This window comes from Frankia sp. R82 (assembly GCF_023716925.1).
Lineage (GTDB): Bacteria > Actinomycetota > Actinomycetes > Frankiales > Frankiaceae > Frankia.
The window spans coordinates 1-54,594 of record NZ_JAMQQG010000283.1 but is presented as its reverse complement, the minus strand read 5'-3'; the positions used below and the strand labels follow the sequence as shown (position 1 = coordinate 54,594).

Genomic DNA, 54,594 nt, shown 5'->3' with positions numbered 1-54,594 from the left:
GGTGAGGGCCACGAACCCGATCGGCCCCGCGGCCGCGGTCGCGACGGCCGCCAGCGCCGCCCCGACCACGATCAGCGCCGCCCGGCTGGGCCCGACACCCACCCCGAGCGCCTGCGCGGTGTCGTCACCGAGTTCCAGGTAGGCAAGCCGGCGCCCCAGCCAGAGAGCCAGCGGCACCAGGGCGGCCAGGGCGATCGCGAGTGGCCGGACCTGTTCCCAGCCCCGGCTGTTGAGGCTGCCGATCAGCCAGATCTGGGCGCTGACCGCGTCCGCCAGGTCCGCCCGGGTGATCAGGTATGAGTTGACCGAGCTCAGCAGCGCGCCCGCCGCGATCCCGATGAGCACCAGACGCGACCCGGCCACCCCGCGCCGGTAGGCGAGTGCGTAGATCACTGCGCCGGTGAGCACGCCGCCGACCACCGCGCCGAACGTCGCCTCCCCCGCCGTGCCGTGCAGCACCAGCAGAACGATGATCGCCCCGGTGGCAGAGCCGGTGGTGAACCCGAGGATGTCCGGGCTGCCGAGCAGGTTGCCCGACACGCTCTGGAAGATCGATCCGCTCAGCGCCAGCCCCGCTCCGACCAACAGACCGGTGAGCAGGCGCGGCAGCCGCAACGAGTTGATGACGAAGTCGTTGCCACCACCGCCGTGCCCGGCCAGGGTGCGCACGACGTCGGCGACCGGGATCGGATAGTCACCCGTGGTCAGCGTGGCCACCCCGACGACGACCACGGCCAGTGTGAACGCCCCGCAGGCGGCCACCGCCCGGGGAGAGATCCGCACCGACACGGCGTCGCCGCCGAACCGCCGGACCCGGACCGCGGCCTGGGCACTCACGCGTGGGCCAGCCGGGCACGCCGGCACAGCGCGATGAACACCGGCGCGCCGAGGAAGGCGGTGACCACCCCGACCCGCAGCTCACCCGGAGCGATGATCACCCGCCCGAGCAGGTCCGCGCCGAGCAGCAGAATCGCGGCGAGCACGGCGGAGTACGGCAGGACCCAGCGCTGGTCCGTCCCCGCGATGGCCCGGGCGACGTGTGGGACGGCCAGGCCCACGAAGGTGATCGGCCCGGCCGCGGCGGTGGCCGCCCCGCACAGCAGCACGACCGCGAGCGCACCGAGCACCCGGGCCCGGTTCAGGTGGACGCCGAGACCGCGCGCCGCCTGCTCGCCGAGGGCGAGTGCGTTCAGGGATCGGGCCTGGCCGAACGCCAGCAGCAGGCCGACGACGACGAACGGCCAGATCGTCGACAGCGCGGGCGCGCCGGGCGCCGCCAGCGACCCGACGTCCCAGAACCGGAACCGGTCGAACGCAGAATGATCGAGGATCAGGAGCGCGTTGACGACCGCGCCGAGCAGCGCCACCGCCGCGGCCCCGGCCACCACCAGGTTCGCCGGGGTGTCCGCCCCGCGCCCGGCCGTTCCGATCAGGAAGACCGCGACCGAGGTGAGCGCCGCCCCGACGAACGCGAACCAGACGTAGCCGAGAGTGCTCGTCACACCGAGCACCGAGATGCCCAACGCGACGGCGGCCGACGAGCCCATGCTGATGCCGAGCAGGCCCGGCTCGGCCAGGTCGTTGCGGGTCAGCGCCTGGGTGACCGCCCCGGCCACCCCCAGGGCCGCGCCGACCGCGAGCCCGAGCAGCGTCCGGGGGATCCGCAGGTCGTGCACGATCACGGCGGCCCCTGACCCGTCGTTGTGCCACAGCACCCGCCAGACCTCGGTGAACGGCACCCGGTTGGCCCCCAGCCACAGACTCAGCAGGCTCACCACCGCCAGCACCGCGACGGCCGCCACCAGCCCGATCGCCCGCAGCCGCAGCGGGCGCCGCCCGTGCGGACGCCCTCCGGTCACCGCCGCGACCGCGGCCTCGGTCACAGCCGCACCGCGATCTCCGCCGACGACCACGGCCACCGCCCCCGCTCCGGCCGGCCGGCCGCCTCCGGGAGGCACCGCCGCTGCGCCGTCGTGCACGGGGACGGCGCCGACCAGGGTTGCCCCGATCCGCCCGTTGCACGCGACAGTTCGCACCGACATGCCCCACAATCCACCCAAGAACTAAGGATAGGTTAACTTACATCTGGCGACGGTATCCGCGCTTCGGCCGTTGCGTCCAGCGGGTCGTCGACGTCGACATCGTCGCGACCAGGCCACCCGACCTCCAGGCCACCCAGCCTCCGCCAGCCCCCGCGTTCCCAGTCGCCAGACCCTCCCGGCCGCCCCGGCCAGCCCCGGCCGCCCCGGGGTCCACCGCCCGCAGGCCCTCGGCGGGCGCACTCCCCGACCTCGGCCGGCGTAGCCACCAGGCCGACCGACAGCGCGACCGGAGCCTCGGCCAGAGCCCGGCCCCGTCCCGGTTCCCTTGACACGCCGCGAGCCCCACCCGAAGATAGAAAAGGTGAAGTAAACCTACCTTTACTTACCATGAGCGAACGTGGCCGCATCAGTCACCCGCCATCCGGCAGATTTCCACCCAACAATCCTCGCCAGCATTCGCCAGCAGACGACGCGCATCGCTCAGTGACCGGAGGATCGGCTGTGGCAAGACGTCCGGCGTCCGCGGACAACGGCATTCTGGACCTCGTCGGAGTCGGATTCGGCCCCTCGAACCTGGCTTTGGCGATCGCCGTCCAAGAACACAACGCACAGCGATCCCCCCAGGATGCGTTGCGGGTGTCGTTCCTGGAGCGCCAGGCCAGCTTCGGCTGGCACCGCGGCATGCTGCTCGAGGGCGCGACCATGCAGGTGTCCTTCCTCAAGGACCTGGTCACCCTGCGCAATCCGGCCAGTGACTTCAGCTTCCTGTCGTTCCTGCACGAGCAGAACCGGCTGGTCGACTTCATCAACCACAAGACACAGTTCCCGCTGCGCCAGGAATTCCACGACTATCTGGAGTGGGCCGCCCGCCGGCTGGACCATCTGGTCAGCTATGACCTGCGCGTGGTCGACCTACGCCCCGTCCTGGTCGATGGTGAGATCGCCCTGGTCGATGTGGTCGCGGTGTGCGGCGACACCGGGGAGACGGTCGTCCGCCGGGCCCGCAATGTCGTCCTGGCCGTCGGGCTCGAACCGAACGTGCCCGACGGCATCGCTCTCGGCGAGCGGGTCTGGCACAACTACGACCTGCTGGACCGGGTGGCCACCATGCCGCCGCTGATCCGCGACCGGTTCGTCGTCGTCGGCGCCGGCCAGAGCGCGGCCGAGGTCACCGAGTTCCTGCACACCCGCCATCCCGGCGCCGAGGTGACAGCCGTCTTCGCCCGCTACGGTCTCAGCCCGGCGGACAACAGCGCGTTCGCGAACCAGATCTTCGATCCGTCCGCCGTCGACGACTTCTACACCGCACCGCCCGCGGTGAAGGACATGCTCTCCGCCTACAGTCGCGGCACCAACTACTCGGTGGTCGACCTCGACCTGATCGACGAGCTGTACCGGCGGGTGTACCGGGAGAAGGTGCACGGCCGGGAGAGGCTGCGGATGATGCGCGCCTCCCGCGTGCTCGACCTGCGCCCCCTGGCCGACGGGGTCGCCCTCGACGTCGAGTTCCTGCCCACCGGCGCCCAACAGACCCTGGAATCCGACATCGTGGTATTCGCCACCGGCTACCGCTCCCGCGACCCGCGCCAGCTGCTCGGCACCCTGGGCGAGCACTGCCCGTCCGACGCCGCCGGCCGCCCCCGGATCGGACGCGACTACCGGCTGCTCACCGAGCCCGGCACCACCGCCGGCGTGTACGTGCTCGGCGCCACCGAGCACTCCCACGGCATCTCCTCGACCCTGCTGTCCAACGTCGCCGTCCGCGCCGGCGAACTCCTGCACTCGATCACCACGGGCACCACACCCATCGCCGGTGCCGACGATTCCACCGCCCGCACCACCAGCGAACTCAGCGCTCTGGCGGCCCGCTGACGGGTCGGGCGCAGTACGCCGACCACCACGCCGGCAGACACATGGGGGACGGCACATCCGTCTCGACGACGGGCTACCTGCCCGTCCGACCGAGCTACGCAGGCGCGATGACAACCGCGCCGCATGTGGGCGATGTGCACCGGATGGTGGATCGGCTTGCGCCTGCCCAGGTGGAGGCGCTCTATGTGATCCTCGGTGGCATGCTCGGCTCGCGTCCGGCCTCGGAGTCGGCGCAGCCCGTCGACGACAGCGCAGCCACGCCGGGGCAGCGCCTGTCGTTCATCGGGATCATGGATGGTGAACACGATCTGGCTGAACGCTCATCGCGGATTCTTCGTGAGGAACTGGGCGAGCCGGACCGGTGATAGTTGTCGACACCGGCGTACTCGTCGCCGCCATCAACCAGCGGGACATGTTCCATGAGTCGTGTGCCCGCTTCCTCGTGACGGCCGCCGAGCCCTGGTCGTTCCCGCGATGGCTGTCACCAAGGTTTGTTACCTGCTTGCGCGGCGGGGGGCGCGGAACGCCGCACCTGGCCGCCGCGTTCCTGGAGCCACTGGCGGCCGGAGAGCTTGACGTGGAGGCACCGACCGCCGCCGTGCTGCGTTACCACGGCGACTTCGACGCCGCAGGCCTCGCGATGGCCGCCCGTGCCTGCCACGCCGGCTGCACCCCGTTCCGGATGTCCGCCGCCGACTACCGCGTCGCCGTCGCCGCCGCCCACGCCACCACCTGACCCGTTTCGCCCCCCGGACAACCTCGCGTCGATCCGTGTCGCCGAGAAACTCAGCCCGAGTTTCGCCGAAGGCCCCGTGGACCGCGGCGACGAGCCCCGCAACATCTACGGCCCGCACATCCGCGCCGCCTGGGCCGCCAGGCGCACGCCGGACGTGTCCCACCGATAATCCGGCCGAGCATGCTCAGGCGGGCTGCCAGAGCTCGACCCGGTTGCCTTCGGGATCGGTCACCCAGCCGAACCGGCCGACGCCTTCCATGTCCTGGGTCTGTTCGGCCACGTCCGCACCCCCGGCGCGCAGCTGCGCGAGCATCGCGTCCAGATCGCGGACCCGGAAGTTGAGCATGACCTGCTGGGTGCGGGACCCGAAGTAGTCGGTGTCGGACGCGAACGTCGCGAACACCGTCGGCCCGTCCCCCTGCTGCCACAGGCCGTGCTCGTCGGCGTCCAGCCCCAGAACGTCGCGGTACCACGCACCCAGCGCGGCCGGATCCCCCGCCCGCAGAAAGTACCCACCGATGCCCAGCACACGTTCCATGCCGCCATCCTGCCCGACGGCGAACCGGGCCCCTGCCGCACGTCGTGCTGCGCCGCGACGTCCGCCCGCGCGGCCGGACGGGCGGACGGGCGGACGGGCGGGCAGATGGGACGTCAGCGGGAGCCCTGGGTGAGGGCGACCGCATCGGGCACGCGAACGGTCTCGGGCACGGTGAGCGGAAGGATGCCCTGGATCTGCGCGATCACGTAGTGGGCTGACATCATGGCGCCTTCCTGCCAGCCGGGCAGCGGGGAGCTCTGGTCGCCGAGGACGTAGAAGCGCCCGTCGCCCTCGGGCTGCAGGAGCTGTTTGTAGGCCCGCATGTGGTCGGGGTTCGCGGGGTCCCAGTCAGCCCAGCCACCAAGCTGGTGCGGCACCTTCTGCCAGGCGATCGTGATGCCCTTCGCGGTGGGAACAAGGCTCTCGTCGGCGAACTGCGGGTGCAGCTCCGCCGCTCCCGCCCGCGCCTGTGCCAGCCGTTCGGGCGGTGCCAGGTCGCCGAACTTCGCGGCCACGTCACCGAAGTTGTAGGCGCCGGTGACGGTGCCGGTCGGCGAGAAGTAGTCGTTGCTCGGATACCAGACCTGGGTGATCGGATGGTTCGTCCAGCTGATCCCACCGTAGATCTGCTCGGTGTCGCTCTCCCAGAAACGTTCGTCCGCCTGCCAGCCGACCTTGCAGGTGTCCGCGAACTCGACCGCGTTGATCGCCTCGTCGAACTCGGCGGAGAAGTTCGTCGAGATCCGCCGTAGTACCGGCAGCGGAATACTGCTGACGCAGTAGTCGGCGGTCAGCGTCCGCGGGCCACCGTCGCGCCGGTATTCGACGGCGACGCCGCCACCGTCGAGCAGCCGAATCGCGGTGACCTCGGCACCCAGTTCGACGATGTCGCCGAACCGTTCCCGGATCTCCCGCTCGAAGGCGGTCACGATGCGGTCCATGCCGCCGACCGGCTGGAACATCGTGGCCTGCCACAGGTAGTCCACCGGCTGGTAGAACCGGTGTCGCCAGAAGCCCGACTCCACCAGGTCCGCCAGGGGGATCGGCGGCGCCGGGCGGGGAAAGTCGTGCACGTCGGGATCCTCGGCGTAGCCGGAGCGGGTAGAGCCGTCGTAGCTGTGGTCGTCGGCCAGCGAGCCGAACACCCGCAGCAGGTCCAGCAGCTCCCCGGTCGCGGCGTCCCGTTGGACGAGGGTCCGGGCGAGCATGGCCGCGAGGTGCCCACGGGTGTCGTTGGCGACCTGCCGGTTACGCCACCGGACGACCTGGCCGTCCGCCAGGTGGACGACGTTCGCCGTCGTCTCCATGATGTACGGCTCGAGCCCGACGCCGAAGGCCCGACAGTAGTCGAGCGTCCGGCGATGGTGGTGGGGAATGCGACCGGGGCCCAGGTTCAGGTAGAGGCCGTCGTCGAAGGAACACCGATGGGTGGCGACCGGCACCCCGGCCGGGCCGAGCTCGTGGAGCACATCGCCGCTTCGGGCGGTGCGGTTGCGGCCACCCGCGCGGTCCGATGCCTCCAGCACGGTGACGCGGTAGCCCAGCCGGCCGAGTTCGTAGGCCGCGGCGAGCCCGCCGACCCCGGCACCGAGAACGGCGACGGTGGCGCCCGCGCGGGGCGCCGGGGGCAGCTCGAACGAGCCCGTCCAGCCCGTCGCCTCCGGGCCGCCCCGGCCGATCATCGCCTCGCGCAGTGCGTCGGCGGCATTTCGTGCGGTCATGACAGCCGTCCTCGGCCTGGGTCGCGCATGATTTCCACCCATCTCCGTCTGGTCATCTCCGGCTGGTGGTCCACCACTGGCCGGTGGTTGTCGCATGTGGCCGGTGGTTGTCGGGTGAGGCTCCTGGGCCGTTCGGGGCATGTCTCGTCCGCCGGCCGGCCGGAGCCGATCGGCGGACGAGACATCGGTGTCATCCGGTTGATTCGTTACCCGGTGAATTCGAGATCAATGACCTGGTAGAAGCCCTTGGGGGTGTCCGCGACCTCCCAGACGCTGAGCAGGACGTGATATCCCTGCCGCCGCGGCAGGGTGAGCTCGTGCCGAGTCGGGTTCTCCGGCAGAAGGTCGTCGGCCGACCAGTAGGGCTGTCCGTTGAGCTGGACCTGATGGAACGGCTGCGACTCGAACTGGGCTCGGCTCAGCGGGGCGCTCGGGTCCCAGCCCTCTCGGGTGATGAAGTAGTTCCACCGCCGCGTCTTGTGCGGCGCGTGGAAGCTCCAGGTGATGGGAAGCTTCTGGCCGGCGGAAACGGGATGCTTCTGCCATTCCGATCCCGGTCGGTCCAGTTCGGCGGCGTACTCCAGGCCGGCGCTCGCAATCTTCCCGTCGACGGGCGGCGCGTCGTTGTGGACGTCGTCCGACGCGTACGGATCGGCCAGCCCGCTCTGTGTCTGCGGGAAGAACTTCCCGGACTCGAGGCCGGCCGACTGCCATTCGGCGAGATATATGCTGGCGCGGGACGCCGGTTCCGAGATCAGACCGTGCCGCGGTTGCACTCTGCTCTGGGTCATAGCGAGAAGGTAGCGCCACACTTCGCGTTTCGCATTCCTTTGGAGCGGGAAGCCGTCACCCTCCGTAACGACTTTCAAAAAACTTCCCGGTGCACCCGGCGACGCCTCGGACGTCTCCCACCAAAATCCGGAAACGGCACCGAGCGGCGCCTTTCAGTCGGCCAGGAACATCTCGGTCGACGGTCAGTCCGCGGACGTCCGCTGTTCGTCCGCCTTGATGTGACCGGAGTCCGACGCGAGGCGTTGCACCTCGTGGACGACCGGTCCGAACAGCTCCCGCGGGAGGGCGTGTCCCATACCCGGGTAGCACACGAACCGGGCACCGGGGATGCGGGCGGCGGTGGCCCGGCCGCCCTGCCAGCGGATGAGCGGGTCGTCCCGACCGGAGATGACCAGCGTCGGGGCGGTGATCGTCTTCAGACGCGGGTAGCGGTGGGCACGCCCCGCGGCAAGCTGACGCTGGGTGGTGGAGGCATCCCGGGGATGCCGTTCGTGGCTGGTGCGGGCCGCCTGCCGGGCCCACTGTTCGGGGAACGGATATCCGGGCGAGGCGATGGCGCGATAGATGGCCACCAGGGCGTCGATCTGCTCCTCGTCCGAGGGGCCGGGCCTGAGCCGGGCCAGCGTACGGAACACTCCGGGCCGGATATAGCGCAGGGCGTGCACCGGGTGGACGTCCACGGGAAGACCCAGGCAGCTGATGAGGGAACGCACCCGCTCGGGGTTCTCCATCGCCAGCGCCTGGGCGATGCCGGCACCCATCGACCCGCCCATGATGTGTGCGCTCGTCCATCCCACGTCGTCCAGCACGGCGAGAGCGTCGTCGAGCATGTCACGGGCTGTGTACGCGGGCGGGACCCGACCGAACAGGGCCTTCCACGGGCTCGGACGTTCCACCGGGTCGAAGTGGGTCGACAGGCCGGTGTCGCGGTTGTCGAAACGGACGACGGCGAAGCCGGCGTCGACGAGCCGCGCGACGAACTCCTCCGGCCACCAGACCATCTGGAAGTCCAGACCCATCACCAGCAGCAGCGGCTCTGCGGTGGCGACGTCGCCGAACACCTCGTAGGCCAGCCGAACGGAGCCGTTGTGCGCGTACCGGATGCCCTCGTCCATGCGAGTTCCTCCCTCGGCCATTAACTGCGAACAACGTTAACAGTTAGACTGGGGCGGTGGCCACCTCCGGGAACGCGCGGCGTCGGTCGGAGCCCGGCGGGAGAGCCGGCGGAAGGCCCGGCGTCGGGCCGGGTGCAAGGCCCGGGCCCGCACCATCGTTGACACTGCAGGGCATCGCGGCCACCGCCGTCGCTCTCGCGGACGCCCAGGGCCTGGCCGCCGTGACGATGCGCTCGCTCGCGACCACGGTCGGGGTGAGCGCCCCGGGCCTGTACCGCTACGTCGTCTCCCGCGACGAGCTGGTCGACCACATGGTCGATCTCGTCTCCGCCGGCCTGGAACATCCGCCGCCCAGCGGCGACTGGGTGCGCGACCTCGTCGTCGTCGCCGAGCAACAGCGCGCGCTGTTCCGCGCGCACCCCTGGCTTGCCGAAGCGGTGGCGTCACTACGGGTCATGGGCCCGCACGTCCTGGATCACTTCGACTGGGGTCTCGCTGTGCTCGCCGATGTGCCGGCGCCATCGAGTCGGAAGATGGAAGCCCTCGCCCTCACGAACGGCATCGCCGCACTGTCCGCCACGCCATCGCGGCCCGTCGGTCCCGAGACCTTCACCGCGCTCGACGCCGGCCGGCACCCGCGCCTCGCGGCGCTGCTCGCCGCGGCGACCCCCACACCACCGTCCGCGGATCTTTTCCACCGCGTCCTCGAAGGCCTGCTACGCGCGGTGCTGACAGCTCCTGCGCCCCCTGCCGTCACCGCCCGAGTGACGGTGGTCGGCCCACCTGCGTGACCGAGGACGAAGCCCTCCCCCGTTCCCTGATGTGGAGGGTTATTCGAGGAATCGCCGCCGGAAAACCCGAACAACCCTCCATATGGAGATCTTCTGGGCCCGACGCCACCCCTGGACGGCCTGTCCGACCGACCCCATACACCAAGACCATGGAGCGGCATGCCGCCGACTGACCCGCCGGCGAAAATCCAGAAGGATGATCAAAAACATCACGCATCAAGATCTCTGGCGGAGGATGAGAGATTCGAACTCTCCAGACTGACAGTCGGAAACAGTCGACCATGGCCAGAAGTGCCTGCGCTGCAGCGGGTTTCGCCTCTCGGATGATCGGGGACAGCCGGTCCGAATCGGAAGTTTCTCCGCGCGGCGTGGGCACCCGGTGGGCACCACCGCTAGATATCGGCGGACGTCGCGCTTCGGCCTTCCTCCCACCGAAGTTGCGCTTCGAGTCCGGCTACTTCGGGCCCGAGAGCTTCACAAATCCAGTTGATCAGGGCTCCGGAGGAAGAGTTCAGCGTGCGGGCAGTGCCTACAAGATCGTTGGTGGTCTTTGGGGTGAAGGTCAGCTCATGCTTCCTGCGCCAGCTGCGCATCAGGTTGGGGACACCGTCCTGCCCGGTTACCCATGCGTCATGGATGAAGCGGTTTCGATCTCGCATGGCTTGCCCTGCGTCGGACAGAAGCTTGGTGAGAGCAGCCCGATGCTGTTCGTTGATCTCGGTGTGCCGGTCAAGCAGGGCCCTGCACATCTCCGCCAGCCAGCCCGCCTCCTGGCCAGCCGCAGTCACGGCGGCGAACTTGCTCTCCTCCAAGGCACAGAACAGCATCCGCAGACTGAACTCCCACATCGATGCCGCTCGAACCACCGCCCCGAGGGCGACGAGCATCTGGGCGTCGGCGTCGAGGTCCGGGCCCCTCAGCGAGATACCAAGCGGGACGTTCGCAGGCCAGTTGTCCACCGTTGCACCGTATCCAGCCGGACAGCCTGCCCGAGTGCGTGACCTCGGCTTCCCCAGGGGGACTTGGCGGGACAACGACTCCGGGCCAGCCCACGACCTTGATGGACGTACTGGAAGCCAAGGTCTCGGGCCATTGCCGGATGAGACGTGGCCGTATCCAGGTCACGGGTTCGCCTCGACGATCGGCGCAGAGCGCTCCCATCTCGCAGAGTGGCGGGCCCGCGGCTGGTAGCTCGGCGATAACGATCCCCGGCCGCAGGGCGTCGCGGGCGATCCGTCTAAGGTGTCCCCCGCTACGACACAGGGGGATTCGTCATGCGTCAAACCTGCATCACCTCGACCAGCTCACCGCGGCAGACGGCTGTCTGATGTCCATCGCTGCACTGGTCATCTCCATCGTCACGGCGGTCGCCGCGTTGTTCTACTCGGATAGTCAACGACGGATCGCTGTGCGGGCCGCCGCGACGGCCGACCGGGCAGTTGATGAGGCGCGGCGTGCTGCCGACGAGGCTCGGCGCGCCGCCGACGCCGCCGAGGAGGCGACCCGCATCGAGAGGGAGCGCCGCACCGATGAACTGGCCGACGCCGAGCGGCAACGAGTCGTCTTCGAGCTTCGGCCAGACAGTGGGGACAACTACGTGCTTCACCAGGCAGGCACAGACACGGCGTATGGAGTCCATGTCGACATCGGCGACCTGGACAGCGCAGGCCGACAGACGGACTTCGACGAGATCCCTCCGGGCCTAGACCATCTGCTCTATCTGTCCCAGGGATTTGAGACGGCAACCACCCACATCGTGGTGTCGTGGCACCTGCGGCCTGACCGGTCGGACTCACAGCAGTCCGTGAAGCTCCTCATCGTCTAGATCGCCCCGCAGAGCGGACTTATCTGGCGGAGTGGCGGGCTCACGGCTGGTGACCGCACCAGCTCAGCCGAACCCGCCACAGCTTTGGCGGTACTGGGTCAGCCGCGCTGCCCGTCCTGATACTTCTGCACCTCGATCTTGTAGAGACTCTTCAAGACCGTAACGATCTCATCAAAGTCGTCGATCCGGATCAGGTGCGAGGCGATGGTCAGCACACCGCCAGCAAGGGCGTAGAGGGCCGCATCGGTGCCCTGGAGGCCGTTGGGGTTCACTGCCGCGAAGACCTGACGGCTTCGGCTGAAAATTCCCGTGGTGTCGAGTTCGTCGATCGTCCCGTCGAATTTGATCGCCATGCCTCGTACGCTCCGCCGGTCGAGGGCTGCACGCCTGACGATCCGTGCAACCCTGCGGCATGAGATGCCAGATGTCCGAAGAGGTCCGATCTTGATCCGGCTAGATCCTGTAGCCCGGGGCCTCGGAGACTAGCTTTCCAGACCCGAGCTGCTCATCTCGATGATGTCTGCTCCACTTGCCGGCGAGCCATGCGCGGACGTCAGCAGGACGGTAGCGGACATGCCGGCCAACTTTCGCGAACGGCGGGCCGAGTTCCTCGTCCGAGTCGTATGCCCTGTGCAGCCGGTCCGGGTCGAGGCGTTCGACCCTGCCGCGGACGAACCGCCAGTGCCGCACGGTGCTTTCGGTGACCTTGCAGATCTTCGCGACGTCCGCCGTCGTCCACAGGCCGTCGGAGAAGAATGGGATCGGCGGCGGTGCCGGTTCGGGTTGAGCCGGTCGAGCACGTGGCCGCCGACGGCTCTGGCTGATGTCCGGGACGTCCGAGGACGCCATGGCAGATGGAGCCGCCCTCACGTGCTCTCGCCTCGTCGTCGGGCCTGGCGTACTGCGACGCTGCGCGCTGCGAGCCGCTGCATGTGGGCTTTGTGGGCGTATTCAGCGCGCTTTGCCCGCTCCTGCGGTGACAGCAGCCCGTCCGGGTCAACCTGCCGCTCGAACCGGGCGATTGCCGCCGCCCGCGCCGGAGCCGTCCGCCCCGACCTGTCTCTCGTCCGCGCCCATGACTCGTTCGCGGCGGCGCGGGCCTTCAGCGATCGAAGTGCGGGGCTCAGCTTCCTCATGCGCTGTGCATGCCCATTCCAAATTGGATCATCACTCGGCGAGCGTGGCCTTCCCGTTGCTCTCCGCTCACTGGCAGGTCGCTATGCTGCCCGCCGATGAACGCTACGGGGGGAATTGTGCATCGCATACTCAGATTGCTGCCGGCGGTCGGACTGTTCACGCTGGTCGGCGCCGGCTGCCAGCCTGCGCCGGTCATCCAGACGGCAACGACACCATCGCCGACCATGTCGGCCTCGCCGAGAGTCGCCGCGTCTGCGACGTCGCCAGCGCAGGCACCATCACCATCACCGGCACCGGTGGCCTCGCCGTCACCGACCGAACTCGATCCGGACACGGCAGGGGCGAACGGGCCATACACCCCACCGCCCTCGCCGTGGCCCGTGGGTGTGCACTGCACCCATGATCCCTCGTTGACGTTCGCCGGGCCCTATGGCGGGGTGCGATGCGTCAACGGCGTATGGACAGGGCTCACATCAACGGCGAAGCCGCTGATGACGCCGCCACCGGCCCCAGTCCCGTCCCCCACACCCTCGCGAGGCCGGCCGGCGGAGGCAACCAGCTTGCCGTCAGATTCCAGCGCCAGCCCCTCAGCCGACACCTCGTCGTCCCCGACGGCTGTCGATGAGTCTCCGTCAGCGTGACGGCGGCACTGGCAGGTTCCTCCGCAGGTCGGTGCGAGCACCTTTGCCGGGCCGGGTGTCGAGCCAGGTGACGATCGTGTCCCGTCGCCAGCGGGGGCGGTCGGGGAAGGTGAGGTCGTCGGGGTCGGGCATGCGGCCGGTGGCGCGGAGCGCGCGCAGGCTGTTCCGTTTGATCGGCGTTCCGCGCTGTTCGGTGAGGGTGACGATCTCGGTATAGCTGAGGAGGTCGTCAGGGTTGTCGGCCACAGGTACATCGTAGCTTCCCGCTACTAGGTTGTTTGTGCGTTGATCGGCCAGCTCTTCACCTAGTAGCTATGCGCTACTAGGTTGAGTGGTGTTCAACCACCACACCAGCCGGGGGCAGCCATGACGATCACCGAACTCCTCACACCAGCCGCCACCGACTCCCCCATCAGCATCAGCAGCGCCGCCGCGGCCCTCACCATCACCGAGGCCACCACCCGCCGCTACCTGCGCGCCGGCAAGCTCACCCGCCTTGACGGCGGTGTCAGCGCCGCCAGCGTCGAGGCATACGCCGAACGACGGGCAGCCAACATCAGCCGCACCCGGACCGTCCCCGGCTGGCACCGCCGTCCCACCGGGGACCTGCACTCACTCCCCCGCACCGCCGGACCGGTCGAGGAAGCCGCCGCCGCATGGGCCGAGGCCGCCCGCCTGGAGGCCCTGGCCCGCAAGTTGAAGGCGAAGGCCCGGCCAGTACTCGAAGAGGCCGGGCCCGGCACGTACGGCCCGTTCGAGGTGCGTTTCACGGAGGGCCGGTTGGACCCGGACACGAAGCTGATCGCCGCGCTGTACTTCGCGGTGTTCGGTGAGGATGTGCCGCGGAAGCGGTCGGCGCCGTCGCCGAAGGTCAGCCCCGCAGCATAGAAATAGTCAGTTAGACCATTTCTCCTGACTGGCCGGCGCTCGCAGCTCAGACGGGCACCGGTCATGTGGGACACCCCCATCGCTAACCTGTGTCCGACGCCAGGGGGGAACGTCATCATGCGCCGCAACATCATTTTGGGTATCGCCATCGTCAGCCTCACCGTCGCGGCCTGCGGCACACGTGCACCTGCCGCCGGCCCGGCCCCGGCGGCTGCCACCAGCCCCGGCCTCACCCCGTATCAGCGGGCCTACGCCGTCATCTGCGACGGTCATACCGAAGCACCGCCCACCGACGCGCCCACCGTCAACCATGAACCCCTGTGGGCTCAGGCTTCGTGGCGCTCAGGCTTCTGCCAGGGGCAGCACGGCGTTGACATCTGGTCGCTGAGCAGTGCCGCGCAGGACCGGGCCCGCTACGGCGACCGCACCCGTGCGGCGCTGGTCTCCGATCCACCGGACTGCTACATCGCCGTGGGCACGCCGGCTGCTCCGTATTGCCCGTACTCCGCGCCCGGTCGGTAGACGGTTGAGTACCGCGGCCTCCCGGCACCGGGGCGGCGCACGATGCGCCGCTTGTGGGATATCGGTGCCACGCTGGCATCGACGTACCGCAGGCCCTGCCTCGTCCACCCCGGCGCACGACTGCACCGGTCGGACGGTGGCAGCCCCGTACCGAAGCGACTCCGCACGAACCCGCCGAGCCGGTACGGAGTGCCGCCCGTACGGCAACGTCTGGGATGTGGCCGTACGGCTGCGGGAGACCGCATCTCGCCGTACGGCAGGGCTGGACGCTCCGACCTGTGCGGTCCGGGCCGTACCGAACTCCGTATGACCGCAGCTCAACCGTGATGCCCGTACGGTGCTCGCCGTATCGGACCGCACCGTACGGCTCGGGCGGCTTCGGCGCCGTACGGTGCGGTCACCGCATGCCGCACCGCACCGTACGGACCTGCGGCAGGTGGCTCCCCGCACCGTACGGCCAAGCACCGTACGCCGGCCGCCGTACGGCCACACCACATGGCCACCGCACCGTACGGGAGCCAGCCCGCCGCACCGCACCAAGTCCGCACCACCGCACCGCACGGCCGCACCAGCCCGCCGGATCCGAGACCACCGCACCGGCCGCCGCACACCCGCAGGCCAGCCCGGCACCGCATGCGGCGCACCGTGCGGTGACCACCGCACCGCACCGGCACCGCACCGCATGGTTGCGGGACCGCACCGCACGGCGAGGAACCACCGCACGCCGCAGGTCAGCCGCGGCGCGGACCGCACCGCCGCACCGTGCGGTGCGGATGTCGCACCGCATGCGGCCCGCACCGCACGGCCAGATCGCCGCACCGCACGGGGACACCGCACCGCACCGCATGCGGTGCGGACCGCACGGCCACCGCACACCGCAAGCTCCGCACCGCAACATGCAGGCCGCCCCGTTTGCGGTGTGCGGCCCGCAACGTTGCGGGCCGCCGCAAAGATCACCGTGTGGTTGCGAGTTGCGGATTGCGGTCACCGCAATGCGTCCGGCCGCAAAGGCCCGCCGCAACCTTGCGGTCACCGCAAGACTCCCGGCGCTGCCGCCGCAACGTTGCGGCGCTCCGCAACCGCAAGCCGGCCGCCGCAACGGTCACCGCAAACGCCGCAGCCCCGCACACCAACCCGCAGATCCGATCCCGCACCGGTTGCGGTGCGGCGGGCTGCGGAGCAGGTGTGCAGGGCTGCGGTTGCGGCAGGGAAGCTCAGGCGGCGGAGTCGACGGCCAGCGTGTGTCCACCGGCGGTCTCCAGAGTTCCCGCAAGGCCGCCGGCGGTGGCCAGGAACCCGCGGGCCCTCGTCGTGGTGGGCCCGTTCGGCAGGCTGAAAGCGTCCGCGATCCCGGCGACCAGCTCGGCGACCTGGTCGCACTCGACCCGGGACAGGTACGGCCGGACGGCGCTGGTCTCCCCCAGGGTGCGGGCGTCGTCGGTCGCCAGCGACACGAAGACCTCGTGGATGCCGTAGGCCAGCAGGCCGAGGATCCGGCTGCTGTCCGGGGACAACGGTCCGAAGAACGACGTGTCGCCTCGGAGCACGGCCGCGATGTCCTCGAAGACCGCCGCGTCGGTGTTCTCGTCTTCCTCGGGGTGGTTCATGGTGATGTCCTCGTCAATCGTGTGGTCGGGGTCGAATTGGTGACCGCGGCCGGCGGCACCACAGCGTGGCCGGTCAGGCTCGCCTGCTTTTGTGTTCGGGTGCTCACCGGACGCTGCTCTGCCGTCCTGCTGCGTGGGCGCGGGAGACGAGCCCGAGAACGACTTGGACTGCGGTCGGCTCCCACGTCGAGCACATCCACGTGACGATGCGCCGGTCGAATGCACCGAGTTCCACCCCGGTTGCTGTGAGCGCGTCGGCTGTGTGGTTCATGACGGTGGTGGCCCGGATCCGATTCGGGTCGCCGGAGCGGATCCGGCCTGCGTCATGTAGATCGCGGATGGCGCGGGGCATCGGCTCGCCGGCTGCCTGCGCTTCCGACGTGTAGGGGCCGCTCATCGGGCGCCCTGCGGTTGCCCGTCCAGTTCGTGCCAGCGGGTGCGGCCGGCGCGGATGTGGGCCACGAGCACCCGCACCATCTCCACGGCCAGGCCGGTGTCGCCGCGGTCGAGGGCATCGACGACGGCCTCGGCGTGGACGGTGCCCGCGTTCATGAGGGATCGGTGGTCTCGAAGGTTGGTGACCTTCGAGAACGCTGCGGTCCACAGAGCTAGCGTCGACGGGGATGGTTCGAGGTCCGTTGAGCCGATCGCCGTGCCGGCCGTTGCCGGGCCGATGCTCACAGGACGCTGCCGGGAAGGTCGACCGTCCGGTCCGCTGCCGACCACTCGGCCCTCACACGGCGGGCGGCGCGGATCAGCCGGATGTACCGGGCAGCAGTCGAGGTGTCGCCGGCCGTGAGGGCTTCGGCGATGTCGTCGATATGGCTCGCCCAGACGATCAGTTCACAGCGGGCTTCGGTGAGCGTGAGGCAGTCGCGGAAGCATGTCCGAAGTTCGGCCATGTCCGCCGAGGTCGGTTCGAGAAGGTCTGCGGGGATGATCGGGCCGCCGGTCATGCTGCCGTCACCCTGTTGACGGGGCCACTGTCGGTGTCGTCTGTCGGCGTGCTGCTGCCGATCAGCCCGTCGCTACAGCCGACGCAGTCGACGAACACGAACCGGGTGGACTCGTCGTGTTCGTGGTCCCAGGGAAGGTATGCGGCGATCAGGATCAGGTCGTCAGGGAGGCCATCGAGGACCTTGCGGAGTCGACCAACTGACGTCGCGGAGTGGGTGGGCCCGGTAAGCACCTCGTCGTGGGGGACCACCACGGAGAACAACCGTTGGTCCTCGACGTACAGCATGCCGGCCACGTGGTCGGCAGGGAGGAGAGCGTCGGCGTGGTCCTCGTTCGGCTCCGGTAGATCCCGCCAGGTGATTTCGACGGGTCCGATGGGGTGCTGCGTGCGGGCGCCCAGAGGGTCATGACTGGCCATGACGTGTCCTTCGAATTGTTGAACGTGTGGTGCGGAGGCTGGGGGTGGAGGCCGCCCCGCCGCTGGCGAACCGGCGGGGCGGCCTTCCGGGTGGACCGGCGCGGGGTGGGCACGCGCCGGTCGAGGTCAGTCCGCCTTGCGTTCGGCGATGGCGGCGTCGAGGGCGCCGAACATGCGGTCGAATATTTCCTCGCAGCCCTCCGCATAGCCCCGGTGGAAGTTCTGCGTGAGGCTGCCGGGGTGTGCCTTGTCGGCGTTGTCGCGATGCTCGCGGATCGTCGCGTAGACCCGGCGGATGGCGTCGCGGTCACCGTCCAGTACGTCGCCGAAGGAGTCGGACGCATAGGCGCCGCCTACGAGACGGCCCTTGTAGATCCAGTACTCGTTAGAGCGGAAACCGTAGACGCGGAACTTGTCGTACCAGTCGGCGTTCTGCGCCCAGGCGGCCATCTGCGCGTTGGCGTCGAGCATGTGGCCGGCTACGGCGCCGCCACGGCCGAGGTTGGCCAGGTCGGGGTGGTCGGTGAAAATGGTGGACATGGTTATGCCTCCTGATAGCGCAGGGGTATGACCTAGGTCTCCGTCGGTGTTGACGCACCGGCGGGGACCGATCTATCTCCGGGTGTGGGCTCTGCGTGGCCAGTGGTTCGGCGGGCCGCGTCGATCGCCGTGATGTTGCCGACCTACGCGGCGTCTCGCTCTCGCTTGGCACGGAAGTGCTCACGGGCGATGAGCTTGTGCAGCTTCTCCAGCGCCGCCGCCCGAGCGTCCGGGGTCGCGATCTGGCGGGCAGCCTCGACCGCGGCCGTGATCAGCTCCTCGGTGCGCTCGAAATAGTCACTCTCGGCAAGATCGGTGAGACGCCGGGCCCGAAGTATCGGATTTTCGATCTTGAGTGCGGCGTCGATGGTCTCGTCATGCAGGTCTTCCATGTGCCCTCCCGTGTCGGTGTGATGCGGGGGACGTTACACAGCCTGTCTAGAGCTGTCTAGAGCGGTTGCGGGATGCGTGACGGTCGAAGCTATTCGACCGCTCTAGACAAGTTCCGGTAGCGTCACTGTCCATGACGGACAGTGCGGGCAGCGGCGACGAACGAGCCCTCTACCTGCGGATCGCCGATGACATCCGCACCAAGATCGTCGACGGACGGATAGCCGCAGGCGAACGGGTGGGATCAGACAGCACCCTCGCCGCGGAGTGGCGCACCACCAGGCCGACCGTCCGTCAGGCACTCGACGTGCTGCGCGCGGAAGGATGGATCGTCCGCCAACCCGGACGGGGCACCTTCGCACGCCGCCGACCGGCGGTTTCCGTCCAGTGGGCGACCGACCGCTACCAGCGGGACTCAAGCGGGCCGACGTCGCCGTTCGCCCGTGACGCTGCCAAGGTCAAGGCCACCGCCGACTGGCGGTACATCACCCGCAGGGAACGCGCCGAACCCGACATTGCGGCGCGGCTCGGCATCGAAGCCGGTGATCATGTGATGAGGACGGAGTACGTCTTCCTCGCGAACGGTCAACCAACGCAAAGTTCCGTGAGCTGGGAGCCGTTCGCCCTGGTCGGCGGCACAGCCATCGAGGAACCTGAAGGCAGTGACGGCCCGGTGGGGGTCGTCGCCCGATTCGACACGATCGGCGTGCACATCGACGCGGTGACGGAGATCGTGCGGGCCCGCCCGGCGTTGGATGCCGAACGGCAGGCCCTCGGCCTGTCATCCGGTTCGTGGGTGCAGGTCGTCGAACGCGCCCACCTGGCCGGCGAGCGGCCGGTAGAAACGGCGGACATCGTCCGCCCCGCCGAGGACGCGGCCCGCGGCTACCGAATCCCGATCGGCGGCGCTTAGATGACGCACCCGGCTACGTTTACTGCGAGTAATCGAGCGCCGATGGTCCCAGCACCCTGACGGATACATCGGCCTACGTCGCCCCTAGGCTGCCTCCTCTACCAGCATCCCAGGGGGGCAATCATGGACGACCAGGATCTAACGCCAGAGCAGACACCGCCGCAGCCGCCACGGCGCCGATGGGTGCGACGCCATCCGTGGAAGACAGCCATCTCCGCGGTGGTCATCCTCTTCGTCCTGCTACTTGTGATCGGCGCGCTGTCGTCGTCATCGTCGTCGAAGAACACCCCGACCGCGGCAGGCCGGACAGGCACCGCATCGCCGGCCGTCACAGTCACACCATCGGCTACGGCAGCATCCTCCGCGGCCACTGCGGCGACCACAGCAGAACACCTTCCCGGGATCGGCGCCACGAAAGCCGACTGGAATGCCAGCCATGTAATGGACACCCATGGCACGACCGTTCCCGGCTGTTGCTTCAACCCGATCCCATCCCTGTCGAAGACTGCCGGGGAGAACGTCGACGCCTACTACACCGTGAACTACGCCGGAAACCGAGTGATCAGCTACAGCATGCGATTCGTGCCGATCTCGATTGACACGGCGAACGCCCGTGTCCTCGCTGAACTGCCGGGGGACGCCCGGACGGCGTGGACCCGAACCTTGGGCACCTGCCGGCAGTCGGAGTTCGTCAGCCCGACCCTCGCGCGCCTACTCGGTCCGGCACCGGTCGGCGATACGACCGGTGGTGTCTTCGTCGAGTTCGATAGCGACGAGCACAACGGCGGCCAGTCGGTCTACGACCCGGCCGAAGTGGACACGGCGCTCCTTTCGCTCGTCTCGTATCCGAAGGCGAGCGACGGCCCGGAGTGCTGAGAAATCAGATCTAACCGGCAGGCAGAAGGCCCCCACGAACTCGCGGGGGCCTTCTGCATCGGCAGGGAGATGCGGAACCCATCATCATCCGCTCCGACGGCACCCTGATCTGCGGGGAACGCCGACTACGCGCCCACCGCATGGCCCACGGCGACGCGCTGATCCCCACCCTCGTCGCCTCCCACCTTGCCGACGCCCTCGCTGGACTCCGCGCCGAACAGGCAGAGAACGTCTACAGGAAGGAGATGGAGCTGTCCGAACTCATGTCCCTCGGGAAGGCGTTGGAAGAGTTGGAAGCGCCGAAGGCCCGAGAGAGGCAACAGGAGGGCAGGCGTCGAGGCGCCGCCGTCACCAACAGGCAAGATCAAAGCGGTCTCCCCTCAGGAGCGGGGAGACCGGACGCTCGGGAGATGCCAGCCCGAGGGGATCGGCGTTCGCGAGAGACGGCGGCGGTGGTCGCCCGTGAGCTGGGTCTGACACCGACGACCTACGAGCGTCTTCGGAGTGTCTACCGGGCCGCGGAGGACCCGGCCCGCGGCTACCGGATTCTAATCGGCCCGGCAGCCGCACCGGCGCAGTCTGACTAGACGGTGACCTGCGGCTTCCCACGCAGTACACCCAGACGTTCACGATCCGGCCTGTCAGACGGCAGCGGTGGCCTTTGCGACCTCGCTGATCAACTTATCCAGGTCGCGGGCGAGACTCGCCGGGATGCGGCGTGCGGTGGCCACGTGGAACGCCCGCAGGTAAGGCATCAGGGCAAGCAGAGCCCCGCGGGTCTGCCAGAACGCGGCCGGGCTACTCGTCTGGCGGGCGCGTCCCAGGACGTAACGCAGGCTGACGACCTTGTCGGCGGCCAGAGCTGCGGCCACCGGGTCGGATAGCCGATGCAGCCGGCGTATGGCTGCGGTCGGGTCGCGGGGGTAGAGGTCCATCGCGGCGTGTTCGCCGTGGATGAGCCACATCATGACCAGCGTGGAAATGCCACACCGATCGCCAACGGCGGCGGCCACCTCGTCGGGATGGCGGTAGTCGGGCACGTCGTGCAGCAGGACCGCGGCGAGCAGTGCGTCCGGTACCGGCATGTGCTGGCCGAGGGTGAGCGCGACCCGGACGGCGTGGCCGAGCGCGGGGGCGTTGTCGATCACATGGCCGGCGCACCAGTCACGGGCGAGGTCGAGCGCGGCCGTGACTAGCACCGAGCGGGGCCGGGTGAGTACCGACCGTCGGGTCGGGTCGGGTGGTGGCGATGATGGGCTGGTGGGGTTCGGCGAGGGCATGGGACGTCCCTGGGATGAGGATGATCTGTGTGCGGTCTGCCCGGCGCAGGTCCACGACCCGGGCCGGTTCGACATCGTCGACGGGCCGACAGCGGGCGGCCGGTACGACGCCTCCACCGGCTACCGGCGGGACCTGGTGAGCGGAGTGCCGGTGTGCATTCACCCTGGCAAGATCGGTTTTCGTCCGGGCCGGTATGCCTCGGCAGGTGAACGCTGGCCCGATCTGGTCGAGCTCGGGCCGGATCCTGGTCCGATGCCGCAGGACCCGGCGAGCCTTGCTCGGTGGATGACGGCACGGGTCCGCCATGCTGGTGCCGACGAGGCGGAGACAGTGCTTGCTGATGCGGAACGGGAGGCGGCCCGCAGCTTCCCGGCGGACATCGTTGTCGCCGCGCTGCGGGCCGCGCTCGCTGGGCTGTGACGTCAGCGGCCGAAGGTGAAGAAATGCGACCGGCCGCCGGCCTGCACCCCGATCGACTCGTAGTGCTCGAACAGGATGCCCAGACGACGCGCCGTCTCCGCCTTCGCCAGCCAGTAGCGGCGCGGCGGCTCACCCCAGCCGGCCGCCCGGTACACCTGGTCGGTGTAGCCCTCGGCGTCGTAGCCGAACCGTTCGTTGTCGGTGGAGTGGATGAACGTCACCGACAGATCGGCCTGGATCCGGGACAGGACCGTGAACTGGGCGGTCAGAGCGTGCACCATCTCGTCGACCGGTGCGGCCACGTCCAGCTCGGCGGCCTGTTCGTCGCCGGTCAGCTCGTAGACGGCGGCTTTCATCGCCATGGTCCGTAGCGCCTCGACGAACAGGTTCGGCCCGTCGGCGTCCAGGTCCCACTCTGCGACCTGCGGGTAGCCGGTGAACGTGGCCCAGCACTCGGGGTAGGCCAGGGTGCTCGTGCGCAGCCGGTCGAACAGCGGGTTCGCCTCGATCGAGTCGAGGATGACCGCGGCCCGCTCACCGGCAGCGTGCGGGCTGGGCAGGTTGACCGTAGCGGTCGCGCCTGCGTTCTCGTGGTTCATGCGGGATGCCTCCTGCGGATGGGTGAGTACCGGCCGGGTCGGTGTGCGGCGGGGCCGGCGGATGGGAGTTGGCGGAAGGGGCCGTGGGGGTGCGGGCCCCTTCCCGCCTCGGGCCGTCGGGGCCCGAATGCGGCGGGCGCCGGCACTGGGGGCGTGGCTGGCGTGTTTCCCGCCGTGCACGACTCATGACACAGCGCGTGACAGGTCCCGGTAAGGGTGCGATCGTCGTGCCCAGGGGTGGGGCATGATGTCCCACCCGTCGTGTTCCGCTGGCCGAGGGGAACCGCTGTGCACGCTGACCCTGTGGACGACCTCCGCCAGCGCCTCGCCGCCCGGTTCCGCGAGCTGCAACGGGCCCACGGCCTGTCGGGCAAGCAGATCGAGGCCCGCACCCACTACGACCGCAAGAACGTCTCCGCCGTGCGCAACAGCGGCCGGCTTCCCGCCCGCCACGTCCTGGCTGCCTACGACGCGCTGTTCGGCTGCGGCAGCGAACTCACCGACCTCGGTGACCGGATCCGCGCCGCTGACCAAGCCGCACGCCTCCGCGGCCTGTCCGCCCGCGCCGCCGGCCCCAACACCCCCAGCCCACCCGAGGCAGAAGCCGTCGGAGCGGACCGGCGGGAGTTCGTCGAGCTCGGTGCGCTCACCCTCGCCGCGGGACTGGCCGGTGAGGTGTCCCGCCGGGTCGCCTCGGCTGACCCGGACCCGCTCACCCTTGACGAACTCGACGAACGCCTCGACCAGATCGGCGCCAGCTACACCAGCACCCCCCACGCCGCGTTGACACCACTGATCGTCGGCGGCTGGCGCGACGCCGAACGCCTCCTCGACAGCCGACTGTCCGCCCGGGTCCGCACCCGGGTCACCACCATGGCCGGCCTGTTCGCCTTCTACGGCGGCCGGCTCGCGTTCAACCTCGGCGACGACACCGCCGCCCGCCGCTTCGCCTCCCTGGCCGAGCTGTACTCCCGCGACGTCGACGACCCCCTGCTCTCCGGCTCAGTCGCCACCCTGAAGACCTCGATCGCTTACTACACCGGCCGCCACGCCGCCGCCGCCGACATCGCCGGACAGGCCCGCGCTGGCGCCCACCCCTACCTCCGCGCCCGCCTCGCCGCCTACGAAGCCCGCGCCCGCGCCGCCGCCGGCCAGCACGACCAGGCCCGCCAGGCACTACGCGACATGCAGGACGCCGTGTGGCTCGGCGAGCCGATGGTCGGCACCGAAACGTTCGGCGAGGAACTCATCCACTGCTTCCTCGCTGTCGTCTCCGGCCGCCTCGGCGACGGCGAACACGCCGAACCCCACGCCCACCGCTCCCTGGCCATCCTCCAGGCGACCGGCGGCGGCTACGAAGACATCGGCGGCACCTACAACGCCCTCGCCCAAGCCTTCCTCCGCCGCACCCATCCGGACCCCGAACAGGCCGCCGACGCCGCCTCCCGCGCCCTGGCCGTCCTCGACGGCCGGCCCACCCGCACCGTCATCCAACGATCCGGGCAGATCTGGCAGGAACTCGGCGCACGCTGGGAAAACCAACGCGCCGTCCTCGACCTCGGCGAACAACTCCAGGCCCACCGGCGCGCCCTCCCGGCAGGAAGCAGCAGCGCATGACCCTCGACCACGGCCAGCCCGACCCCCACGGCGTCCCGACCCTGCTCACCCCACGGCTGGTGTTACGCGGCTGGCGGGCCAGCGACGTCCCCGACTACTTCGCCATCGTGTCCGCACCCGGCATGGACGACCACACCCCCCAGCCCAAGACCGAGGCCGCCGCCTGGTCCCAGACCGCCTTCCAGATCGGACACTGGGCGTTACGCGGCTACGGCATGTGGGCCGTCGAAGACCGGACCACCGGACAGCTCCTCGGCCGCGCCGGGCTCTACGAGGCCCTCGGCTGGCCCGGCTGCGAAGTCGCCTGGACCATCCGCCGCGAACGCTGGGGCCAGGGCCTCGCCACCGAAGCAGGACGGGCCGCCGTCGAGTTCGCCTTCGATGTACTCAAACGCGATGACCTGATCTCCATCATGACCGCCGACCACGCCGCCTCGATCAAAGTCGCCACCCGGCTCGGCCTCACCTACGACCGCACCGAGACGATCCAGGGAGGCGCGTACTCGATCTACACAATCGACCAAGCACAGTGGCAGGCATCGGCCGACGGCGAGCCGGCCTGAACCAGGGATCATGTGCCCTGGCAGGGTTTTCCCGCCCATCGGCAGACAGCGAGCCGGCGAGTAGTGTCCGGCCGCATGCAGATGGTCAGGATCGCGGGGGCCTGCATCGCTCTGTTCCTCGCCGCCTCATGCGGCAGCGGCGAGGACTCGCGCTCGACGGCAGAGCCGACAGCACCGCTCTCAGCATCCCACTCGCCCAGCCCGTCCCAGGACGACATAGCCGTCCGGTTCGTTTCCGGCCTGACGACCACCACCCTCAAAGGGCAGCAGGACACGGTGCCGCTCACCTCGCCGGGTTCGGCGGCACGGGCGTACATCAACTACCTCGTGGCCTTCACAGACGCGGAGACGTCGGCCGGTCACACGCTGCCGGCCGGCCGGTTCACGAGCCAAGGGAAGCCAGGGACGCTGACCGAGTGCGACAACGTCCCCGAAGATCCGCATCCGTGCGCCGAGTTCTCGAACTTCCACCTCGACGGCCACGGGCTCATCTCCACCTTCGACATCGACGGCCAGCCAGTCCGCACGGTCGTTGCCGTCGGCGGCCCGGCGCAGACCGCCAGTGGCGTCACAGTCCAGCCGATGGGCGCCTACTCGGACACAGGCAACGCCACTGTCGTCGTTGCCTACAAGGTGACGAACGAGACCTCGGGCACCGTCACGATGGCCTACAACGCGGCTGAGATGGTCTCAGGCGGTTCACAGCACGACACGGTGGGCGGCACCGGCCCGAACACGCTGCCGCCGTCGGTGAGCGGCATGTTCCTCGCCCAGTTCAGTGCCCAGGACCCGATGGGCACGTTCCAGGTCGAAGCCGACTACCAGGCCAACGGCGGGGGATCACTGGCGCATTTCACGGTCAAGCTGATCTCCCCGGCCTGACCGGGCGAAGGGGCACGTGAAGGCCACTTCCTGACCGGGGCGCAGGCGGCCATCCTCAATGGCATGGACGAGCGGGCCCACGAACAGATCGGCCCAGCGATCGTTCTGCGCTGCAAGGTGCATCGGCGTCCACGAAGGCGGGCTGGGACGGTACTGACGTTCCGGCCACCACCGCCTCGAAGCGAGTGCCCGAACTGCCATGTGGTCAACGCCCCCGACGAACCCCGATAGGCGCGAAGGTCAGGATCCGCCCCCTACACCCTGCTGCAACATCTGGTCGAGGGTGGCAAGGGCGTCGGCGACACCGCGGCGCACCGCCCGTTCAGTGGCAGCCGGGTCCGTGGAACCGCGGGCGTCGACTGCGACGTGGAACGTGTTCGTCGTCCCACCGCGGGTCGTCGCGGTGCTCATCCCCGCCAGCTGCGAGCCCTTCCACACGTACTCGGTTTCACCGGACAGGTTGTAGCCGAGAGTCCCCGTCGGCCAGGCTTTCCCGCCGCCGGTGTCGTAGCCACCGGGCCGGCCCCAGGCGGACAGGCTGCCGTAGCGGGCATCGGTGTACTTGATCGACGCATACACGTTCGCCATCGGATCCGTCGACACCCCGTACGAGAACGGCCCGGTGTTGCGGTACGGGCCGGCATAGGCAGCGAACGTCGAATTGATCAGCTGCATCAGGCCGACGGAGGGATGCCCTGCCGTCCAGTTCGAGTCCCACCGGTTGACCGCATTGGGATCACCACCGGACTCCTGGTTCATCCGTTGCAGGCCGAGGGACAGCCACGACGCGCTCTGCCCTGCCTGCGCAAGCGCCGCGGTCATCACCGGCGCCCACCGGGCGGCACCCCCAGCGGACGCGGCAGCCTGCGCCGCAGCGGCCTGGTCCGTTTTGTCCTGGCCGCGCAGCAGGTTGACGATCGCGTCCATGGGGGACTCGGCGAGCCGGCCAGCCGCGCCCTTCCAGTCCTCACCGGTACCCAGCGTCGAGGCGACGATGGCGCGGATCGGGGTGAACGCGGTCTGCGCGGCATCGGCCAGCGCGCCACGTACCCAGTGCACAGCGGTACCGATCACGTCGATAGTGCCCTCACCGAGGGCTTTTAGGGTGCCGAGCGGGTCAGTGACCGCATCCGCGATTGCGCCGAGGACCCCACCGCCGGGAATACCGCCTCCGGCCATCGCGGCCCCCGGGGCTTGGGTGCCCCCGCCGAACAGCCGGCGCAACGCGAACATTGCTTTCTGCCCGCCGGCCGCGGCGACTTCGGCGGCGGTCCACACGTGTTCACCGGGCATGAGCAGGGCAGGTACAGAGTCGCGGCCAGCCCGGCCGCCGGTGATAGGGCCGCCTTCGGCGAACTGACTGACTGGTTCCATTTTGCTTTCGTGGACGATCGGAGCGAAGGCGTTCCACACGGGGAGGATGCCTTTGTTGAAGACGGGGCTGATCAGGAAGTTGATGGGGGCTTTGAAAATGTCTTTCAGCCCGTCCCACGCACCCTTGATCCACCCGGTGGCGGTTTTCACGGAATTCGTAATATCGTTTTTGATCCGCTCGAACCAGCCGGTAACGTCTTTCCACAGATTCGACGCGGTCGTCGACATCTCATGCCACAGGCTCACGAACGGCGCTGACGTCTCATGCCAGATGCGGCCTGCCAAGCCCGTCGCATCCCGCCACAAGTTCGAGAGCGCGGAGACTACCTCGTGCCACAAGCTAGATACAGCGGTCGACGCCTCATGCCACAAAGATTCGATCGGAGACGCCACATCATGCCAGATACGGCCCGCCAAGTTAACGGCCTCATGCCACAGCGACGTGATAGCCCCAGCCACATCGTGCCAGATACGCGAACCAAGGTTCGACGCATCTCGCCATAGCGAAGTAAAGGCATCCGCTACGTCATGCCAAAGCCGAGTTGCAATGCCCGCCACCTCACGGCCCGCCGAGCTGAAAGCGTTTGCCACCTCATGCCATGCTTTAGTCGCAATGTCGGCGATACTGCGGCCAAGCGAAGTGAACGCCCCGGCGACATCCCGCCAGATCCGGGAGGCGATATCGGACACCTCATGCCACATGGACGAGAACGCCCCGGCGACGTCATGCCACATTCTGGACATGAACCCGGACACAGCCTCCCAGCCGGCCTTGAAAAGACCGGTGATGCGACTCCAGTTGTTGACAATCAGAACGATGAGGAGGCCGGTGACCCCGGTGGCGATCACGAGGATCAGCCGCCAATGCCGTTCGAAAAAGTCGACCACGGCATTTACTGCGGCCATGACGCCGTTTTTCACATCATCGAAGATCCGAACGATGAAGTTTTTCACGTCCGTGAAAATCCGGACGGTGAAATCGTAGATCTGCCGCCAATATTTCGCGACCAGCACCGGGATCAGCAGCAGCCCACCGGACATGACGATCGCAATCAGCGGAGCCCATTTCTTCACGAAATCCAAGGCCACGCCAAGCCAATGCTTCACATCGTCATACATGCGGGAGAAGAACCGGCCCACCGACTTCGTTGCGTCCTCGACTCCGTGGAAAGCCGAGGACAGCCCGCGGCCCACCGACTTACCCGCATCCACCACCGCACGGAACGCCTTGTCCACGGCATGCCACACGGACTCGCCCGCGTTGACCACCGCGTGGAAAGCGTCGACCAGCCCATGCCAGATCGTCTCTGACATGTGCGCAACCCACATCGCGGCGTCTTTCAACGCCCGGCCGACAGCATTGACCGCATCGCGGAACCACCCGACGTGGCGATAGGCCAGGATCGCACCGGCGACCAGCGCAGCGATCGCTATCACCACGAGCATCACGGGGTTGGCATCCAACGCCGTGTCGAGGAGCCAGGTCGCGGCGGCCATCACCTTCTCCGCCGCCGCAGCCGCCAGCATCGCAATCTTGTAGGCGGTGAAGGCCCCGGCGATCCCGTAGACCAGATCTCGGGCCAGACTGCCATGATCCGAAATTTCCTTGAGCACATCGGCGATCACATGGATACCGACAGCTACGACCCCGGCAGCGGCCTTCCCAATGTTCTTCAGCGCCGGTTCGATCTCCACGAAAATTTTCTTCGCAGAATCGGCAGCCTTGTAGACGTCACCGAGGACCTTCGTAAGCTTCTGCATGTCCGGTGACTGCACCGGAACCGGCCCGCCCGAGGACCGAGCCTTGTTCGCCGCGCCAACAGCATCGATGCCCCTCGACACGGCACCGACCGCCTTCGAGCCGAAGCTAGCAAGTGATCCTTGGGCACCCCGAGTGGACTCACCGACCTTGACGAGAAGGGCATCGAACGATCCGCGGAGCGTCGCGAGCTTCTGAGACGTCGTCTGCTGCGTGTCTGACCACGCCTTGTCGAACTGCGCAGCACTGGACATCCCACCTGTTTCCAGCTGCGTGTACTTGCCCTGCAACCGGTCCATCTGCGACAACAAAGTCATGATCGCCGAGGATGATTTGCCGCCGCCGAACGCCCGGCTGATCACCGCAGCCTGATCGGTAGCGGACATCCCCGACGCCTCAAGATGCCCCTTCAAATCCTGCAAAGCGACCAGGAGCCCGTTCGGTTTACGCATATCGTTACCGAGCTGAGTTGATCCGACCCCGATCGAAGCCAACGCTTTCTGCGCGGTCAGCGATGGGGCTCCCAGCAGCGAGAACGTCATCCGCAGCCGGGTCGCCGCTTCCTGCGCGGGGATCGCGTTGTCGGTCAGCGTCGCCATGCTCGCGCCGACGTCCTGCATGGACAGGCCGAACGTTGCCGCCGTCGGCACAATCCCCGACGACATTGACGAGGCAAGGTCTTCCATGCGGGTATCACCCACACCGACGATCTTGTTGAGGAGGCCCATGGCGTCCGCTGCGCCGTTCACACCTTTGATATGGCTGGCTTCGACGGCGATCGACGCCTGCACCGTCTTCTCCAGATCGGCATGGCCGATCTTCGCTTCCTTCGCCGCCGCAGTCAGAAGGTCCAACGCCTCGGACCCACGGAAACCCGCAGACTCCAAGTGATACAGACCCTCCGCCAGCCCGGTCGGCCCGATCCCGACGCTTTGCGCAAGGTTGAGAACAGCCGGTGACATTTCGGCGATCTCGGCACTGGTAGCGCCAGCTTGAGTCCCGAGCTTCGCCATCTCGGCCTCAAACTCGTTGGCCTTCTTCGTGCCTTCGTAGATCGCCCCGGCGACCCCGGCAACCCCGAACAGCGCGCCCAGCTTCGTTGCTTCCAACGCGAAGCTTTTGACGCTACCGAGCATCCCACCGAACGCGCCGGAAGCCGTCGCCCCCACCGTGCCAAGGCGACTTCCGAACGAAGCCACCGACGACTCGGCATCCTTCAACCCATCCCGTGCTGCGGTCGCCGCAAGCCGGGTCCGACCCAAGCCGCCTTCCAGTTTCCCCGCGTCCTCACCGGCCGAAGCTAGTTTCCCGCCGGTACCCGCCGCTGCAAGGCCGGCCGCGCCCAACTCGCTGGCGGCACTCGCCGCGCTCTTCTCCGCAATCGCGAACTGCCCGGCGGTGCCGGCTGCGGCCAGGCCCACACCATCGAGTTGCTTGCCGATCTGGGTCCCGATGTCCCCGAACTTTTTCAGAACTGGGACGATCACAATCTCGGCGGTTCCGACCACTGCCATCGTTCAAACCGCCTGGGACGGCGGGTCTACGAACCGGACGACCAGCTGACCGTCGTCGTTCACCGCATGCACCGGAACACGGCCTGCGGCTGTCTGGTCGGCTTCCAACGCGAGCATGCGGACGATGTCAGCGACCGTGCCCTCAGAGAGCGGTGGCGCCGCCTCATAGGCATCTACGAGGCCCCCGAGGAACCGGCCGGGCGACCAATGGTCCCGGGCGTCGGCAAGGTACTGGTCAACCTCTGGCGGGGTCGCGAAGAAGTAGGTGCCATCCGGCTTGGCAACCGCGTAGGGGGTGAACGCATCGAGGCGGGAGTCGTCGTCGCGGATGCTGCGTTCTATGCGGTCGGCGATCCGATGAAGTTTGACTGCGTCCGGGGCAGTGAGGGGCCCAGGGTGATTGTCGTGCCAGACAGGTTGGGAGATCGTCTCGGCGATGTTCCGCAACGTCGCAGCGAGCTGGGCGGGGGTGATGACAGGCATCGGGGGGACCGGCTTTCGGGCGCGCCAAAGGGGATTGGCGTGCACGCTGGCGGGTTCACCACCGGGGCGGCCTGACGACAGCTACGCAGTCGGAGCCAAGCTGATTGTACCGTCCACGGACTTTCCGGGTGCGTCGACAGGCCGAGGCGAAGCCGTTGGATGGTCTTGGTGTGAGTGTCAAGTTCATCCGTGACGTGATCGCAGATGACAATGACCTGCTGGACCTGCTGGACCTGCTGGACAAGGCGACGCAGGGGCGGCATGGCGGAGACCGCAGGTCGGACGAGGCAGTAACCAACGTTGATAATATCAACGTTGGTCGTCCTGGTGGCACGAGTCAAGAGCAGGCTCTGCGCCGTCTCCGCAAGGAGATGGAGCTGTCCGAACTCATGTCCCTCGGCAGGGCACTCGAAGCACTGGAAACCCCGAAAGCCCGCGAGCGTCAGGGCGCACGGACTGATCTACGGTCAACCTCAGCATCACCTGATGCGGAAGTCGACCGTAGCTCTCGTCCTGGCAAGGTCTCGGCGATCGTTGCGAAGGAGCTGGGCCTGTCCTCGGCCACCTACGAACGGCTCCGCGCCGTGTACAAGGCAGCTACCGATCCGGCGGGGATCCGAGCTGCACCAGACCCTTGCCGCGGGCACGGCTGTTCCTGGAACTGCTAGATCGCCACGTTCTTCAGCGCGTTGTTCTTCCACAGATCGGTCTGCCGGGTGTACCGGTCCAACGCGTTCGAGGTGGGATTCCACCGGCCTTGTTCGGCGATCGCGGCGCGGGTGGCACCCGCATCAGCTGCCGACGTCGCCGCACCCGACCGCAAGCTGTGCGCGGACAGCGTCTCCCCCAAGCCCGCAGCGTCACCCAGCCGCTTCACGATCCGGTCAATCGACTGCCCGCCGAGCCGGCCGCCGACCTTCCCATGCCGGTCGATCTGCCGCAGCAACGGGCCGTCGGTGATGCCCTGTTCAGCGAGGTGGGCGAGCCAAGTCCTCACGGCGACCACGGGGCAGCCGTCGTCTGTCCGGCCAGCCGGGATCACCGTTTCCCGGCCCGCGGCGGCCTGGTCGGTCTTGCTGCGGCCGATGCGGACCACCAGCCCCCTGTCTTTGCTGGCCGGACCCTTGTCGTCGCTGGCGACAGTGATGTCGCTGATGTCGAGCCGGGACAGTTCGCTCCGCCTCGCCATCAGGCCGAAGCCCAGCAGTAGCAGCACCCGGTCACGCAGGCCCTGCGGAGTATCCGGGTCGCAGGTGTCGATCATGGCGCGGATGGTCCGTGCGATGGCGGCCGGGGCCTGGCGGTCGCGGACACCGGCGTCAACCCGGTCACGGCGGTAGGCGCGGATCAGCCGCCGGGCGTATCGGGTGTCGGGCAGCTCTGCGTCATCCTCCCGGTGCATGGTCCGGATGACGGACAGGGCAACGTCGATGGATCCGGGGGCCTTCCCCTCTTTGATCAGATGGCGGGCGTACTCGGCCAGGGCGTCGCCGGTTGTGGGGAGGAAGGGCCAACCTTCCCGTTCGCACCATGCGCGGAAGTTCGCGGACTGAGTGCGGTATGACCGGGCGGTGTTCTCGGGTACCGAGGCGATCACCTCTGCCCGGGTCTCGTCGCTCATCCTTCGGTGGGAGTCGACTGGGACAACCGATTGACCTTGCTCGACGGCAACCAGAGTCACGACCGAACTCCCTTGATCCAAATCGGATTTCTGAGTACCGATTATAAGTGAAATCGGTACCTGAGGGCTAGACCGCGGGCTACCGGGGGAACCCGCAGCCGACCACGTTGCCCCCTGCAACCCTCTCGGGCAACCACGGCGCGCATCACGGCAAGCGCCTCCAGTGGCCCGGAAACGGCTGAGGCCGCCAGGCCCAGATCGGACCGGCGGCCTCGGCGGCACCACCACAACATCACGGATCATCAACCCGCCCGGCGGACGGCCCGCAGGCGACCAGCGCCGGACGGCGACACGACACGAGCCACGCTTCAACATCAGCCGCCGACACGAACACGCGGGCGCCGATGACCCACGTCGGGATCCGACGGTCATCCGTCAGCCGGCGGGCCAACCTCAAGCTGATCACCGGCCAGCGGGCAGGCACCTCGGCACGCGGGACCAGGTCATCCGGCACCACCTGGTCGCCGCTCATGACCGTTCCCCCCGATGCTCCCGGAGGACCTCCCACCACGCCCGTGCGGACGCCGCTGCCAGCACCGGACCGGGCGGGATGCCGTCGTAGGCCAGGAGCGCGGCGAACGCCGCGAGCATCTCCTCGAACGTCTCATCACATCGGGCGGCGACCACCGGAACCCGCCGGGATCCTTCCTGTGCCCGCAGCGCCCGGCAGCGTTCCACCGCGAACAGTGCGCGGGCATGCAACTCGCCACGGTCCGGCCCGGCCGACACGGCGTCGACGGCGGCCTCAAGCGTGGCCAGCTCGGCGAACGCGCCGTTCGTCGCCTCCCGGGCAGCGCCCAGAATGGTGGGGCTGGCACCGGCCTGGGCGTGCGCGACGAACCGGGCTTCGGCGACCAGCGCCCTTCGGCGGGCCACTGCCAGCCCGCCGGGAACCGCCCGGCTCATGCCACACCACCGATCGCCGGACGGTCCGCGTTCCCACCGTCGAGGCGGGCCAGGGCCCGACCGACCGCGCCGATCACCTGCGGGCTGTTCGGATCCAACCCAAGTTCTGCGGCCAGGTCCGCGGCAACCATCTCGGCCACGTCGAGCGCCCGATCCTGGTACGCCTCGTGAAGATCTGTCATCGCGGTTTCCACGCCTGCCCGTACTGCGGCTTCGGCTGCGCGGACCAGGTGTTGGCGCTGGGCAAGGTGAAGGCTTACCAAGGGGGCGGGCGCCGGGTGCAGGCCGGCGGTGTCGACCAGGACCGGGCCGCCGTCCTCGGTGACGGTTCGGTCGATCTCGGCCTCGATGATCGCGATGATCCCCGCGCTCCGGCCTATCTCATCCCGGAGGACTTCCAGCGGGCGGACGGGCAGGATCTGACCGAACCTGCGGAACTGATCTTCGACGTGTTCCCGGGCTGCCGCAGCCCGGCCGGATGGGGCGTTCCCGCCATGCCTGCGGCACCGGCCGGTACCCACATGGCCGGTTCCTTTCCCGGCCCACTCGCGGCAGAGGCCGCCGGCGGGTCCCTGCCGCTTCTGCGCGTTGCACCGGCCCGGGATCGGCGCGGTCGGGCCGTCGTGTTCGTTGGTGCTGTTCGCATCATTCATGATCATCCCTGCCTGCCTTTCGCTACTTTTAGTGACGGTATTCACGGAAAGGTGCCGGAGGACCCGAATCCTCCGGCATTCCATCACTCTCCGTGTCAACGTTTGGTGCGTTGCGGCAGCGTCTTCGCTGGGGGAACCGGCGGCTTCGTCGCCACCCTCCGGACCGCGGACCCCTGGCCCCTGGTGGCGGCGGGCGTCTTCCCCACGGCCGGTGGCTTCGCCTTGACGGCGGCCTTCGAGCTGGCCGTGGCCTTCGGGTTGGCCGTGGTCTTCGCACGGGCAGCATCAGCGGTGAACTGCCGGCCCTGCGCGACGGCCACGGCGAGCCGAGCCCGAAGACGGGCGGCGCGCTGCCGGCGGGCAGCCTGCGCGTAGGCGCTGTTCACCTGCGGCTTCCTGGCCGTGGCCGTGGTGGTGCGCCGTGGCGGAGTGGGAGGTGTCGCGGGCATGTGTGCTTCTCCTTCGTGAACGTGCTGGTGAACGTGGCTGGCTGGTCTTCAGATCGCCGCTTGATCACCTGCCTCAAGACCCGCGGCGATCCGCCGCAGCAACGACGCGGCCTCCAGCGGATCGGCGCCAGGCGAGATCGTCAGCGAAGCGATCGCCGACGGCGGCGGCGGGCCTGCCGCAGCCACCGGGGGCAGCGGAATCCGCGTGCCGGCCACCATCACCGCCCCGTCGTGGTCGACGCGGAGTCGCGTGCCGGCCGGGCCGACGACCGCCAGGGCCAGGGCGAGAAGCGCGCAGTTCCTGGCCCGGACGACCTCTGCGATGACCGTGCCGGCTTGTGCGCGCAGGACGTCGCCGTGGTCGGGATGATCGGCGGCGAGTGTGACCAGGGACGCGGCATGATCGGCGGCGAGCTCCCACCATTCGTCGACGGCGGCGAGGCGGGGCACACCGTCCGGGGCGTAGTTCAACCCGCCGTAAAGGGATTCCTTGACGCCGACGATCTGGTAGCCGCCGGGTACGAGCAGGGCTTCCCGAAGGCGCGCGGTCCGCTGACGGTAGGCGGCATGGTCGTTTTGCACTCGGGTGGCGAGGTCGTCGGGGAGGGTGGCGAGCGGGTCTTCGGTCGGAGTGGTGGCCATCGGTGATTCCTCTTGGAGGGGCGGGTTGGTGGGTTCGCTGCGGCGGCGCATCAGCTGGTGGTTCCGGGACGGTCGGCGAGTAGGGCGAGCAAGGTGTTTCCGTGGCATGGCTGGCCTAGCTCGCAGGCACAGGCCAGGTCGTAGCCGCCGAGGTCGGGCAGGTCGATGAGGACCCGGGCGCGGTCGTAGCGGCCGATGAGCCAGGGGCCTTCACCGTTCAGCCAGTCGCGGTGGCGTTCGACGGCGCCGGCCTGGCCGTGTTCGGCGACGGTGAACGGGTTACCCCACCGGGATGGCCGGGTGATCTTTTTGGTGAGAGCGGGCAGTGGCTGTCCTCGGCGGAGCTGGACGCGCTTCGCTTCGGTCCACGGCCGTGGCGATTCCAGTGCGGCCAGGCCGGGGTGGCCGTAGCGGGTGAAGTACTCGGTGGCGAGTTCGTGGTGTTCGATCATGGGATGCTTGCTCCTGGTGTTTGATGGCCGGTCAGGGGGCGCCGAGGCGGTCACCTCGGCGCCGCACGTTCGTTCCGGGGTCAGGCGCCAGCCGAGGTGACCACCCGGCTGGTGGTGGGCGTGGCTGACAGGCACAGGGCGCCGTACCGGGTCTGGCCGGGCGTTGGGCTGGTGAACGATCCGGCGCGGACCGTTTCGACGGCGGCGAGCAGATCAGCGGCGTGGGTGGACGAATGCCACTGGTCCCGGTCCCCGACGAGCCGGTCGGCGTGGGTCTCGTAGCCGTCGATCGTGACGTTGATTACGGGGCCGTTCTTCTTGGAGTTGCTAGCCCGGACGGACAGTCGGATGTCGGCTGGGAGGGTGCCGGCCTCCTGTGCCTTGCCGAGTTCGCGGCGGACATGGTCGCCGGCCTGTTTGAGGGTCATTCCCATCGCGTGCTCCTTGGTGATCTGGTTGATGTCGGTCTGCTCGCCGGGGCCTGGTGGTGCCCGGCCGCTCTGTCCGTCGGTGGGGGTGAGCCGGGCGAGTTTGGTCCGGTGGCGCTGGGTGTTGCCGTAGGTTCGTGCGGCCCGGCGGGCGGTGAAGTGGACGCGGCGGGCGTCTGCGCGTTGCTGGGCGGCGCGGATCCGGCCGGTGACGTTGGCGGTGGTCTGCTCTGCGAGGACAGCCCGATCCGCATCGGTGATCGTCACCCGCTATCACGTGGGGAGTCGGTCATGGCGCGGCCCGATCAGTTCGCCATGTCGACGAACCGGGCGTAATGACCTTGAAAGGCAACAGTGATCGTGCCCTTCGGGCCGCCGCGGTTCTTCTCGACGATCAGGTCGGCCTCGCCGGCGCGGGCCGAGTTCGGGTCGTGGGCATCCTCCCGATAGATCATGATCACCATGTCGGCGTCTTGCTCGATCGACCCGGAGTCCCGCAGGTCGGAAAGCTGCGGGCGCTTGTCGGCGCGCTGCTCGGAGGCCCGGTTGAGCTGCGAGAGAGCGATCACGGGCACGTCGAGCTCGATGGCCAGCAGCTTCAGCTCGCGTGATAGGGCGCTTACTTCTTGCTGCCGGTTCTCGCCCTTCTTCGCAGTCACTAGAAGCTGCAGGTAGTCCACGATGAGTAGCGACAGGCCGTCGCGACGCTGCTGCCGTCGGGCACGGGTCCGGATTGCGGCCACCCCCGCGTTGGGGGCTGTGTCGATGAACAGCGGCGCGTCGGTGGTCTCGCCCATGCGACGGGCCACCCGCAGCCAGTCGTCATCGGTGAGATTGCCGGTTTCGAGGTTGTGATGCGAAACGCGGGCTTCGGCAGCCCACACCCTTTGGTCGAGTTCCCCCCGGCTCATTTCCAGCGAGACGAACAGGACCGGATGGTTGTGCTTGATCGCCGCGGCGCGGGCGATGTCCAACGCCAACATCGACTTCCCGACGCCGGGCCGGGCGGCAATCACGATCATCTGCCCGCGTTTGAACCCGCCGGTCAGCTCGTCGAGGTCGGCGAAGCCGGTGGGGATTCCCCGCAGGCCCGCCTTGTCCCTCCCTCGGGACTCCAGCTCTTCGAGGAAGCTGTTCGCGGTCGCACCGATCGAGGTTGGCACGTCCCCGTTGTCAGCGGCGCTCAGGGCTGCGTGAAGCTGCCGGTCTGCGTCTTCGGCGGCGCCGGCCGCGGTTCCGGCTGCGGTACGGCCGATCTGCGCGATGCTGCTGCCGGCTTCCAGGAGACGGCGAAAGAGCGCCTTCTCGGCGACGATCCGGGCGTAGTAGCCGCTGTTGGCCACGGTCGGGACTGCTTCGACCAGGGTGTGCAGGTAGCCGGGGCCGCCGACCCGGTCCAGCTCCCCGCGGCGGGAAAGCTCGGCGGCAACAGCGATCACGTCGACCGGCTCACCACGGTTGTACAGATTGACGATCGTGTCGTAGATCGTTTGGTGGGCGGGCCGGTAAAAATCGTGGCCGCTGCGCACGATCTCGGCGACGTCGCCGACGGCGTCTTTCGACATCGTCATCGCGCCGAGGGTGGCCTGTTCGGCGTTGAGGTCGCGCGGCGGAACATGGTCAAGATCGTTGTTGCTCACGCGGTTCTCCCTGTGGTGAGGGGATGGCAGTCCGGGCAGGGGATGCCACCGGGCATGCCGCTGTCGGTCCGGAAGCGGATGTTGGTTCTGGCGGCGGGGTTGCCGCCTCCACAGCAGCCGCACCAGCGGGGTGCCGAAGCCGGCTGGCCGGTCTGGGCGGTCTGCTGGTCGGCGACGATCTGTGCCAGGTCGCCGTTGGCCGCGATCTTGCGCCACCATCCCGGGCTGCGATCGGGGTAGGTGTTTTTGATCTTTTCGACGGTCTCTCTCTCGTCTCCTGCCGACACGAGACCGGTCTCGCGGACGAGCTGAGCCGAGACGTCGACGAAAGAGAGAGGGGTTTGAGGGGAGAGAGGGGTGGGGGTCACCTGTTGGATGACCCTTTCGCCTCCAGTAGGTGACCCATTAGCACCTGTTGGATGACCCATTCTCGCGATTGGGTCCTCTGGCGGGTGACCCTTTGCGGACTGATCGTCTTTCGATTGGGTCCTCTGCCGGGTGACCCTTTCGGCGTGATCCTCGTTCGTGGATTGGGTCATCTCGTGGGTGGCCCTTTCCGGATGGGTGCAACGGCCCTTCCTGCCGTCGTGCGGACGCTTGGCCTCAGGGCAGAGGTGCCGGATCTTGTACACGGCCCACTGGCCCGGATGGCCGCGCATCTCGCGCCCGTCGTCGCGGACGGCGTACTCCAGCACCTTCTTGGCCATCAGCGCGCCGATCGCGTTCCGCCACGCCTTCGCTGTCTTCCCGCCTGCGCGGTCACGGATCCAGTCCTCGTGGACCGGGCCGAAGGTCTCCCGAGAGTTGTCGTTGGCGTTCTCGGCGAGGACCAGCAGATCGTGGCATTGGCCGACGGTGAGCTCAAAGTCGCGGTAGTGGTCGAGGACCTCGACCATGATTTTTATGCCCACGGGTCGCGACCGGGCTCGTATTGCGGCTGAAGCTGAGAGAGACGGTGCACGTCAGGCTGACCGCCGGTCCCGCCATGGCCGGTGGGCACACCATGGGTAGCAGGACTCCACACCGGCGATACGGCGGGCGACGCATTCGTACTCCCACGGCTGCCACGTGGCGGGCAGGGTGGCTCTGGCGTGCCGGCGGGCCCACGGGAGGGAACGCCAGGCGTTCAGGTCGACGACTTCGGCGATCCTGTCGTCACCGGCCGGTTCAGGCGGCAGACTGGTCGTCGCGGGTATCATCATCGGTGTTGACCTCTGTGGTGGGGGTCGGGTTGTTGGCGGCGGCCGGGGCGGGCACCCCGGCCGGTCGCATCCTCGGATTCACGGCGCGCGCGCTGAATGACTTCATGCGTCGACCTCGGCGAGCAGAAGCCGCCGGAGCGCAGCGACGGGCACTGCCCACCGGTCCCCGTGGCGGATGAGCCGGACGGGGAACTGCCCGGCTCGCGCAAGCGTCCGCGCCTTCGTTGTCCCCATCCCGAGAATGGATGCGGCGGTCGGCAGATCTGCCAGTAGCGGCAGCCGGTCAAGATCCGCGATGGTCCACTGACCTCGCGCAGGGTGCCCGCCAGACGCGCTCATGCGGGCACCTCGTCGACAGAGTCGAGCGGGAAGAGGTCTCGCACCGGTAGGCCGAGCCGCCGGGACACCGTCAGCTTCGTCGTGGCGCGAAGGCTGCAGCGCCCCCGTTCAACCCGTGACAGCGTGCCGGCCGACAGCCCTGTCAGCCCGGACACGTCGTCGAGGCTCGCGTTGTGCTCCCTACGCCAGCGACGTAGGGGATGCTCCTGATCAAGTGACGTAGTCAAACCACCCTCCTCAGTGGGTTGACAACATCACATACGACGCGGGGCGCGATGTCAAACCTAGCCATAGACATGCTTGATGTCGTAACGTCGCGCCATGCCTATTTCCTTGCGCGAACCGCTACGTTCCGGGACGTGGCGGTATCGATGACCAGCAACATCGCGGAGCGTCTCCGCAGGCTGCGGACGGACAGCGGCCTGACCCAGGCCGAGATCGCTGGACGCGCGACCAGGTGGGGCCTGAGCTGGAAGCCCAGCACGGTCGCCGCGCTGGAGACCGAGCAGAGAGCCCTGACTGGGCCTGAACTGCTACTACTTCCCGCGATCCTCGGCTGCCCGCTCGTCGAGATCGTCGCGGCCGAAGATGACATGATCGAGATCGCCCCGGGGCTGGTCCTGACCGGCGCCACCGTGCATCAGCTGGTCAGATCGACCCAGGCATGGGACACGACGGCCCCGTTCGGCCCTGATGTTCGGCCGCCCGGACCGTCCACCGCACGGCAGGCGTTGGAGGCGGAGCGTCAGGCGGCACGCAAACTCGGTGTGCCAGTGGAACGAGTGCTCGACGCGTCGATGTGGCTATGGGGCAACTCGTTGACCGCGCAACGCGATGCGGAGACGGCACGCGACGTGGAAGCACGCGGCAATGCTGTCGACGGACGTGGGCTGCAGGCGCTGCGCGGCCACGTGACTCGGCGGCTGTTGGCTGCGATCGACGCGGCTCTCCAGTCAGGAGCAGTACCCCTGCTCGCAGGTGTCGTCCGGAACGCGGATGAATCGATCATCAACAACGAGTCCAAGGTGACGGTCGCAGGCGAGGAGATCTACCCGTCACTCTTGGCGAACCTGCTACGCCGGTCGGGTGACGCTGAGCAGGCGGTGGCCCGGCAGCTGGGCGTCAGCGTCTCAGAAGTGCTTGTGGCCGCGATGGCGCTGTGGGGTCTCCGGACTCTGAACGAGAAGCGCGAAGAGGAGCTGCGGCCACTTCCTGACGATCCGGAGATGAGCGCACGCAAGCGCCAGGCCAGGCAGGCAGAGTGGATGTCCACCCGGGCTGAGGAGATCCGGACAGAGCTTGCCGCGCGGGCAGCTATGGAGGAGGCGTCCCGGGCTCTGGGATGGCCTGCGGGCTACCTTGCGAAACTCGCGATGGAGTTGTGGGGCCGCTGGCTCCCTGAAGAGCGAGACCGAATCCTCGCGGAACAGGACCATCCGGATTCGGATCCGGAAGTGCGACGAGGCGAGATCACTCACGAACTACTCGGCCGGCTCGCCGACAGACTTCGCGAGGGCCAGGAGGCGCTCCCGGATGAAGGTTGATGTTGACCGCCGGTGCGGCTGCCGGGACCCGCAGACCAAGCGGAAGTACCCGCGCGGCCGGTGCCCGCAGCTGGAACAGCGTCTTCACGGGACTTGGAGCTTCCGATTTCGTGTTCCTGTAGCCCTCGTGCCCCTTGTCGGGAAGAGCGAGATCAGCAGCTCCGGTTTCGAGACGAAAAAGGCAGCCGAGAAGGCCGCCGCCGATGCCGTGTCACGTGTGTTCGCTGGTGGGCAAGATATTGGCGGCCTGACCGTGCGGGTCTACCTCGTCGACCTGTGGCTCCCGGGAAAGCAGCGGCTCCGGCCGACGTCGGCGCGACGCTACGAACAGTACGTTCGGCTTCACCTACTGCCTTACCTCGGTGAGATCCCCCTCGCCTCGCTGCGAGCCCATCAGATCAGCCTGGCGTACCAGCGGGTCCAGGCCGACAGCGCCACCAAGCGCCGCCCCGTTGGTCTGTCGACGATCGCCAACGCTCACGCAATGTTCAAGAGCGCGCTCGACGATGCGGTCACACAGCGGATGATCCCCTTCAACCCGGCTGACGGCGTCGAACTGCCCTCCTACAACCGGCCCGAGGTGGAACCCTGGGCGGCCGAGGACGTCGGGGTGTTCCTGGACGAGGCGGCGGCCGACCGGCTCGCCGCGATGTGGGAGTTGATCGCGCTTCACGGGCTGCGGCGCGGTGAAGCATGCGGCGCGTCCTGGCCGGCTCTGGACGAAGAACACGCGGTCCTCAGGATCACCCAGCAGATCACCGAAGTCGGCAACACAGCCGGGGTGTGGCCCCCGAAGACATCCAGCAGCAAGGCAAAGGTGGACTTGGACGGCGCCACGCTCGGCTCACTGCTCGCGCACAAGCTCGCGCAGGACGCTGAACGGGAAGAGGTCGGCGCCGACTGGGGCAACGGGATTCTTCCCAACGAGCATGGCAAGCCGGTCCAGCTCAAGGAGCTGATGTTCACGCGCCCAGATGGGCGGTACCTCGATCCGCAGTGGGTCACCCGGCGCATGTGGCAGATTGCCCGCCGCGCGGGGTTGTGCACGACGGTGCGGATGCCCGCGGCGGCCGGTGCCGTCGAGATCGTGGTCGGGGTCCGCTACCGGGACCCGGTCGGCCGCTGGACGCTGTACGTCGACCGTGAGCCGGTCGGAGAGGTCACGGTCGTGTCCGCCGTGGGGATGAGCGGCACCCGGGCGCGGCTGGCGCTCGCCGCTCCCCTGCCGGTCGATGTCGGGGTGGGTGCGGAGCTCGGCTGGTCGTTGCTGTCCCGCCGACGGCTTCACGATCTGCGGCACTCGTCGGCGTCGATCCAGCTTGCCGAAGGCATGGATCTTGCTCTCGTGTCGAAGCGGATGCGGCACAGCTCGACGTCGATCACCGGGAATCTGTACGTCCATCTGCTGCGTTCGTCCGGCCAGAAGGCGGCCGAGGCGGTGGCAGCGGCGGTGCCCCGCACCGTACGGCGTGGGCACCAGGTGGGCACCAGCCCGGTTGACGGCAGTGACGCGACCGGTGAAGGCAGCGTTTCCGCTGGTATTACAGGGAAGCGCCCAGCAGGCGCACGGCGGAGGATGAGAGATTCGAACTCTCGAGGGGTTGCCCCCAACACGCTTTCCAAGCGTGCGCCCTAGGCCACTAGGCGAATCCTCCGTTGACGAGACTATCTGATCGTCAGCCGACCGTGGGCGGCGGGGTCCCCGTCCCCACAGCCGGCACGGGACAGGACGCGGGGACGGCGCAGCCGCAAGGGGCCGGCACGGTCACGGGAGGCCGGCACGGTCGAGGGTCGTCCAGGACCGGTGGGGCGGCGGGGGGACCTCGGCATCCATGATCGCTCCGGGCAGGTTAGACTGCCCAGCAGACCCCTCGTGCGGCGTTATCCTCGTGAACTCCCCCAGGGCCGGAAGGCAGCAAGGGTAAGCGGGCTCTGACGGGTGTGCGGGGGGTCCCCTCGTTTCGTCGATCTTCTCGTCGAGCACGTGGAGCAGGCCAGTGAGCGCAGCGCTGTACAACCGGTACCGTCCCGCGACCTTTGCCCAGGTCGTCGGCCAGGGGCACGTGACAGACGCACTGCGCAAAGCCCTGTCGACGGGCCGGCTGCACCACGCCTACCTGTTCAGCGGCCCGCGGGGCTGCGGCAAGACGTCCTCGGCGCGCATCCTCGCCGCCTCGCTGAACTGCATCCACGGGCCGACACCGGAGCCGTGCGGGGTGTGCGACGAGTGCGTCGGCATCCGCACCGGGTCGTCGATGGACGTCACCGAGATCGACGCGGCCTCCCACGGCCTCGTCGATGATGCCCGTGACCTGCGCGAACGGGCGTTCTTCGCGCCGGCGTCCGCGCGGTTCAAGGTGTTCGTGGTCGACGAGGCGCACATGGTCACGGCCGCGGCGTTCAACGCGCTGCTGAAGGTCGTCGAGGAGCCGCCGCCGTACCTGAAGTTCGTCTTCGCCACCACCGAGCCGGACAAGGTCCTGCCGACGATCCGCTCCCGCACCCACCACTACTCCTTCCGGCTCGTCCCGCCGGGGGTGTTGCGCGAGCATCTGGCGTCGATCTGCCAGCAGGAGGGGGTGGCGGTCGACCCGACGGTGCTGCCGCTGGTCGTGCGGGCCGGCGCCGGGTCGGTGCGCGACTCGCTGTCCGTGCTCGACCAGCTGCTCGCCGGCGCCGACGACGACGGCCTGCACTACGACCGGGCGGTGACGCTGCTCGGCATGACCGACGGCGTCCTGCTCGACGAGACGGTCGACGCACTCGCCCGCCGCGACGGCGCGGGCCTGTTCACCGTGGTCGACAAGGTCGTCTCCGCCGGGCACGACCCGCGGCGGTTCGCCCTCGACCTGCTCGACCGGTTCCGCGACCTGATCGTGATGGCCGCCGTCCCGGACGCCGCCGACCGCGGCCTGCTCGAGTCCTTCTCCCCCGACCAGGTCGACCGGATGCGCACCCAGGCCACCTCCGTCGGCCCGGCGGAGCTGTCCCGCACGGCGGACGTGCTGCACGCCGGCCTGGTCGAGATGCGCGGCACGACCAGCCCGCGGCTCATGCTCGAGCTCATCCTCGCCCGCGCCCTGCTCCCCACCGCCGCCACCGATCCCGCCGCCCTGCTGACCAGGCTGGAACGCCTCGAACGGCGCTCCGCCATGGACGGCCCCCTGCCGTCCCACGACGCGGTCGGCGCGGGCCCGGCCCCAGCCGCCTTCGTCGCTGCCCCGCACCAGCCGGCGGTCGCGGCTCCCCCCGGTCCGCGACGCCCGGCCCCCGACGGACACCCCGGCGCTCCCGGCGGTCAGCGCGCACCGGTCAGCCAGCACGGACCCGGCAGCCAGCACGGTCCCGACAGCCAGCACGGTCCCGACGGCCAGCACGGTCCGAGTACCCAACATCGTCCGGCTGACCAACACGGTTCGGCTGGTGGCCACGGACCCGGTATGCCCGCCGGGCCAGGGATGTCGGCCCCGGCGGGCCCGGTCCGGCCTGGTCCGGCAGTTCAGGGTCCTGCCGGCTGGGCTCCGGCGAACGCCGCCCCGGCCGGGGCATACGGATCTGCGGCCGCGTCCGCGCCGACCGCTGGCAGCGGTGGCGGTGGTGGCGGGGGCCGCGGCGGCGGCGGCGCAGGCGGACGGATCGATGCCGCCGGGCTGCGGATGGTGTGGGACGCCGTACTCGGCCGCGCCGCGCAGCGCAGTCGCAAGACCCACGCGATCCTCAAGGACCATGCCAGCGTCGCCGACATACGCGGGGACGAGGTCGTGCTCGCGTTCGCCAGCCAGCCGATGGGTCGGATGTTCGGTCAGGGCAACAACGCCGAGGTGTTCTGCGCCGCCCTTGCCGAGGAGGTCGGCGGAACCTGGCGGGTGAGTGTCGCGCCGACCGGCGGCTCGGCTGCGGGGCGCGGCGGCGCTCGTCCCGGCGGGCCACCGCCCGTACCCGCGAACGGCGGTGGCTACGGCAACAGCGGGCCCGGCTACGGCAGCGGCGGCAACGGTGGTGGGCCGGGTGACAGTGACAGCGGGTATGGCGGCAGTGGGTATGGCGGCAGCGGTGAGTACCGCGGTGGCGGTTCGGCCGGTGGGACGGGCTGGGGCGCAACGTCCCCGGCACCTCCCGGTGGTGACGGGACCCCGGCCCCGGGCTTCGCCAGTGCGGGCCCCGGCGGGACGGGCTTCGGTGGGGCCGGCTTCGGTGGCGCCGGATCGGCCGCATCCGTAGCCGTCGTCGGCACCCGTCCCAGCGCGGTCGCGTCCGACCATGTCAGCGGGCCAGGCCACGTCGGCGGGCCAGGCCACGTCGGCGGATCGGGCCAGCCCGCGGTACCCGGCCAGCCCGCCGGATCAGGCCCCAACGCTGGTCACCCACCGTTGTCGAGCACTCCGGGAACAACTACCGCGTGGTCCGGCCGGGACGAGGGGGGTTCCCTCGTGCCCGGCGGCGGGCGCCCGCCCATTCCGGCGGGTGCCGGCCGGGACGAGGGTGGTGGTCGACCCGCGGACGGCGCGGCTGCCACGGGTGGTGATGCCGGTTCGGCACGCGATCGCACCGATCCGGCGCACGCGGGTGCCATCGATCCCGCCAACCCGGGTGTCCTGCACGGCCGCACCGGCACCCTCGTCCGCACCGACGCACGCCCGGACACCGCCGCACGGGGTAACACCAGCTCGTTCGAGGCCGGTCACGCGCCATCGGCAGCGGACGAGCCGTCCCTCGACGACGACGATGCCCCGCACCAGCCGGGCGGTGCGCGCGGCGGCGAGGAGGCCGCGATGTCCCTGCTGCGCTCGGGGCTCGGGGCGACGGTCATCGAGCAGATCTCGACGTCCTGACCGGTGTCGGCCGTCGGCGGGAGCAGACGTCCGAGCACAGTAGGCTCGGTGATATGTCGAACCCGCAGATTCCCGTCGGCGACGCGGGCGCAGGCGCCTCGCTGGGGCAGATCTTCCAGCAGGCGCAGCAGATGCAGGCCGCGTTGATCTCGGCGCAGGAGGAACTTGCGGGCGCCCGGGTGGACGGCACCTCCGGTGGCGGTCTGGTGAAGGCCACCGTCAACGGTGGCGGCGAACTGGTCGACCTGACGATCAGCCGCGAGGCGGTCGACCCGGAGGACACCGAGACCCTCGCCGATCTGGTTCTCGCCGCGGTACGGGACGCCACGACCAACGCCCATCGGCTCGCCGCCGAGCGGATGGGCTCGCTCACCGGTGGCCTGGGTGGACCAGGCGCGACCAGCAGCCCCGCAGGCATCGGCGGCGCATCCAGCGGTCTGGGTGGCCTTGGCGCCCTGGGTGAGCTCTTCGGCGGTGGCGGCGGCTCCGCCGCCGGCGGCCAGATCCCACGCTAGGTCGGCACACCGGCGCGGACGGACAGGAGCACCGATGTACGAGGGCGTCGTCCAGGACCTCATCGACGAGCTTGGCCGGCTGCCCGGCATCGGGCCGAAAAGCGCCCAGCGGATCGCCTTCCACCTGCTGTCCGCCGATCCGGTGGACGTCCGCCGGCTGGCGGCGGTGCTCACCGAGGTCAAGGACAAGATCCGGTTCTGCCGGAGCTGTTTCAACGTGGCCCAGGCCGAACTGTGCAAGATCTGTGCCGATCCCCGCCGCGACCAGAGCCTGATCTGCGTGGTTGAAGAGCCCAAGGACGTCGTCGCGATCGAGCGCACCCGCGAGTTCCGCGGTCGCTATCACGTGCTCGGCGGGGCGATCAACCCGATCGGCGGTGTCGGCCCGGATGACCTGCACATCCGCGAGCTCATCGCCCGCCTCGCAGACGGGTCGGTGACCGAGCTGATCCTCGCCACCGACCCGAACACCGAGGGCGAGGTGACCGCGTCCTACCTCGCCCGCCAGATCGGCCCGATGGGTCTGCGGGTCACCCGGCTCGCCAGCGGCCTGCCCATGGGTGGCGATCTGGAATGGGCTGATGAGGTCACGCTCGGTCGCGCCTTCGAAGGACGCCGCGTCGTCGGCGCCTGAGCGCCCACCCGTTCGACGGCCGGCAGTCCGTCACGCCTCAGGCGTCACGCCTGGAGCGTCAGGCGTCAGGCGTCAGGCGTCAGAAGCCGAGGATCGGGGCGTAGGCGGAGCTGGGAATCGATCCGAGCGTCAGCAGCACCACGCTGACGTCAAGCTGATCCGCCTCGGCGCTGAACACTGACTGCCGGCCGCCGCGGGTGCAGTAGACGTCCACGCCGTTCTCGCGAACCACCCGCACCCCGAACATCCGGGACGCCCGGATCCACCAGGTCCGCCCCCCGGCCCGGATCCGGATCCGGCAGGCATCTCGGCGCAGCCGGGCGACCGAGCGCGTCCAGCCTCCCGTCGGTAGGCAGGGCTGATCGACCAGGCCAGGAATGTCGTGCAATGGTCCATGGACGACGATCCGGGCCGGATCGGTGGCAGAGCCGGGCTCCACCACATCGAGCTCCTCGGTGATCTCTCGGTCCCGCCGATACATCTCCGCCGGCCAGATGCCCTCGCCGCGCAGGACGCGTTTGCCCCATGCCCCACCATGCGGACTGCCCCGCGGCAGCGACCCGGCGACGATCCGACCGGCTCCGTCCAGGTGCCACGCCACTGAGATGACCGCTCCCGGCGGCAGGTCCGGCCGGAAATCCGTCGCGGAAAGCACCCGATGCGGACGCAGATACCAGCATCCTGCGGGCCAACTCCGCCCAAACCCGGTAGCACCCGCCTCGACTCCAGACCCAGCTTCGACCCCAGTCCCAGTCGTGGTCGTGGCGGCGGCAGCGGCATGATCGTCTACGGGTGCGCGGCCAGCTCGAGAACTCTTCGTCATTCCTGCCGGCCTACTACCTTTCGCAACCCAAACTACGTTCAGCACTCCACATCAGCCTGACGCAGGGAATTGTGCAGCAACCAGCACCAGGATGCTGCACTCCGTGTCTAAATGCTACGCCCCGCGGCCAGATGTACCATGATGCGCGCTCGCCCAGGAAGCTGCGCGGGCGTCGGCGTGAGCCGATGGCCGGGCGTCATACCGCCCATCCGGGTGCGCGTCCGCACCTGCAGCAAAATGCGCAGATGGGCGACCTACAGAACGGGCATCCTCGGTTGCAAATGCACATGCATCGACCCTGTGGAGTGGCGCATCTCACTGGCACTCGACCCGGCAGGCTTCCCTGGGGCCCAACCGCCAACCGCCCGAAGAGTCACCCCAGACGAAAGATCACCTTGGGTACCACGCCACCGGGAACCACACCGCCGATGAATCCCACGCCGCGGCCGATCCTGCCGAGGGCCAGTGAAGAATCCAGGACCTCATATCTTCACCGAGCCTCGGCAAGATGCGATCAAGCCCTTTTCGGCGACCGTCGGAGGCAACGGAGGCGGCGCGGTCGCCACGGGGCGGCGGGCGACAGGCGAGATCGAGCGGCATGCCAAGATGCTTTACGAGGTCATCTGGATGCTTACAGTGACAGTACGGGTGGGCGGCCGGGGATGGGGTGGCAGGGTAGGGGCCAGAAGGACCGCCCGGACGTGGCGGAAGCGGCGAGCGGCCGCGGTCGAGGTGCCGCGGTGGAGGTGCCGCGCGCACCAGGTGGAAGAGTCAGGTGGAGGCCGCCGAGCCGGCCTGCCCGCACCGTCCAGAGAGGTCCCACATGATCATCAGTTCGCATGTCCCCGCGGGCGCGTTCGTGGGGATGGCGATTCGCAGCCCAGCGGCGGCGCTGGTGGCGGGGTTCGCCTCGCATCTGGCCATGGACGCGATGCCACATTGGGGCACCGGTCCGAACACCGAGTCCGAATGGCTGCCGATCGCCCGACGCGATGGCGTGGCGGGGCTTGCGGCCATGGCGTTGTTGACCGCGGCGGCCCCGTCCGGGCGTCGACTCGCGGTGCTTGCCGGCATGACCGGGGCCTGCCTGCCAGACACCGACAAGGTCGGGCGGTATTTCGTCGGCACCAGCCCATGGCCGGGCCGCTTCGACCGTTTCCATGAGCGCATTCAGAACGAGGCGCGTAACCGGCTGCCTCGGGAGGTGGTCACGGCTGTGCTGCTCACCGCCGCTGGCACCCTGCTTCTGCGTCGCCTGGCCGCCCGCGCCGGCTGACGCACCTGATCAGTCCGGAACACGGCCGGGCCCAGCCGTCCGGCAGGGAACAGACCGTTACCCGAAGGCCCGAAGCATGACAGGTCCCGACAGAGACGGACAGGTCCTCACGGAGGCGAACGGGAGCTGCCCGAGGCGTGGCGGTTCCGGGCCCAAGCCGGCCGGCACGGACCGCATGGTCCGGCCGGCCTGGCTGTGGCCGGAGGCTTGCGCCGGCTCAGACACTGATGTCACGAGCAGACCCTGACGCCGCGAGCAGACGCTAACGCCGTGGTCAGACACTGACGCCGTGGTCAGACGCTGACGCCGTGGTCGCGGGCGAGGCCACCGAGGTCGTTGTGGCCCTGACCGACCGCACGGAACTTCCACTCGGCGCCGCTGCGATACACCTCACCGAAGATCACGACGGTCTCGGTGGAGTAGTCCTCGGAGAGGTCGTAGCGGACCAGCTCGTTGCCGGTCTGGTCGACGACGCGGATGTAGGCGTTGCGCACCTGGCCGAAGTTCTGCGACCGGCTCGCCGCGTCGTAGATCGACACCGGTACGACGATCCGGTCGATGTCGGCCGGAACCGCCGGCAGATTGATGATCAGCGACTCGTCGTCGCCCTCACCCTCACCGGTCGTGTTGTCGCCGGTCAGCGTGATCGCTCCGTCCGGCGTCGCCAGGTTGTTGTAGAAGACGAAGTAGGCGTCGCTGAGCGCTTTGCCGTCGGGCTTGAGGCCGATCGCCGAGGCGTCCAGGTCGAAGTCCGTCCCCGTAGTGGTGCGCGCGTCCCAGCCCAGGCCCACGTTGAGCGAGGTGAGCTGGGCGTTTCCGGCCTGCGCCGCCTGCTTCGTGAGGCTGACGTTGCCACCCTTGGCGAGGCTGACTGCCATGACGGTTGGTCCTTCCTGGGGCTGGCGCACGGCGTCGTGGCCAGTTGGCGGGGTCGCGTGAGGCATCCGTGCGTGGCCCGGTAGGCGTGCCGGCACGGTCGTTGTGCACGGTCGTTGTGGCTGTTGCGGCCGTCTCCGTCACCCTGGCACAACCTGCCGCATCCGCCCAGCCTGCCGTCGCCGGGACGACACGGACCGCGGGTGATGACCCGCCTGTCCACAGGCGAGGGCCGCCTGTCCACAGGTGGCGTGGTTTCGCACGCGCGCGGCCCGATCGAGCCGCTGTGCTCGGTAACCTGACTGCCATGGCGCTCCTGGTCGCGAAGTTCGGTGGGTCCTCCGTTGCCGACGCGGACCGCATCAAACGAGTGGCAGAGCGGGTGGTGGAGTCCCGCCGGGCCGGCAACGACGTGGTGGTCGTGGTCAGCGCGATGGGTGACACCACCGATGAGCTGCTGGATCTGGCCGAGCAGGTGTCACCGCTGCCGCCGGCGCGCGAGCTTGACATGCTGCTCACCGCCGGTGAGCGGATCTCGATGGCGCTGCTGGCGATGGCGATCACCACGCTCGGCGCGGAGGCCCGGTCCTTCACCGGTTCACAGGCGGGTGTGATCACCGACTCGTCCCATGGCAAGGCCCGGATCATCGACGTCACGCCCGGGCGGATCCGCGCCGCACTGGACGAGGGCGCGATCGCGATCGTCGCCGGCTTCCAGGGCGTCAGTCAGGACACCAAGGACATCACCACGCTCGGCCGTGGCGGGTCCGACACCACCGCGGTGGCGCTCGCGGCCGCCCTGTCCGCGGATGCCTGCGAGATCTACACCGACGTGGACGGCGTGTTCAGCGCCGACCCGCGCATCGTCCCGGATGCCCGTCGCATCGACCGGATCTCCTATGAGGAGATGCTGGAGATGGCGGCCTGCGGGGCCAAGATCCTGATGTTGCGGTGCGTCGAGTACGCCCGCCGTTACAACGTCCCCGTGCACGTCCGCTCGTCCTTCTCGTCGAAGCCGGGCACGTGGGTCACCGAGATTGCGGAGGCACAGCTCGTGGAACAGGCCATCATCCGCGGCGTCGCGCACGACCTCGCCGAGGCGAAGGTGACGGTCGTCGGCTGTCCGGACAAGCCCGGGGTGGCGGCCGCGGTGTTCCGGGCCGTTGCCAACGCCGACGTCAACCTTGACATGATTGTCCAGGTCGGGTCGGTGGCCGGGTCCGGGCGCACCGACATCTCCTTCACCCTGCCCAAGGCGGACGGGCGGACGGCGTTGACGGCGCTCGCGAAGGTGCAGAGTGAGATCGGCTTCGACCGGACCCTCTACGACGACCACATCGGCAAGCTGTCGTTGATCGGTGCCGGAATGAAGTCGCATCCGGGCGTGTCGGCCCGGTTCTTCGGCTCGCTCGCCGACGCCGGCATCAACGTCGAGATCATCTCGACGTCGGAGATCCGGATCTCGGTGGTGGTCCGCGACACCGACCTGCCCGCCGCCGTCCGGGCCGTGCACAGCGCGTTCGAGCTGGGCGATCCCGACGGCGGTGCCGTGGTCTACGCCGGCTCCGGCCGATGACCGGCGACAGCCCGATGACCGGCGACAGCCCGATGACCGCCCCGGTCGCCGGCCGGCTGTGGCCGACCGGCCGCCCCGCTACACACATTCGACGGACCGGAGGGATTCGATCATGACGGGCGACGGGACGAGCACGCGGCTGCCGACGCTAGCGGTGGTGGGTGCGACGGGTGCGGTCGGCACGGTGATGCTGTCGCTGCTCGCCGAGCGTCCGGACATCTGGGGGGAGATCCGGCCGGTCGCCTCGGCCCGTTCCGCCGGGCGGACGGTGCGCGTGCGCGGCGAGGACGTGGTCGTGCAGGTGCTGGCGCCGGAAGTCTTCGACGGGGTGGACGTCGCCGTGTTCGACGTGCCCGACGAGGTGTCCGCCGAATGGGCGCCGATCGCGGCGGCGCGTGGAGCGGTCGCCGTCGACAACTCGGGCGCCTTCCGGATGGACGACGACGTGCCGCTGATCGTGCCCGAAGTCAACGCCAACCGGCTCGCCGAGCGACCGCGGGGCATCATCGCCAACCCGAACTGCACCACCCTGTCGATGATCGTGGCGCTGGGCGCGCTGCACCGGGCGTTCGGCCTCGAGTCGATGTTCGCCGCGTCCTATCAGGCCGCCAGCGGCGCTGGGCAGGCCGGCATCGACGCCCTCTACGACCAGCTTGCCGCCGTAGGTGGCACCCGCGAGCTCGGGCAGAGCGCCGGGGACGTGCGCAAGGCCCTCGGGGCGGACGGCCTGGGTCCGTTCCCCGCGCCGCTGGCGCTCAACGTCGTGCCGTGGGCTGGTTCCCTCAAGGACGGCGGCTGGTCGTCGGAGGAGCTGAAGGTTCGCAACGAGTCCCGCAAGATTCTTGGCCTGCCGGGGCTACGGGTCTCAGCGACCTGCGTGCGAGTGCCGGTGATCACCACGCATGCGGTTGCGGTACACGCCCGCTTCGCCCGGCCGGTGACGGCGGACGAGGCCCGCGAGGTGCTGCTGACCGCACCCGGCGTCGAGGTCGTCGACAACCCGTCGGCCGGCGAGTATCCGACGCCGTCGGACGTGGTCGGCACCGATCCCACCTGGGTGGGGCGCATCCGCCAGTCGCCGGACGATCCGCACGAGATCGCGCTGTTCCTCTGCGGAGACAATCTGCGTAAGGGCGCGGCGCTGAACACGCTGCAGATCGCCGAGCTGCTCGTCGGCGCGGCCGACCGGGTTGATCCGGTCGCCGTACCAGCTGACTGAGCCACCCGGGCTGGCCAGGCCTGGCCGGCGGCCGGATCCGACCGCCGGCCAGGCCTCTCGGCAACACATGCCAATCACTTTCCGGTATTTCTTAGGAAGCTTTAAGCCAACGCGAAGGCGACCGTGATCGGAAAGGCAAGAAGGCACTCTTACCCAAGCGGCTGACGTCGACATGGATTACCGGAGATACCGCGCATCGAACCCGCTGCGGCCCGTCACCGAAATCACAGTCTGCAGTAGCCGGCGACACCCACAAGTACCAGGACCGTTCCGGCGCCGACGATGCCCGAAGTTCGGCTTTCCTACCGTGAGCGGCGGGATATCGCCTTGTGGGGAACTGTCCGACAGGTACTTTGCCGCGACTCGGTGGACGGGCGGGGCAAGCCGAGGCCGCCCACGCCGTCAACCGAGAGTTCCGCCACTGCCGGACCCACGAGAAGGCCACCGAACAGCGAAACGACAGAGTCCGCACATGCAGTCAGCCCGCCCAGCGGAGGACCCGTTGGGCGGGCTGACCATGAAGTCTCTCGTGGCTCAGACGACGCGGACGGCGTCGGCCTGCGGACCCTTCTGACCCTGGGTCACCTGGAACTCGACCCGCTGGCCCTCCTCAAGTGCCTTGTAACCGTCCATGTCGATCGCGCTGTAGTGAACGAAGACGTCGGAGCCGCCGCCGTCCACGGAGATGAAGCCGAAGCCCTTCTCCGAGTTGAACCACTTCACCGTGCCCTGAGCCACGTGCCGTTCTCCCTGCTGGTGCAGTCAGGACCCGCACCACGCGGGCCCCGGACCGAACGCCAGGAAGCCACAAGAGTTCCTGGCGTTGTTCCGCTGCGTCTCGGATGAGACGCGAACTGGCGAACTCCGGCCAAGGACGACGCTACACGGATGGAGGGCTTCGCGGGAGTCCTCTGAGCAAGGAAGTCCACTTCATGCCCCGGTAACAGAACAACGTCGCCGCCCGACCCCCGGCCGGGTCGGGCGACGTCATCGGGCAATCCTGCGGGCTGCCAGGGCATTTCCGGGGGACACCGGTTCTCGGCCGGCGCCGGGCCGCCGACGGCCCGGACGTGACACCCGTTGGGGTGATCTCTTGGAAACTTTCCGTCCGACCACAGCGGGGACCACACCCACGTGGGGGTCCACTGGCCCGACGACCTACTACAGGCCTACGACAGCCAGTAGCGGCCTACTGCAGCCAGCGGCGGTGACGGGGCGCGGAGATCCGCGGCCAGGCATCGAAGAAGTCACGCTCCGCCAACCGCCCCCGGCACTCCTCGAGCCCGTAGAGCACACCGAGCGTGAAGGCCGCGGGGCTGTTCTGGGTCTGGGCGGCGATGCCCCAGGCCCGCAGCAGATCGCGGGCTACGGTGGCGTCCTGGTGGGTGCCGAGCAGTTCCTGCGCCTGGGTGGCGACGTCGGCGAGTTTCGTCGCCTTCGCGCCATAGAGCGGACTCACGATCTCGGCCGCATAGCGCAGCCGCTTGGCCTGCTTGCGGGCGGTGTGCAGCAGCTCGTCGCGCTCGGGCCCGACGGGGAGCCGGGAGGCCGCGGTCACCTTGCGGGCAAGCGCCTGGTCGGCGCGGCGGACGAGTGTGGGCAGCACGGCGCTGGCCGGCTTGCGGGCCGGGCCGGTGAACGGCGCCTGAGCCAGTGCGATCAGGGCGTCGACCAACGCGAAGTAACGCTCACTGCGCAGCATCTGCAGGGCCTGCTCGCGGCCGGCGGCCAGGCCCGCATCGAGGTGGGCACGCACCACCTCGTGCACCGGGACGGCGACCAGCTCGACGGGCAGTTCGGCGACCCGGCCGTCAAAGTAGGCGAGCTGCACCTCCGCGTCGCGGGCGGCCGACAGCGCGCCGGCGAGATCGCGCAGCTCCGCGTCGAGCTGGGCGACCGTCGCGGCGGGGAACAGCGGCGCGAAGATCCGCAGGGCGCTGCGGGCCCGGCGGCAGGCGACGCGCATCCGGTGGACGGCCTCGGGTTCGTCCAGCCGAACCCGAGGATCGGCGGCGAGCAGGGCGCGCACCTGTTCGACGAGGTAGGCGCGGACGACTTCGCCGGCGGGCCGCGAGCGCCGCAGCCGCCGCGGGG

60 protein-coding genes, 1 tRNA gene, 1 other RNA gene and 2 pseudogenes are annotated in these 54,594 nt (G+C 69.0%); 24 read left to right on the top strand and 40 right to left on the bottom strand.

Annotated features, from left to right (window positions below; translation table 11 throughout):
* Together ND747_RS21290 and ND747_RS21285 are read right to left on the bottom strand one after the other, a co-directional pair.
* Nucleotides 1-837: iron chelate uptake ABC transporter family permease subunit (locus tag ND747_RS21290; protein WP_251735730.1), on the bottom strand; the 837-nt coding region annotated here is incomplete at its 3' end.
* Nucleotides 834-2,042: an iron ABC transporter permease gene (locus tag ND747_RS21285; protein ID WP_251735729.1), complete on the bottom strand. Its 1,209-nt coding sequence runs from the start codon at nucleotides 2,040-2,042 to the stop codon at nucleotides 834-836. The genes ND747_RS21285 and ND747_RS21290, both read right to left, overlap by 4 nt.
* Before the next feature lie 501 nt (nucleotides 2,043-2,543).
* Between ND747_RS21285 and ND747_RS21280 the strand changes: the two genes are divergently transcribed.
* From ND747_RS21280 to ND747_RS21270, 3 genes are all read left to right on the top strand, one after another.
* Nucleotides 2,544-3,914: a lysine N(6)-hydroxylase/L-ornithine N(5)-oxygenase family protein gene (locus ND747_RS21280; RefSeq protein ID WP_251735727.1), complete on the top strand. Its 1,371-nt coding sequence runs from the start codon at nucleotides 2,544-2,546 to the stop codon at nucleotides 3,912-3,914.
* Nucleotides 3,915-4,021: 107 nt separating this feature from the next.
* The gene (locus ND747_RS21275) at nucleotides 4,022-4,279 is read left to right on the top strand and encodes a hypothetical protein (protein WP_251735725.1); all 258 of its coding nucleotides are present in this window, start codon (nucleotides 4,022-4,024) and stop codon (nucleotides 4,277-4,279) included.
* Nucleotides 4,276-4,650, top strand: coding sequence for a DUF2399 domain-containing protein (locus tag ND747_RS21270; protein WP_251735723.1), 375 nt, complete (start codon nucleotides 4,276-4,278; stop codon nucleotides 4,648-4,650). Before ND747_RS21275 ends, ND747_RS21270 begins: the two co-directional genes overlap by 4 nt.
* A gap of 184 nt (nucleotides 4,651-4,834) precedes the next feature.
* On the opposite strand, the gene ND747_RS21265 is transcribed toward ND747_RS21270, so the two are convergent.
* The 4 genes from ND747_RS21265 to ND747_RS21250 all read right to left on the bottom strand — a co-directional run bounded on the left by ND747_RS21265 (nucleotide 4,835) and on the right by ND747_RS21250 (nucleotide 8,816).
* Nucleotides 4,835-5,188, bottom strand: coding sequence for a VOC family protein (locus ND747_RS21265; RefSeq protein ID WP_251735721.1), 354 nt, complete (start codon nucleotides 5,186-5,188; stop codon nucleotides 4,835-4,837).
* 113 nt (nucleotides 5,189-5,301) lie between these two features.
* Nucleotides 5,302-6,909 (bottom strand): FAD-dependent oxidoreductase, encoded by a 1,608-nt coding sequence (locus ND747_RS21260; RefSeq protein ID WP_251735719.1) that lies wholly within the window; start codon nucleotides 6,907-6,909, stop codon nucleotides 5,302-5,304.
* Nucleotides 6,910-7,115: 206 nt separating this feature from the next.
* Nucleotides 7,116-7,700, bottom strand: coding sequence for a lytic polysaccharide monooxygenase auxiliary activity family 9 protein (locus ND747_RS21255; protein ID WP_251735717.1), 585 nt, complete (start codon nucleotides 7,698-7,700; stop codon nucleotides 7,116-7,118).
* Between the two features lie 183 nt (nucleotides 7,701-7,883).
* Nucleotides 7,884-8,816 (bottom strand): alpha/beta fold hydrolase, encoded by a 933-nt coding sequence (locus tag ND747_RS21250; protein WP_251735716.1) that lies wholly within the window; start codon nucleotides 8,814-8,816, stop codon nucleotides 7,884-7,886.
* A 158-nt stretch (nucleotides 8,817-8,974) separates the two neighbouring features.
* On the opposite strand from ND747_RS21250, the gene ND747_RS21245 reads away from it, so the two are divergent.
* On the top strand, nucleotides 8,975-9,607 hold the full coding sequence (locus ND747_RS21245; protein WP_251735714.1) for a TetR/AcrR family transcriptional regulator: 633 nt from the start codon (nucleotides 8,975-8,977) through the stop codon (nucleotides 9,605-9,607).
* A 392-nt stretch (nucleotides 9,608-9,999) separates the two neighbouring features.
* On the opposite strand, the gene ND747_RS21240 is transcribed toward ND747_RS21245, so the two are convergent.
* Complete coding sequence (locus ND747_RS21240; RefSeq protein WP_251735712.1) at nucleotides 10,000-10,566, bottom strand: hypothetical protein; 567 nt, start codon at nucleotides 10,564-10,566, stop codon at nucleotides 10,000-10,002.
* Nucleotides 10,567-10,616: 50 nt separating this feature from the next.
* On the opposite strand from ND747_RS21240, the pseudogene ND747_RS21235 reads away from it, so the two are divergent.
* Both ND747_RS21235 and ND747_RS21230 read left to right on the top strand, forming a co-directional pair.
* Nucleotides 10,617-10,798, top strand: a pseudogene (locus tag ND747_RS21235) (MBL fold metallo-hydrolase); the annotation flags it as partial.
* A 136-nt stretch (nucleotides 10,799-10,934) separates the two neighbouring features.
* On the top strand, nucleotides 10,935-11,432 hold the full coding sequence (locus tag ND747_RS21230; protein WP_251735711.1) for a hypothetical protein: 498 nt from the start codon (nucleotides 10,935-10,937) through the stop codon (nucleotides 11,430-11,432).
* Between the two features lie 98 nt (nucleotides 11,433-11,530).
* On the opposite strand, the gene ND747_RS21225 is transcribed toward ND747_RS21230, so the two are convergent.
* From ND747_RS21225 to ND747_RS21215, 3 genes are all read right to left on the bottom strand, one after another.
* The gene (locus tag ND747_RS21225) at nucleotides 11,531-11,785 is read right to left on the bottom strand and encodes a hypothetical protein (protein WP_248824835.1); all 255 of its coding nucleotides are present in this window, start codon (nucleotides 11,783-11,785) and stop codon (nucleotides 11,531-11,533) included.
* Between the two features lie 100 nt (nucleotides 11,786-11,885).
* Nucleotides 11,886-12,281, bottom strand: a complete 396-nt coding sequence (locus tag ND747_RS21220) for a helix-turn-helix domain-containing protein (protein WP_251735709.1) — start codon at nucleotides 12,279-12,281, stop codon at nucleotides 11,886-11,888.
* A 920-nt stretch (nucleotides 12,282-13,201) separates the two neighbouring features.
* Nucleotides 13,202-13,456 (bottom strand): MarR family transcriptional regulator, encoded by a 255-nt coding sequence (locus ND747_RS21215; protein ID WP_251735707.1) that lies wholly within the window; start codon nucleotides 13,454-13,456, stop codon nucleotides 13,202-13,204.
* Between the two features lie 120 nt (nucleotides 13,457-13,576).
* Here ND747_RS21215 and ND747_RS21210 point away from each other — a divergent pair, with 120 nt between their 5' ends.
* Nucleotides 13,577-14,098, top strand: a complete 522-nt coding sequence (locus ND747_RS21210; RefSeq protein ID WP_251735705.1) for a hypothetical protein — start codon at nucleotides 13,577-13,579, stop codon at nucleotides 14,096-14,098.
* A 117-nt stretch (nucleotides 14,099-14,215) separates the two neighbouring features.
* Nucleotides 14,216-14,620, top strand: a complete 405-nt coding sequence (locus ND747_RS21205) for a hypothetical protein (RefSeq protein WP_251735704.1) — start codon at nucleotides 14,216-14,218, stop codon at nucleotides 14,618-14,620.
* Between the two features lie 1,214 nt (nucleotides 14,621-15,834).
* Here the strand turns inward: ND747_RS21205 and ND747_RS21200 are convergent.
* From ND747_RS21200 to ND747_RS21170, 7 genes are all read right to left on the bottom strand, one after another.
* The gene (locus ND747_RS21200) at nucleotides 15,835-16,227 is read right to left on the bottom strand and encodes a hypothetical protein (RefSeq protein WP_251735702.1); all 393 of its coding nucleotides are present in this window, start codon (nucleotides 16,225-16,227) and stop codon (nucleotides 15,835-15,837) included.
* A 103-nt stretch (nucleotides 16,228-16,330) separates the two neighbouring features.
* Nucleotides 16,331-16,624 (bottom strand): hypothetical protein, encoded by a 294-nt coding sequence (locus ND747_RS21195; RefSeq protein ID WP_251735701.1) that lies wholly within the window; start codon nucleotides 16,622-16,624, stop codon nucleotides 16,331-16,333.
* A complete protein-coding gene (locus tag ND747_RS21190; RefSeq protein WP_251735699.1) occupies nucleotides 16,621-16,779 on the bottom strand; it encodes a hypothetical protein in 159 nt (52 codons plus the stop codon). The genes ND747_RS21195 and ND747_RS21190 overlap by 4 nt, the downstream gene beginning before the upstream one ends.
* Before the next feature lie 125 nt (nucleotides 16,780-16,904).
* A complete protein-coding gene (locus ND747_RS21185; RefSeq protein WP_251735698.1) occupies nucleotides 16,905-17,183 on the bottom strand; it encodes a hypothetical protein in 279 nt (92 codons plus the stop codon).
* Nucleotides 17,180-17,602, bottom strand: coding sequence for a hypothetical protein (locus ND747_RS21180; RefSeq protein ID WP_251735697.1), 423 nt, complete (start codon nucleotides 17,600-17,602; stop codon nucleotides 17,180-17,182). Before ND747_RS21180 ends, ND747_RS21185 begins: the two co-directional genes overlap by 4 nt.
* Nucleotides 17,603-17,728: 126 nt before the next feature.
* Nucleotides 17,729-18,142 (bottom strand): hypothetical protein, encoded by a 414-nt coding sequence (locus ND747_RS21175; RefSeq protein WP_251735696.1) that lies wholly within the window; start codon nucleotides 18,140-18,142, stop codon nucleotides 17,729-17,731.
* 143 nt (nucleotides 18,143-18,285) lie between these two features.
* The gene (locus ND747_RS21170; RefSeq protein ID WP_251735695.1) at nucleotides 18,286-18,534 is read right to left on the bottom strand and encodes a hypothetical protein; all 249 of its coding nucleotides are present in this window, start codon (nucleotides 18,532-18,534) and stop codon (nucleotides 18,286-18,288) included.
* 131 nt (nucleotides 18,535-18,665) lie between these two features.
* On the opposite strand from ND747_RS21170, the gene ND747_RS21165 reads away from it, so the two are divergent.
* Nucleotides 18,666-19,445 carry a GntR family transcriptional regulator gene (locus tag ND747_RS21165; protein WP_251735694.1) on the top strand — a complete coding sequence of 260 codons (780 nt, stop codon included), beginning with the start codon at nucleotides 18,666-18,668 and terminating at the stop codon, nucleotides 19,443-19,445.
* A 246-nt stretch (nucleotides 19,446-19,691) separates the two neighbouring features.
* A complete protein-coding gene (locus ND747_RS21160) occupies nucleotides 19,692-20,321 on the top strand; it encodes a hypothetical protein (RefSeq protein ID WP_251735693.1) in 630 nt (209 codons plus the stop codon).
* Between the two features lie 641 nt (nucleotides 20,322-20,962).
* Here ND747_RS21160 and ND747_RS21155 read toward each other — a convergent pair.
* Nucleotides 20,963-21,601, bottom strand: a complete 639-nt coding sequence (locus ND747_RS21155; RefSeq protein ID WP_251735692.1) for a hypothetical protein — start codon at nucleotides 21,599-21,601, stop codon at nucleotides 20,963-20,965.
* Here ND747_RS21155 and ND747_RS21150 point away from each other — a divergent pair.
* Nucleotides 21,582-22,022 carry a hypothetical protein gene (locus ND747_RS21150; RefSeq protein WP_251735691.1) on the top strand — a complete coding sequence of 147 codons (441 nt, stop codon included), beginning with the start codon at nucleotides 21,582-21,584 and terminating at the stop codon, nucleotides 22,020-22,022. The two genes, ND747_RS21155 and ND747_RS21150, sit on opposite strands and share 20 nt — an antisense overlap.
* Nucleotides 22,023-22,024: 2 nt before the next feature.
* Here ND747_RS21150 and ND747_RS21145 read toward each other — a convergent pair whose 3' ends face one another.
* Nucleotides 22,025-22,621, bottom strand: a complete 597-nt coding sequence (locus ND747_RS21145) for a hypothetical protein (protein ID WP_251735690.1) — start codon at nucleotides 22,619-22,621, stop codon at nucleotides 22,025-22,027.
* Between the two features lie 288 nt (nucleotides 22,622-22,909).
* On the opposite strand from ND747_RS21145, the gene ND747_RS21140 reads away from it, so the two are divergent.
* From ND747_RS21140 to ND747_RS21130, 3 genes are all read left to right on the top strand, one after another.
* Nucleotides 22,910-24,238, top strand: coding sequence for a DNA-binding protein (locus ND747_RS21140; protein ID WP_251735689.1), 1,329 nt, complete (start codon nucleotides 22,910-22,912; stop codon nucleotides 24,236-24,238).
* Nucleotides 24,235-24,801 (top strand): GNAT family N-acetyltransferase, encoded by a 567-nt coding sequence (locus tag ND747_RS21135; protein WP_251735688.1) that lies wholly within the window; start codon nucleotides 24,235-24,237, stop codon nucleotides 24,799-24,801. The genes ND747_RS21140 and ND747_RS21135 overlap by 4 nt, the downstream gene beginning before the upstream one ends.
* Before the next feature lie 75 nt (nucleotides 24,802-24,876).
* On the top strand, nucleotides 24,877-25,683 hold the full coding sequence (locus ND747_RS21130; RefSeq protein ID WP_251735687.1) for a hypothetical protein: 807 nt from the start codon (nucleotides 24,877-24,879) through the stop codon (nucleotides 25,681-25,683).
* A 240-nt stretch (nucleotides 25,684-25,923) separates the two neighbouring features.
* On the opposite strand, the gene ND747_RS21125 is transcribed toward ND747_RS21130, so the two are convergent.
* On the bottom strand, nucleotides 25,924-30,330 hold the full coding sequence (locus ND747_RS21125; RefSeq protein WP_251735686.1) for a phage tail tape measure protein: 4,407 nt from the start codon (nucleotides 30,328-30,330) through the stop codon (nucleotides 25,924-25,926).
* 3 nt (nucleotides 30,331-30,333) lie between these two features.
* The gene (locus ND747_RS21120) at nucleotides 30,334-30,813 is read right to left on the bottom strand and encodes a hypothetical protein (protein ID WP_251735685.1); all 480 of its coding nucleotides are present in this window, start codon (nucleotides 30,811-30,813) and stop codon (nucleotides 30,334-30,336) included.
* 170 nt (nucleotides 30,814-30,983) lie between these two features.
* Between ND747_RS21120 and ND747_RS21115 the strand changes: the two genes are divergently transcribed.
* The gene (locus ND747_RS21115; protein WP_251735684.1) at nucleotides 30,984-31,481 is read left to right on the top strand and encodes a hypothetical protein; all 498 of its coding nucleotides are present in this window, start codon (nucleotides 30,984-30,986) and stop codon (nucleotides 31,479-31,481) included.
* Here ND747_RS21115 and ND747_RS21110 read toward each other — a convergent pair.
* The 12 genes from ND747_RS21110 to ND747_RS21055 all read right to left on the bottom strand — a co-directional run bounded on the left by ND747_RS21110 (nucleotide 31,478) and on the right by ND747_RS21055 (nucleotide 39,432).
* A complete protein-coding gene (locus ND747_RS21110) occupies nucleotides 31,478-32,434 on the bottom strand; it encodes a tyrosine-type recombinase/integrase (RefSeq protein WP_251735683.1) in 957 nt (318 codons plus the stop codon). The genes ND747_RS21115 and ND747_RS21110 overlap by 4 nt on opposite strands.
* Before the next feature lie 292 nt (nucleotides 32,435-32,726).
* A complete protein-coding gene (locus ND747_RS21105; protein WP_251735682.1) occupies nucleotides 32,727-32,966 on the bottom strand; it encodes a hypothetical protein in 240 nt (79 codons plus the stop codon).
* Complete coding sequence (locus ND747_RS21100; protein WP_251735681.1) at nucleotides 32,963-33,400, bottom strand: hypothetical protein; 438 nt, start codon at nucleotides 33,398-33,400, stop codon at nucleotides 32,963-32,965. Before ND747_RS21100 ends, ND747_RS21105 begins: the two co-directional genes overlap by 4 nt.
* On the bottom strand, nucleotides 33,397-34,053 hold the full coding sequence (locus ND747_RS21095; protein ID WP_251735680.1) for a hypothetical protein: 657 nt from the start codon (nucleotides 34,051-34,053) through the stop codon (nucleotides 33,397-33,399). The genes ND747_RS21100 and ND747_RS21095 overlap by 4 nt, the downstream gene beginning before the upstream one ends.
* A 95-nt stretch (nucleotides 34,054-34,148) precedes the next feature.
* Entirely contained in the window at nucleotides 34,149-34,502 is a 354-nt protein-coding gene (locus ND747_RS21090; protein WP_251735679.1) for a hypothetical protein, read from the bottom strand.
* A gap of 48 nt (nucleotides 34,503-34,550) precedes the next feature.
* On the bottom strand, nucleotides 34,551-35,144 hold the full coding sequence (locus ND747_RS21085) for a hypothetical protein (protein ID WP_251735678.1): 594 nt from the start codon (nucleotides 35,142-35,144) through the stop codon (nucleotides 34,551-34,553).
* A gap of 50 nt (nucleotides 35,145-35,194) precedes the next feature.
* Nucleotides 35,195-35,596 (bottom strand): DUF4326 domain-containing protein, encoded by a 402-nt coding sequence (locus ND747_RS21080; RefSeq protein ID WP_251735677.1) that lies wholly within the window; start codon nucleotides 35,594-35,596, stop codon nucleotides 35,195-35,197.
* 80 nt (nucleotides 35,597-35,676) lie between these two features.
* Nucleotides 35,677-36,291 (bottom strand): hypothetical protein, encoded by a 615-nt coding sequence (locus tag ND747_RS21075; protein ID WP_251735676.1) that lies wholly within the window; start codon nucleotides 36,289-36,291, stop codon nucleotides 35,677-35,679.
* 38 nt (nucleotides 36,292-36,329) lie between these two features.
* Nucleotides 36,330-37,664 carry a replicative DNA helicase gene (gene dnaB / locus ND747_RS21070; protein ID WP_251735674.1) on the bottom strand — a complete coding sequence of 445 codons (1,335 nt, stop codon included), beginning with the start codon at nucleotides 37,662-37,664 and terminating at the stop codon, nucleotides 36,330-36,332.
* Nucleotides 37,661-38,560 (bottom strand): hypothetical protein, encoded by a 900-nt coding sequence (locus ND747_RS21065; RefSeq protein WP_251735673.1) that lies wholly within the window; start codon nucleotides 38,558-38,560, stop codon nucleotides 37,661-37,663. The genes dnaB and ND747_RS21065 overlap by 4 nt, the downstream gene beginning before the upstream one ends.
* A 408-nt stretch (nucleotides 38,561-38,968) precedes the next feature.
* Entirely contained in the window at nucleotides 38,969-39,205 is a 237-nt protein-coding gene (locus ND747_RS21060) for a hypothetical protein (protein ID WP_251735671.1), read from the bottom strand.
* A complete protein-coding gene (locus tag ND747_RS21055; protein ID WP_251735670.1) occupies nucleotides 39,202-39,432 on the bottom strand; it encodes a helix-turn-helix domain-containing protein in 231 nt (76 codons plus the stop codon). The genes ND747_RS21060 and ND747_RS21055 overlap by 4 nt, the downstream gene beginning before the upstream one ends.
* 69 nt (nucleotides 39,433-39,501) lie before the next feature.
* Here ND747_RS21055 and ND747_RS21050 point away from each other — a divergent pair, with 69 nt between their 5' ends.
* Together ND747_RS21050 and ND747_RS21045 are read left to right on the top strand one after the other, a co-directional pair.
* Nucleotides 39,502-40,749: a helix-turn-helix transcriptional regulator gene (locus ND747_RS21050; protein ID WP_251735668.1), complete on the top strand. Its 1,248-nt coding sequence runs from the start codon at nucleotides 39,502-39,504 to the stop codon at nucleotides 40,747-40,749.
* Nucleotides 40,739-41,089 (top strand): annotated as a pseudogene (locus ND747_RS21045) (site-specific integrase); the annotation flags it as partial. The gene ND747_RS21050 and the pseudogene ND747_RS21045, both read left to right, overlap by 11 nt.
* A 6-nt stretch (nucleotides 41,090-41,095) precedes the next feature.
* On the opposite strand, the gene ND747_RS21040 reads toward ND747_RS21045, so the two are convergent.
* The 3 genes from ND747_RS21040 to ND747_RS21030 all read right to left on the bottom strand — a co-directional run bounded on the left by ND747_RS21040 (nucleotide 41,096) and on the right by ND747_RS21030 (nucleotide 42,404).
* Nucleotides 41,096-41,479, bottom strand: a complete 384-nt coding sequence (locus ND747_RS21040; RefSeq protein ID WP_251735666.1) for a hypothetical protein — start codon at nucleotides 41,477-41,479, stop codon at nucleotides 41,096-41,098.
* Nucleotides 41,480-41,593: 114 nt separating this feature from the next.
* A complete protein-coding gene (locus ND747_RS21035) occupies nucleotides 41,594-42,115 on the bottom strand; it encodes a hypothetical protein (RefSeq protein WP_251735664.1) in 522 nt (173 codons plus the stop codon).
* Between the two features lie 204 nt (nucleotides 42,116-42,319).
* Nucleotides 42,320-42,404 (bottom strand) — tRNA-Ser (locus tag ND747_RS21030).
* A gap of 207 nt (nucleotides 42,405-42,611) precedes the next feature.
* Between ND747_RS21030 and ffs the strand changes: the two genes are divergently transcribed.
* From ffs to recR, 4 genes are all read left to right on the top strand, one after another.
* Nucleotides 42,612-42,708: signal recognition particle sRNA small type (gene ffs, locus ND747_RS21025), an RNA gene on the top strand.
* 38 nt (nucleotides 42,709-42,746) lie between these two features.
* Nucleotides 42,747-45,581 carry a DNA polymerase III subunit gamma and tau gene (locus ND747_RS21020; RefSeq protein ID WP_251735663.1) on the top strand — a complete coding sequence of 945 codons (2,835 nt, stop codon included), beginning with the start codon at nucleotides 42,747-42,749 and terminating at the stop codon, nucleotides 45,579-45,581.
* Nucleotides 45,582-45,634: 53 nt separating this feature from the next.
* Complete coding sequence (locus tag ND747_RS21015) at nucleotides 45,635-46,096, top strand: YbaB/EbfC family nucleoid-associated protein (RefSeq protein WP_251735661.1); 462 nt, start codon at nucleotides 45,635-45,637, stop codon at nucleotides 46,094-46,096.
* Nucleotides 46,097-46,130: 34 nt separating this feature from the next.
* Complete coding sequence (gene recR, locus ND747_RS21010) at nucleotides 46,131-46,730, top strand: recombination mediator RecR (protein ID WP_251735659.1); 600 nt, start codon at nucleotides 46,131-46,133, stop codon at nucleotides 46,728-46,730.
* 79 nt (nucleotides 46,731-46,809) lie between these two features.
* Here recR and ND747_RS21005 read toward each other — a convergent pair whose 3' ends face one another.
* Complete coding sequence (locus ND747_RS21005) at nucleotides 46,810-47,331, bottom strand: hypothetical protein (protein WP_251735657.1); 522 nt, start codon at nucleotides 47,329-47,331, stop codon at nucleotides 46,810-46,812.
* Nucleotides 47,332-48,376: 1,045 nt separating this feature from the next.
* Between ND747_RS21005 and ND747_RS21000 the strand changes: the two genes are divergently transcribed.
* Nucleotides 48,377-48,829 carry a hypothetical protein gene (locus tag ND747_RS21000; RefSeq protein WP_251735656.1) on the top strand — a complete coding sequence of 151 codons (453 nt, stop codon included), beginning with the start codon at nucleotides 48,377-48,379 and terminating at the stop codon, nucleotides 48,827-48,829.
* Between the two features lie 293 nt (nucleotides 48,830-49,122).
* On the opposite strand, the gene ND747_RS20995 is transcribed toward ND747_RS21000, so the two are convergent.
* Nucleotides 49,123-49,707: a TerD family protein gene (locus tag ND747_RS20995; protein ID WP_251735654.1), complete on the bottom strand. Its 585-nt coding sequence runs from the start codon at nucleotides 49,705-49,707 to the stop codon at nucleotides 49,123-49,125.
* Between the two features lie 305 nt (nucleotides 49,708-50,012).
* Between ND747_RS20995 and ND747_RS20990 the strand changes: the two genes are divergently transcribed.
* On the top strand, nucleotides 50,013-51,281 hold the full coding sequence (locus tag ND747_RS20990; protein WP_251735652.1) for an aspartate kinase: 1,269 nt from the start codon (nucleotides 50,013-50,015) through the stop codon (nucleotides 51,279-51,281).
* Between the two features lie 112 nt (nucleotides 51,282-51,393).
* Entirely contained in the window at nucleotides 51,394-52,500 is a 1,107-nt protein-coding gene (locus ND747_RS20985) for an aspartate-semialdehyde dehydrogenase (protein WP_251735651.1), read from the top strand.
* 534 nt (nucleotides 52,501-53,034) lie between these two features.
* Here the strand turns inward: ND747_RS20985 and ND747_RS20980 are convergent.
* Together ND747_RS20980 and ND747_RS20975 are read right to left on the bottom strand one after the other, a co-directional pair.
* The gene (locus ND747_RS20980; RefSeq protein WP_018500469.1) at nucleotides 53,035-53,238 is read right to left on the bottom strand and encodes a cold-shock protein; all 204 of its coding nucleotides are present in this window, start codon (nucleotides 53,236-53,238) and stop codon (nucleotides 53,035-53,037) included.
* Between the two features lie 451 nt (nucleotides 53,239-53,689).
* A partial coding sequence (locus tag ND747_RS20975) for a CHAD domain-containing protein (protein WP_251735649.1) occupies nucleotides 53,690-54,594 on the bottom strand: 905 nt, incomplete at its 5' end.

Coding starts and splice junctions, on each gene's coding strand:
- ND747_RS21190 (WP_251735699.1), bottom strand. CDS start 16,779: ATGAACGCGGGCACCGTCCACGCCGAGGCCGTCGTCGATGCCCTCGAC.
- ND747_RS21145 (WP_251735690.1), bottom strand. CDS start 22,621: ATGAACCACGAGAACGCAGGCGCGACCGCTACGGTCAACCTGCCCAGC.
- ND747_RS21275 (WP_251735725.1), top strand. CDS start 4,022: ATGACAACCGCGCCGCATGTGGGCGATGTGCACCGGATGGTGGATCGG.
- ND747_RS21220 (WP_251735709.1), bottom strand. CDS start 12,281: ATGGCGTCCTCGGACGTCCCGGACATCAGCCAGAGCCGTCGGCGGCCA.
- ND747_RS20985 (WP_251735651.1), top strand. CDS start 51,394: ATGACGGGCGACGGGACGAGCACGCGGCTGCCGACGCTAGCGGTGGTG.
- ND747_RS21125 (WP_251735686.1), bottom strand. CDS start 30,330: ATGGCAGTGGTCGGAACCGCCGAGATTGTGATCGTCCCAGTTCTGAAA.
- ND747_RS21205 (WP_251735704.1), top strand. CDS start 14,216: ATGCGCCGCAACATCATTTTGGGTATCGCCATCGTCAGCCTCACCGTC.
- ND747_RS21225 (WP_248824835.1), bottom strand. CDS start 11,785: ATGGCGATCAAATTCGACGGGACGATCGACGAACTCGACACCACGGGA.
- ND747_RS21120 (WP_251735685.1), bottom strand. CDS start 30,813: ATGCCTGTCATCACCCCCGCCCAGCTCGCTGCGACGTTGCGGAACATC.
- recR (WP_251735659.1), top strand. CDS start 46,131: ATGTACGAGGGCGTCGTCCAGGACCTCATCGACGAGCTTGGCCGGCTG.
- ND747_RS21170 (WP_251735695.1), bottom strand. CDS start 18,534: ATGGAAGACCTGCATGACGAGACCATCGACGCCGCACTCAAGATCGAA.
- ND747_RS21085 (WP_251735678.1), bottom strand. CDS start 35,144: ATGGCCACCACTCCGACCGAAGACCCGCTCGCCACCCTCCCCGACGAC.
- ND747_RS21130 (WP_251735687.1), top strand. CDS start 24,877: ATGCAGATGGTCAGGATCGCGGGGGCCTGCATCGCTCTGTTCCTCGCC.
- ND747_RS21100 (WP_251735681.1), bottom strand. CDS start 33,400: ATGAGCCGGGCGGTTCCCGGCGGGCTGGCAGTGGCCCGCCGAAGGGCG.
- ND747_RS21230 (WP_251735711.1), top strand. CDS start 10,935: ATGTCCATCGCTGCACTGGTCATCTCCATCGTCACGGCGGTCGCCGCG.
- ND747_RS21265 (WP_251735721.1), bottom strand. CDS start 5,188: ATGGAACGTGTGCTGGGCATCGGTGGGTACTTTCTGCGGGCGGGGGAT.
- ND747_RS21050 (WP_251735668.1), top strand. CDS start 39,502: ATGCTTGATGTCGTAACGTCGCGCCATGCCTATTTCCTTGCGCGAACC.
- ND747_RS21060 (WP_251735671.1), bottom strand. CDS start 39,205: ATGAGCGCGTCTGGCGGGCACCCTGCGCGAGGTCAGTGGACCATCGCG.
- ND747_RS21185 (WP_251735698.1), bottom strand. CDS start 17,183: ATGACCGGCGGCCCGATCATCCCCGCAGACCTTCTCGAACCGACCTCG.
- ND747_RS20995 (WP_251735654.1), bottom strand. CDS start 49,707: ATGGCAGTCAGCCTCGCCAAGGGTGGCAACGTCAGCCTCACGAAGCAG.
- ND747_RS21110 (WP_251735683.1), bottom strand. CDS start 32,434: ATGAGCGACGAGACCCGGGCAGAGGTGATCGCCTCGGTACCCGAGAAC.
- ND747_RS21155 (WP_251735692.1), bottom strand. CDS start 21,601: ATGCCCTCGCCGAACCCCACCAGCCCATCATCGCCACCACCCGACCCG.
- ND747_RS21210 (WP_251735705.1), top strand. CDS start 13,577: ATGACGATCACCGAACTCCTCACACCAGCCGCCACCGACTCCCCCATC.
- ND747_RS20990 (WP_251735652.1), top strand. CDS start 50,013: ATGGCGCTCCTGGTCGCGAAGTTCGGTGGGTCCTCCGTTGCCGACGCG.
- ND747_RS21095 (WP_251735680.1), bottom strand. CDS start 34,053: ATGAATGATGCGAACAGCACCAACGAACACGACGGCCCGACCGCGCCG.
- ND747_RS21065 (WP_251735673.1), bottom strand. CDS start 38,560: ATGGTCGAGGTCCTCGACCACTACCGCGACTTTGAGCTCACCGTCGGC.
- ND747_RS21080 (WP_251735677.1), bottom strand. CDS start 35,596: ATGATCGAACACCACGAACTCGCCACCGAGTACTTCACCCGCTACGGC.
- ND747_RS21135 (WP_251735688.1), top strand. CDS start 24,235: ATGACCCTCGACCACGGCCAGCCCGACCCCCACGGCGTCCCGACCCTG.
- ND747_RS21090 (WP_251735679.1), bottom strand. CDS start 34,502: ATGCCCGCGACACCTCCCACTCCGCCACGGCGCACCACCACGGCCACG.
- ND747_RS21000 (WP_251735656.1), top strand. CDS start 48,377: ATGATCATCAGTTCGCATGTCCCCGCGGGCGCGTTCGTGGGGATGGCG.
- ND747_RS21255 (WP_251735717.1), bottom strand. CDS start 7,700: ATGACCCAGAGCAGAGTGCAACCGCGGCACGGTCTGATCTCGGAACCG.
- ND747_RS21200 (WP_251735702.1), bottom strand. CDS start 16,227: ATGAACCACCCCGAGGAAGACGAGAACACCGACGCGGCGGTCTTCGAG.
- ND747_RS21180 (WP_251735697.1), bottom strand. CDS start 17,602: ATGGCCAGTCATGACCCTCTGGGCGCCCGCACGCAGCACCCCATCGGA.
- ND747_RS21285 (WP_251735729.1), bottom strand. CDS start 2,042: ATGTCGGTGCGAACTGTCGCGTGCAACGGGCGGATCGGGGCAACCCTG.
- ND747_RS21260 (WP_251735719.1), bottom strand. CDS start 6,909: ATGACCGCACGAAATGCCGCCGACGCACTGCGCGAGGCGATGATCGGC.
- ND747_RS21195 (WP_251735701.1), bottom strand. CDS start 16,624: ATGAGCGGCCCCTACACGTCGGAAGCGCAGGCAGCCGGCGAGCCGATG.
- ND747_RS21015 (WP_251735661.1), top strand. CDS start 45,635: ATGTCGAACCCGCAGATTCCCGTCGGCGACGCGGGCGCAGGCGCCTCG.
- ND747_RS21250 (WP_251735716.1), bottom strand. CDS start 8,816: ATGGACGAGGGCATCCGGTACGCGCACAACGGCTCCGTTCGGCTGGCC.
- ND747_RS21165 (WP_251735694.1), top strand. CDS start 18,666: ATGACGGACAGTGCGGGCAGCGGCGACGAACGAGCCCTCTACCTGCGG.
- ND747_RS21105 (WP_251735682.1), bottom strand. CDS start 32,966: ATGAGCGGCGACCAGGTGGTGCCGGATGACCTGGTCCCGCGTGCCGAG.
- ND747_RS21175 (WP_251735696.1), bottom strand. CDS start 18,142: ATGTCCACCATTTTCACCGACCACCCCGACCTGGCCAACCTCGGCCGT.